Source organism: Agrobacterium sp. rho-13.3, from assembly GCF_033957765.2.
Lineage (GTDB): Bacteria > Pseudomonadota > Alphaproteobacteria > Rhizobiales > Rhizobiaceae > Agrobacterium.
The window spans coordinates 171,791-229,461 of the sequence record NZ_CP192774.1; the positions used below are offsets into that span (position 1 = coordinate 171,791).

Annotated in this window: 43 protein-coding genes (2 of these 43 running past the window's edge); 34 read left to right on the plus strand and 9 right to left on the minus strand. The window is 55.4% G+C overall.

The genetic code is table 11. From position 1 onward, the window contains the following. Window positions 1–2,339: the 5' portion of a monovalent cation/H+ antiporter subunit A gene (locus tag RMR16_RS00820; RefSeq protein ID WP_320200968.1), read on the minus strand. It extends 580 nt beyond the left edge of the window; only the first 2,339 of its 2,919 coding nucleotides appear in the window; its start codon is at window positions 2,337–2,339; its stop codon lies off the left edge, out of view. Between the two features lie 1,002 nt (window positions 2,340–3,341). Here RMR16_RS00820 and RMR16_RS00825 point away from each other — a divergent pair. The 16 genes from RMR16_RS00825 (at window position 3,342) to RMR16_RS00900 (ending at window position 27,873) form a co-directional block, all read left to right on the plus strand. Next, on the plus strand, window positions 3,342–4,937 hold the full coding sequence (locus RMR16_RS00825; protein WP_320200967.1) for a methyl-accepting chemotaxis protein: 1,596 nt from the start codon (window positions 3,342–3,344) through the stop codon (window positions 4,935–4,937). Beyond that, window positions 4,937–5,230, plus strand: coding sequence for an STAS domain-containing protein (locus tag RMR16_RS00830; protein ID WP_062586448.1), 294 nt, complete (start codon window positions 4,937–4,939; stop codon window positions 5,228–5,230). Before RMR16_RS00825 ends, RMR16_RS00830 begins: the two co-directional genes overlap by 1 nt. A gap of 1 nt (window position 5,231) precedes the next feature. Continuing rightward, complete coding sequence (cheY1, locus tag RMR16_RS00835) at window positions 5,232–5,597, plus strand: chemotaxis response regulator CheY1 (protein WP_320200966.1); 366 nt, start codon at window positions 5,232–5,234, stop codon at window positions 5,595–5,597. Window positions 5,598–5,613: 16 nt separating this feature from the next. Then, on the plus strand, window positions 5,614–7,863 hold the full coding sequence (locus tag RMR16_RS00840; protein ID WP_320200965.1) for a chemotaxis protein CheA: 2,250 nt from the start codon (window positions 5,614–5,616) through the stop codon (window positions 7,861–7,863). A gap of 13 nt (window positions 7,864–7,876) precedes the next feature. After that, window positions 7,877–8,785: a protein-glutamate O-methyltransferase CheR gene (cheR, locus tag RMR16_RS00845; RefSeq protein ID WP_320200964.1), complete on the plus strand. Its 909-nt coding sequence runs from the start codon at window positions 7,877–7,879 to the stop codon at window positions 8,783–8,785. Next, window positions 8,782–9,837, plus strand: a complete 1,056-nt coding sequence (gene cheB, locus RMR16_RS00850) for a protein-glutamate O-methylesterase CheB (RefSeq protein ID WP_320200963.1) — start codon at window positions 8,782–8,784, stop codon at window positions 9,835–9,837. Before cheR ends, cheB begins: the two co-directional genes overlap by 4 nt. Continuing rightward, complete coding sequence (gene cheY2, locus RMR16_RS00855) at window positions 9,837–10,226, plus strand: chemotaxis response regulator CheY2 (protein ID WP_320200962.1); 390 nt, start codon at window positions 9,837–9,839, stop codon at window positions 10,224–10,226. The genes cheB and cheY2 overlap by 1 nt, the downstream gene beginning before the upstream one ends. Next, complete coding sequence (gene cheD / locus RMR16_RS00860) at window positions 10,223–10,768, plus strand: chemoreceptor glutamine deamidase CheD (protein WP_320200961.1); 546 nt, start codon at window positions 10,223–10,225, stop codon at window positions 10,766–10,768. The genes cheY2 and cheD overlap by 4 nt, the downstream gene beginning before the upstream one ends. Window positions 10,769–10,876: 108 nt before the next feature. After that, window positions 10,877–11,260: a chemotaxis protein CheT gene (gene cheT, locus RMR16_RS00865; protein ID WP_320200960.1), complete on the plus strand. Its 384-nt coding sequence runs from the start codon at window positions 10,877–10,879 to the stop codon at window positions 11,258–11,260. A gap of 266 nt (window positions 11,261–11,526) precedes the next feature. Continuing rightward, window positions 11,527–13,578, plus strand: a complete 2,052-nt coding sequence (locus RMR16_RS00870) for a glycosyl transferase (protein WP_320200959.1) — start codon at window positions 11,527–11,529, stop codon at window positions 13,576–13,578. 21 nt (window positions 13,579–13,599) lie between these two features. After that, window positions 13,600–14,757 (plus strand): UDP-galactopyranose/dTDP-fucopyranose mutase family protein, encoded by a 1,158-nt coding sequence (locus RMR16_RS00875; RefSeq protein ID WP_320200958.1) that lies wholly within the window; start codon window positions 13,600–13,602, stop codon window positions 14,755–14,757. Window positions 14,758–14,995: 238 nt separating this feature from the next. Next, the gene (locus tag RMR16_RS00880) at window positions 14,996–22,099 is read left to right on the plus strand and encodes a hypothetical protein (protein WP_320200957.1); all 7,104 of its coding nucleotides are present in this window, start codon (window positions 14,996–14,998) and stop codon (window positions 22,097–22,099) included. A gap of 121 nt (window positions 22,100–22,220) precedes the next feature. Then, on the plus strand, window positions 22,221–23,906 hold the full coding sequence (fliF, locus tag RMR16_RS00885) for a flagellar basal-body MS-ring/collar protein FliF (protein WP_320200956.1): 1,686 nt from the start codon (window positions 22,221–22,223) through the stop codon (window positions 23,904–23,906). 363 nt (window positions 23,907–24,269) lie between these two features. Continuing rightward, window positions 24,270–25,001 (plus strand): transcriptional regulator VisN, encoded by a 732-nt coding sequence (gene visN, locus RMR16_RS00890; RefSeq protein ID WP_320200955.1) that lies wholly within the window; start codon window positions 24,270–24,272, stop codon window positions 24,999–25,001. 11 nt (window positions 25,002–25,012) lie between these two features. Then, entirely contained in the window at window positions 25,013–25,759 is a 747-nt protein-coding gene (gene visR / locus RMR16_RS00895; protein ID WP_320200954.1) for a transcriptional regulator VisR, read from the plus strand. 266 nt (window positions 25,760–26,025) lie between these two features. Beyond that, window positions 26,026–27,873, plus strand: a complete 1,848-nt coding sequence (locus RMR16_RS00900; RefSeq protein WP_320200953.1) for a methyl-accepting chemotaxis protein — start codon at window positions 26,026–26,028, stop codon at window positions 27,871–27,873. Between the two features lie 64 nt (window positions 27,874–27,937). On the opposite strand, the gene RMR16_RS00905 is transcribed toward RMR16_RS00900, so the two are convergent. Beyond that, on the minus strand, window positions 27,938–31,447 hold the full coding sequence (locus tag RMR16_RS00905; protein ID WP_320200952.1) for a PAS domain-containing hybrid sensor histidine kinase/response regulator: 3,510 nt from the start codon (window positions 31,445–31,447) through the stop codon (window positions 27,938–27,940). Between the two features lie 205 nt (window positions 31,448–31,652). Here RMR16_RS00905 and mscL point away from each other — a divergent pair, with 205 nt between their 5' ends. Both mscL and RMR16_RS00915 read left to right on the plus strand, forming a co-directional pair. Then, window positions 31,653–32,081, plus strand: a complete 429-nt coding sequence (mscL, locus tag RMR16_RS00910) for a large conductance mechanosensitive channel protein MscL (protein ID WP_320200951.1) — start codon at window positions 31,653–31,655, stop codon at window positions 32,079–32,081. 94 nt (window positions 32,082–32,175) lie between these two features. Further along, the gene (locus tag RMR16_RS00915) at window positions 32,176–33,348 is read left to right on the plus strand and encodes a pyridoxal phosphate-dependent aminotransferase (protein WP_320200950.1); all 1,173 of its coding nucleotides are present in this window, start codon (window positions 32,176–32,178) and stop codon (window positions 33,346–33,348) included. Between the two features lie 106 nt (window positions 33,349–33,454). Here the strand turns inward: RMR16_RS00915 and RMR16_RS00920 are convergent, their stop codons facing one another. The 6 genes from RMR16_RS00920 to motA form a co-directional block, all read right to left on the minus strand. Next, window positions 33,455–33,904, minus strand: coding sequence for a hypothetical protein (locus RMR16_RS00920; protein ID WP_320200949.1), 450 nt, complete (start codon window positions 33,902–33,904; stop codon window positions 33,455–33,457). A 5-nt stretch (window positions 33,905–33,909) separates the two neighbouring features. After that, window positions 33,910–34,992, minus strand: a complete 1,083-nt coding sequence (gene flhB, locus RMR16_RS00925; protein ID WP_320200948.1) for a flagellar biosynthesis protein FlhB — start codon at window positions 34,990–34,992, stop codon at window positions 33,910–33,912. 123 nt (window positions 34,993–35,115) lie between these two features. Then, complete coding sequence (gene fliG, locus RMR16_RS00930; protein ID WP_320200947.1) at window positions 35,116–36,159, minus strand: flagellar motor switch protein FliG; 1,044 nt, start codon at window positions 36,157–36,159, stop codon at window positions 35,116–35,118. A 27-nt stretch (window positions 36,160–36,186) separates the two neighbouring features. After that, window positions 36,187–36,729 (minus strand): flagellar motor switch protein FliN, encoded by a 543-nt coding sequence (fliN, locus tag RMR16_RS00935; protein WP_320200946.1) that lies wholly within the window; start codon window positions 36,727–36,729, stop codon window positions 36,187–36,189. Between the two features lie 66 nt (window positions 36,730–36,795). After that, complete coding sequence (locus RMR16_RS00940) at window positions 36,796–37,755, minus strand: FliM/FliN family flagellar motor switch protein (protein WP_413786024.1); 960 nt, start codon at window positions 37,753–37,755, stop codon at window positions 36,796–36,798. Then, on the minus strand, window positions 37,752–38,624 hold the full coding sequence (gene motA, locus RMR16_RS00945; RefSeq protein WP_320200945.1) for a flagellar motor stator protein MotA: 873 nt from the start codon (window positions 38,622–38,624) through the stop codon (window positions 37,752–37,754). Before motA ends, RMR16_RS00940 begins: the two co-directional genes overlap by 4 nt. Before the next feature lie 297 nt (window positions 38,625–38,921). Here motA and flgF point away from each other — a divergent pair, with 297 nt between their 5' ends. Genes flgF through RMR16_RS00960 form a run of 3 tightly spaced genes read left to right on the plus strand, consistent with a single transcriptional unit; the run spans window position 38,922 to window position 41,645 of the window. After that, window positions 38,922–39,656, plus strand: a complete 735-nt coding sequence (flgF, locus tag RMR16_RS00950; protein WP_320200944.1) for a flagellar basal-body rod protein FlgF — start codon at window positions 38,922–38,924, stop codon at window positions 39,654–39,656. 16 nt (window positions 39,657–39,672) lie between these two features. Then, on the plus strand, window positions 39,673–41,073 hold the full coding sequence (fliI, locus tag RMR16_RS00955; RefSeq protein ID WP_413786023.1) for a flagellar protein export ATPase FliI: 1,401 nt from the start codon (window positions 39,673–39,675) through the stop codon (window positions 41,071–41,073). 2 nt (window positions 41,074–41,075) lie between these two features. Further along, window positions 41,076–41,645, plus strand: a complete 570-nt coding sequence (locus tag RMR16_RS00960; protein ID WP_320200943.1) for a flagellar protein — start codon at window positions 41,076–41,078, stop codon at window positions 41,643–41,645. 255 nt (window positions 41,646–41,900) lie between these two features. On the opposite strand, the gene RMR16_RS00965 is transcribed toward RMR16_RS00960, so the two are convergent. Further along, window positions 41,901–43,823 carry a glycosyl transferase gene (locus RMR16_RS00965; RefSeq protein WP_320200942.1) on the minus strand — a complete coding sequence of 641 codons (1,923 nt, stop codon included), beginning with the start codon at window positions 43,821–43,823 and terminating at the stop codon, window positions 41,901–41,903. 139 nt (window positions 43,824–43,962) lie between these two features. Between RMR16_RS00965 and RMR16_RS00970 the strand changes: the two genes are divergently transcribed. From RMR16_RS00970 to flgK, 13 genes are all read left to right on the plus strand, one after another. Beyond that, the gene (locus tag RMR16_RS00970) at window positions 43,963–44,091 is read left to right on the plus strand and encodes a hypothetical protein (protein WP_320200941.1); all 129 of its coding nucleotides are present in this window, start codon (window positions 43,963–43,965) and stop codon (window positions 44,089–44,091) included. Window positions 44,092–44,187: 96 nt separating this feature from the next. After that, window positions 44,188–45,063, plus strand: coding sequence for a flagellin (locus RMR16_RS00975; protein WP_320200940.1), 876 nt, complete (start codon window positions 44,188–44,190; stop codon window positions 45,061–45,063). A 273-nt stretch (window positions 45,064–45,336) separates the two neighbouring features. Then, complete coding sequence (locus RMR16_RS00980) at window positions 45,337–46,218, plus strand: flagellin (protein ID WP_320200939.1); 882 nt, start codon at window positions 45,337–45,339, stop codon at window positions 46,216–46,218. Window positions 46,219–46,536: 318 nt separating this feature from the next. After that, the gene (locus RMR16_RS00985; RefSeq protein ID WP_320200938.1) at window positions 46,537–47,415 is read left to right on the plus strand and encodes a flagellin; all 879 of its coding nucleotides are present in this window, start codon (window positions 46,537–46,539) and stop codon (window positions 47,413–47,415) included. Window positions 47,416–47,664: 249 nt separating this feature from the next. Further along, the gene (locus RMR16_RS00990; RefSeq protein WP_320200937.1) at window positions 47,665–48,663 is read left to right on the plus strand and encodes a flagellin; all 999 of its coding nucleotides are present in this window, start codon (window positions 47,665–47,667) and stop codon (window positions 48,661–48,663) included. 188 nt (window positions 48,664–48,851) lie between these two features. Further along, window positions 48,852–49,496, plus strand: a complete 645-nt coding sequence (locus RMR16_RS00995; RefSeq protein ID WP_320200936.1) for a hypothetical protein — start codon at window positions 48,852–48,854, stop codon at window positions 49,494–49,496. Then, window positions 49,489–50,775, plus strand: a complete 1,287-nt coding sequence (locus RMR16_RS01000; protein WP_320200935.1) for a MotB family protein — start codon at window positions 49,489–49,491, stop codon at window positions 50,773–50,775. The genes RMR16_RS00995 and RMR16_RS01000 overlap by 8 nt, the downstream gene beginning before the upstream one ends. An 11-nt stretch (window positions 50,776–50,786) precedes the next feature. Next, window positions 50,787–52,028, plus strand: coding sequence for a chemotaxis protein (locus RMR16_RS01005; RefSeq protein ID WP_432354000.1), 1,242 nt, complete (start codon window positions 50,787–50,789; stop codon window positions 52,026–52,028). A gap of 2 nt (window positions 52,029–52,030) precedes the next feature. Further along, window positions 52,031–53,503, plus strand: coding sequence for a flagellar hook-length control protein FliK (locus RMR16_RS01010; protein WP_320200933.1), 1,473 nt, complete (start codon window positions 52,031–52,033; stop codon window positions 53,501–53,503). Next, window positions 53,430–54,014 (plus strand): lytic transglycosylase domain-containing protein, encoded by a 585-nt coding sequence (locus RMR16_RS01015; protein WP_320200932.1) that lies wholly within the window; start codon window positions 53,430–53,432, stop codon window positions 54,012–54,014. The genes RMR16_RS01010 and RMR16_RS01015 overlap by 74 nt, the downstream gene beginning before the upstream one ends. 280 nt (window positions 54,015–54,294) lie before the next feature. Next, window positions 54,295–54,972 carry a transcriptional activator Rem gene (gene rem, locus RMR16_RS01020; RefSeq protein ID WP_320200931.1) on the plus strand — a complete coding sequence of 226 codons (678 nt, stop codon included), beginning with the start codon at window positions 54,295–54,297 and terminating at the stop codon, window positions 54,970–54,972. A gap of 270 nt (window positions 54,973–55,242) precedes the next feature. Further along, window positions 55,243–56,511, plus strand: a complete 1,269-nt coding sequence (locus RMR16_RS01025; protein ID WP_320200930.1) for a flagellar hook protein FlgE — start codon at window positions 55,243–55,245, stop codon at window positions 56,509–56,511. 20 nt (window positions 56,512–56,531) lie between these two features. Then, window positions 56,532–57,671 carry the 5' portion of a flagellar hook-associated protein FlgK gene (flgK, locus tag RMR16_RS01030; protein ID WP_320200929.1) on the plus strand. It continues 303 nt past the right edge of the window, so only the first 1,140 of its 1,443 coding nucleotides appear in the window; it begins with the start codon at window positions 56,532–56,534; its stop codon lies off the right edge, out of view.

Here is a 57,671-nt window from a genome sequence, read left to right on the forward strand (position 1 = left end):
AGGGAGAAGACGGTGAGGCCGACAATGGCCAGAACCGCGATTTCGCCCATCGTGTCGAAACCACGGAAATCGACCAGAATGACATTGACGACATTGGTGCCGCCGCCTTCCGAATAGGCATTTTCCAGGAAATAATTGGCGATGGTGTTGGGCACGGGAAGTGTCATGACCGCAAAAGCGATGATCGCCATGCCGATGCCGGAAAACACGGCCAACAAAAAGTCCCGCCCGCGACGAAGCTGGGAGGGAAGCTCCGAACTGTTATCGACCTTCACCATGCGTTTCGGCAACCAGCGCAAGCCGAGCAGGATGAGAACCAGCGTGACGATTTCCACCAGCAACTGCGTGATGGCGAGATCCGGCGCAGACAGCCAGACGAAGGTGAGGCATGTCACGAGGCCGGACACGCCAAGCATGATGAGGGCTGCAAGCCGGTGATATTTCGCCTGCCATGCGGCACCCATGGCCGAGATCATGCCAATCGCCCAAAGGATCGCGAAAATCGGGTCGAATGTCTTAACGCTTGGCAAGGTCAGCGAGACTTTGGATGCCGCCAGTGGTGAGAAACCGGCGATCAGTGCGACCAGGATCAGCATACGGAGCTGCGGTTGCAGGCGTCGGGTGCCGAGCGTGCTTTCCAGCCAGCGCGCCCATTTCCACGAAACGGTAACAATGATGCGCTCGAAGATGCGCTGTCCGCGCAGGTGGCGGAAGAAGGGAGGCCCATCATCGCAACGGGAGAAATATCCGCCCAAAGTGACATAGATCACGATGCCGCCGATGAGTGCCACGAGGCTCATCATCAGGGGAAGATTGAAGCCGTGCCAGATGGACAGGCTGTATACCGGGGTTTGCGGGCCGAGAACCGAAAGCACGGCTGAATGCAGGAACGGACCGATGGAAAGGCTGGGGACGATGCCGACGATCAGGCAGGCAAGGACCAGAAACTCGATAGGGAAGCGCATCCAGCGGGGCGGTTCATGCGGTTTCGGATTGGGAATATCGTGCGGCGGTGGCCCGAAGAAAACCGTGTGGATGAAGCGCAGCGAGTACGCGACCGCGAATGCACCGGAAAGCGTTGCGACATAAGGCAGCGCCTTGTCCAGCAGGGAGTCCGCATGGGTTTCAACGGATTCTGCGAAGAACATTTCCTTGGACAGAAAGCCGTTGAACAGCGGAACACCGGCCATGGCCGCACTGGCCGCCATGGCGAGCGTGGCGGTGGCGGGCAAGAAACGATAAAGCCCGCTCAGCCGCCGCATGTCGCGGGTGCCTGTTTCGTGGTCGATAATGCCCGCCGCCATGAACAGCGATGCCTTGAAGGTGGCATGGTTCATCATGTGGAAAATGGCAGCAACCGCCGCAAGCGGGCTTCCAAGGCTCAAAAGGGTGGTGATAAGGCCGAGATGGCTGATGGTCGAATAGGCGAGCAGGCCCTTCAAATCCTGCTGGAACATGGCGAAATAGGCGCCGAGCAGCAGCGTCGAAATGCCTGCGAACCCCACCAACCAGAACCATTCCTGCGTTCCCGCCAGCACCGGCCACAGCCGCACGAGCAGGAAGACGCCTGCCTTCACCATGGTGGCCGAATGCAGATAGGCGGACACCGGCGTGGGTGCCGCCATGGCGTTGGGAAGCCAGAAGTGGAACGGGAACTGCGCGCTTTTGGTCAATGCACCGATCAGGATCAGAATGAGCGCGGGCAGGTAAAGCGCATGGGCGCGGATATCCGCGCCCTTTTCGATGATGACGTCCAGATCATAGCTGCCCGCCATATGGCCGAGGATCAACAGGCCCGCCAGAAGGCAGAAGCCGCCGATGCCGGTGACGGTCAAGGCCATGCGGGCGCCATCACGGGCGGTGGCATTGTGGTGCCAGTAGCCAATCAGCAGGAACGAGAAAATACTCGTCAGTTCCCAGAACATCGAAAGCAAAATGACATTGCCGGACAGCACGATGCCGAGCATCGAGCCCATGAAGGACAGAAAGAACGCGAAGAAACGCGGAATGGGGTCTTCCGCCGACATGTAATAACGGGCGTAAAGCACCACCAGCAGGCCGATGCCGGTGATCAATACGGTGAACATCCACGCGAATGCATCAAGCCGCAGCGTGAAGTTCAGACCGAGTTGCGGCAGCCACTCCAGATCATATTTGAGAACCGCGCCGCCTTTGACGCTGGTGTAGAGAAAAATCGTCGTGACGAGGCTGAACAGGGCAATGCCACCTGCGACGGCAGCAGGCGCGCGTGCCGCTCCGTCTCTCGGCATCATGGCGGTTATGACGCTGCCGATAAAAGGGAGGGCGATCAAAATGGGAAGAAGAAACTCAAGTCTCATATAGGGCGGCAATTTTCTCTGGCGTTAAGATTTGGCGGTTGGGGTGCCCGTCAGCTTCGCCAGATCCGTCAAAAGCAAGACGGAAGATTTGGCCGTTGCGGGCTATGAGGTCGTTTGCGGTGGGCCACGGGGTGAGGCCGTTTCGGTTGGTCGAGAAGCCTGCGCGGGGGATTGCCTGCCTTCGAACCCGATTTGGGCCTGTGTATAGTCCGATACCAGTGCTGCGCCCGGTAAAAACCCATAAACAAATTCGTGATTGGCCAATTGCGGGCAAAAGACATGACGAGAGCCGTCGCCGTGGCAATTTTGGCTGCCTTGCGCGGTTGGAAGCCAGCTTTGGTCAGGGGTCTGTGTGCGTTCCAGACGATGTGGCTTCAGAACCGTTCCCGTGGTGACTGAGGCCTGAATTCCCATAAACACGAACATGCCTGCGACGAAGACGTTGATGAGCCTTTTGGATTGGCGCAGGGGCCAGCGGCTTTTCCCCATCCATGGCAAAATCTTGTCTCCTTAGTCGTCGTCAGCGTTTCGTTGAAGCATCACCATGGAAGCGGATATTATGTCCTTTTGTTTTAGGGGAACGGTGTTGCGATTGTCCAGCGCAGGTCCCGGAAAAATAAGAAATATTTTCCAATTTTTCCAAGTTTCGGATGCGAACTGTGTTGCTGCGGCGCACGGAGAAAGTTAAATTATATAACAATTTTTATCATTTGAACGTGAACATGGGGTTTCTTAACTTTCGAGCAAGGAATTAACCATAAACATTGTTCGTATTTCACGGCGGAATGGGGCTTTCTAATCTCCTTCCAGGCATGACGCCGCACTGCCGTACCGGGACTGATCCGGTATTTCGTAGATTGCAGAAGGCTCAGCAGCGTCCGTGCGGCATCATTTTTTGATGCTCATATTCGTAAAATATCCCCATTGGATAACTGGCGTTCTCAATCGGTCATCTGCCGGTCTTTGCCGGCGCAGTTTTGGGGACGTCGCTTGGGGCAGGATTTGCCAACAGATCATACGCGAAAGACCACAGGCGGAAGCCTGGGTGGTCGTCTGCGTTTTGCTGGTCTTGATCAAGACCAGTGCGATCTGCTGCGCCGTTACCGCACCATGCTTGAGCCGCATGTGAAGGCCGGTCTGCGTGACCTGATGGTCCGCTTCCAGTCCATGCCAGACTGTTCCCCGTCTTTCGAGAGCGAAAACCAGCTCGACAGGCTGCACGACCTGCAAACATCGCACTGGAGCGTTTTGACCGACGCCCGGTTCGACGCCGTTTATGCAGAGCGGATCAAGGTTCTGTCCGATAGCGAAAGCCGCATGGGGCTTGACCCCCGCTGGCATGTTGCCGGTCACGCCGTGGTGCTGGAGAACATGCTGGGCGGGTTGATTGCCGAACACTCGCCGCGTTCTCTCCTGCCGGGCAATCGCAAACGTCACCGGGAACTGGCCGAGGCCGTCAAGGCTGTCGTGCGGCTGGTGATGGTCGATACGGAAATTGCGGTGTCGCTGCGTTTCAACGAATTGCGGCTCCGCCACACACAGGAGCTGGCAAAGCAGCGCGAAGACGATCAATCCGGCGCCACGCGCCTGTTGGGCGATGCATTGAATGCGTTTGCCGCAGGCGATCTGACGGCGCGAATTACCGGCGATATTCCAGAGGCTTACCGCGATCTGGCCGCAGCTTTCAACACTGCGCTGGAAAAGATCGGCGCATCCATGTCTACCGCACAGGCGGGCATTCAGGATGCCTATACTGCGACAGAACGTTTGGCGGCTGATGGCAAAACGCTGGCGTCCATCTCCACGCAGCAGGCTCAACGGTTTGCCAGCGCATCGGACACACTCGGCTCGGTCATCGGTGAGGTGCGAACCAGCAGCGACCATATTTCCGCTGCAGAAAGTGCCGTCTTGCAGGCCCGCAATGCGGCAACCGAAAGCGGAACGGCGGTCGGTGAGGCCATCAATGCCATGGCCGGCATCGAACAATCTGCCGAGCACATCGGTCGTATCATCGGCTCCATCGACGAGATTGCATTCCAGACCAATCTGCTTGCCCTGAATGCTGGCATTGAAGCGGCACGGGCTGGCGAAAGCGGTCGCGGTTTTGCCGTTGTCGCGCAGGAAGTGCGGGCCCTTGCCCAGCGATCTGCCGATGCGGCGCGTGAAATCAAAAACCTCGTCAACGGCACCAAAACGCAGGTGAATGAAGGCGTTCGCATGGTCAACCGCACGCAGGACGCCATCGGCGGCGTGGTGCGTCAGGTGTCGGGTGTCAGCGATATGATCGGCGACGTTGCGCGCAGAACCAGCGAAAACGTCGCCACCTTGCAGGCCGTCGCCATCGAACTCGGCTCCATCGGCACCGAGACGGAGCGCTCCGCCAACCGTCTGACGTCTTCGGCGCTGGAGGCTGACGATCTGCATACCGTTATTCTCGAACTTGGCCGCACGGTGCGGGAATTCCGCATTGCCCGCCAGATGCATGCGGCGGCAGAGCCAGCCCCGAGACACTATCAAAACAACGTGGCGGCCGTGCGCGAGGAACGCATCGACCAAGGCTACGTGCAGCAACAATTCAGACGCCAAGGAGTGATTTGATGGCAGGCAGGAAAGCAGCGCAGTCGACATTAAAATTGTCACCGGTGCTGGACCTCAATCAGGCATCCGTCTTGCACGGAAAACTGATGGAAATGAGGGGTGCCCCGCTTGCGGTGGATGCCTCTGAGGTCGAGCGCGTGGGCGTGCAATGCGCCCAGGTATTGATGGCTGGCATCAAGGCTTGGGAAGCCGATGGCAAGCCCTTCACTTTTTCCAAGGCATCCGATGCCTTTGACAAAACCCTTAAACTGATCGGCGTGGATATCGATCATATGCTCCCGAAGGAGATGTAAAATGAAGAAGAAGGTTCTGACCGTCGACGATTCCAGAACGATCCGCAACATGCTGCTCTTGACGCTGAACAATGCCGGGTTCGAAACGATCCAGGCAGAAGACGGCATCGAAGGGCTTGAAGTTCTCGAAGGCTGCAATCCGGATGTCATCGTCACCGACATCAACATGCCCCGCCTCGATGGTTTCGGCTTTATCGAAGGTGTTCGCCGCAACGAGAAATATCGTGCGGTTCCCATCCTCGTGCTGACCACTGAAAGCGACGCGGAAAAGAAAAATCGTGCCCGCCAGGCAGGGGCGACCGGCTGGATCGTCAAGCCGTTCGATCCTGCAAAGCTGATCGATGCCATTGAACGTGTAACAGCCTGATACGGGACCATTCACGATGGATATGAACGAAATCAAAGAAATCTTCTTCCAGGAGTGCGAGGAACAACTCGCGGAACTGGAATCGGGTCTTCTGAAATTAAATGACGGCGACCGTGACCCGGAAACCGTAAATGCTGTTTTTCGTGCCGTTCATTCCATCAAGGGTGGAGCTGGGGCATTCGGTCTAGAAGATCTGGTAGCCTTCGCTCACGTTTTCGAAACGACGCTGGATTGCGTTCGCTCGAACAAGCTTGAACCTGATCAGGACGTTCTGAAAGTCATGCTCAAGTCGGCCGACGTTCTGGCCGACTTGACCAATGCTGCCCGTGATGGCGGCAGTGTGGAAGAAGGCCGCACACGCGGTCTCGTCAAGGAACTGGAAGCGCTGGCCAATGGTGAAAAGCCATCCGGTGGCGCGGCCTCCGAGCCTGTTGCACCGAAGGCCGCAGCACCTGTTGCCGTGGCAGCACCTGCGCCAACCGACGATAGCGGCTTCCAGCCCGTTGCTTTCTCCTTTGGCGATTTTGAAGACGATACGGTTCCTTTGATGGAAACGCCGTGTTTCAACGTCACCTTCAAGCCGAACGCCTCGCTTTATTCCAAGGGCAATGAATCCGCGCTTCTGCTGCGTGATCTTTCCCGTATCGGCGAGATGAGCATCAATTGCGACATGAGCGCATTGCCGGCCCTTGAAAACGTCGATCCGGAAGCTGCCTATTTCCATTGGAAGATTTCGATCAAGACGGAAAAGGGCGAAGAAGGCATTCGCACGGTCTTTGAATTTGCCGAGTGGGATTGCGATCTCGAAATCTCCGAAATCATCTCGGAAACACCGGCAGAAGAAGAACTGCCGATGATCCCCGTGCCGTTCGATCTTTCTGCGCTGGATGATGATGTGCAGGAAGAGCCTGCCATTCAGCCTGCTATCGTTGAAGAAACGGTCGCAGCAAAGACCGTGGCAACGGCGTCTGCTGCAACGGAAGTCACGCGCGCCGTGTCCGCTGCTGCGGAGAAAAAAGAAACACCAGCGGCAGCCGCCGCGGCTGCCAACGCAAGCGCCGGTCAGACGATCCGAGTCGATCTCGACCGTGTCGACCGCCTCATCAACCTTGTTGGCGAGCTTGTCATCAATCAGGCGATGCTGTCGCAGAGCGTGATCGAGAACGATACGACCGGCACCTCCGCCGTCAATATGGGCCTTGAAGAACTTCAGCAGCTGACGCGTGAAATTCAGGACAGCGTTATGGCGATCCGTGCGCAGCCGGTGAAGCCGGTCTTCCAGCGCATGTCGCGTATCGTCCGCGAAGTGGCCGACATGATCGGCAAGCAGATCCGTCTGATCACCGAGGGTGAAAACACCGAAGTGGACAAGACGGTCATCGACAAGCTGGCCGAGCCGCTGACGCATATGATCCGTAATGCCGTGGACCACGGCATCGAAACGCCTGAAAAGCGTGAAGCCGCCGGCAAGAACCCGGAAGGTACCGTCAAGCTGACGGCGAAACACCGCTCGGGCCGCATTCTGATCGAACTTGCCGACGATGGCGCGGGTATCAACCGCGAGCGCGTTCGCCAGAAGGCCATCGACAACGATCTGATCGCTGCCGATGCCAACCTGACGGACGAAGAAATCGACAACCTGATCTTCGCGCCGGGCTTCTCCACCGCCGACAAGATTTCCGACATTTCGGGTCGTGGCGTGGGCATGGACGTGGTCAAGCGTTCGATCCAGGCTCTTGGTGGCCGTATCAGCATCACGTCGCGTCCGGGCCTCGGCTCGACCTTTACGATGAGCTTGCCGCTGACACTGGCCGTTCTCGACGGCATGGTGGTGACGGTTGCCGGTCAGACGCTTGTTGTGCCTTTGACGGCGATTGTCGAAACGCTTCAGCCTGAGGCCGTGAACATTCACTCCTTCGGCTCCAACCAGCGCCTGATTTCGATCCGCAACTCGTTCTGCCCGCTGGTGGATGTCGGTCGTATCCTGAACTTCCGCAACACTCAGGCCAACCCCGTAGAGGGCGTGGCGCTTCTGGTGGAATCGGAAGGTGGCGGCCAGCGCGCTCTGATGGTCGATGCCATCCAGGGTCAGCGTCAGGTCGTGATCAAATCGCTTGAAGCCAACTACACCCACGTTCCGGGCATTGCTGCTGCAACCATCCTCGGTGATGGCCGCGTTGCGCTTATTCTCGATGTGGATGCCGTTGTCGGTGCGTCTCGTGGCCAGTCGCTCAAGCAAGAGATGTCTCTTGCGGCAGCCGGTTGAAAAGTGGTGATGAATGACAGCGCCTAAATTTAACGATCAACGCCAGTCCCCGGACGAAGTGCTCGCCAGCGGAGAATATCCGCTGACGCGCCGCGATCTGTCCGAAATCGCTGCGATGATTTATGCCGATGCGGGTATTTATCTGAACGACACAAAGGCGTCGCTCGTTTATTCGCGCCTGTCAAAACACATCCGCAATCTCGGTATTTCCGGTTTCCGGGAATATTGCACCTTGGTATCCTCTCAGGAGGGCGCGCCTGCCCGCCGTGAGATGTTGTCGCATCTGACAACCAATTTCACGCGGTTCTTCCGCGAAAACCACCACTTCGAACATCTTCGCGACGAGGTTCTGCCGGGGCTTATCAACCGTGCAAAATCGGGCGGACGCGTTCGCATCTGGTCGGCGGCCTGCTCCGATGGGCAAGAGCCATATTCGATCGCACTGACCGTCCTGTCGATGTTTCCGAATGCCGCCGAGCATGATTTCCGCATCCTCGCGACCGATATCGACCCGAAGATTCTCGCTCAGGCCCGGGCAGGGGTCTATGACGAGAACGCTCTTGAAACCGTGTCTCCGGCCATTCGCAAGCAATGGTTTCAGGACGTGGATGTCGGTGGTCGGCGCAAGCACCAGATCAGCGACAAGGTCAAGCGCCTGATCACGTTCAATGAGCTGAACCTCATGACGCAATGGCCGTTCAAGGGCGGTTTCGACGTGATCTTCTGCCGCAACGTGGTGATCTATTTCGATGAGCCGACCCAGATGAAAATCTGGTCGCGTTTTGCCGGTTTGCTACCGGAGGGCGGGCATCTCTATATCGGCCATTCGGAGCGTGTTTCGGGCGATGCGAAAGCGTTGTTCGACAATACCGGTATCACCACATACCGTTTCCTAGGAAAATCCGGCGGGAGGAAGGCATGAGTTCACCCGCACGGGTTCTCGTTGTCGACGACTCTCCGACCATGCGCGGCCTGATTTCGGCTGTCCTGAAGGCCGACCCAGATGTTCAGGTCGTCGGGCAGGCGGGCAACGCCATGGAAGCACGCGCTGCGATCAAGGAACTCAACCCAGATGTCGTGACGCTGGATATCGAGATGCCGGAAATGAACGGCCTCGAATTCCTCGAAAAAATCATGCGCCTGCGGCCCATGCCGGTCATCATGGTATCGACGCTGACACATCGCGGCGCTGGTGCGTCGCTGGCGGCGCTGGAAATCGGCGCTTTCGACTGCGTGGGCAAACCCGCACCGGGCGATAGCAGACCGTTTGGCGATCTGGCTGAAAAGGTGAAGGCTGCGGCTCGTTCGCAGCATCAGACATACCGCGCCATGGCAACCGAGCGGCCCGCCGCACCACAGCCAATGGCGGTCAGTGATTATCGCGTCGGTCGCAAGATCGTCGCCATTGGCTCTTCGACCGGTGGTGTCGAAGCGTTGATTTCGGTTTTGCAGAAATTCCCGGCCAATTGCCCGCCAACGGTGATTACGCAACATATGCCGTCCACCTTCACAAAAAGCTTTGCGGAGCGGCTGAACCGTCTCTGCGCGCCGGTTGTTGAAGAGGCGACGGACGGCGCACGGCTTCAGACCGGCAAGATCTACCTTGCACCGGGCGGTGAGCGCCATTTGCAGGTCGTTAATCATTCCGCGCCAAGTTGCAGGCTTTTGGACAGGGAACCTGTTAATGGCCATCGGCCATCGGTGGACGTGTTGTTCGATTCAGTGGCCGAACTGGCTGGACGCAACGCTGTTGGTGTCATCCTGACCGGGATGGGGCGTGACGGTGCTGCGGGTCTGCTGAAAATGCGCCATGCCGGTGCCCGCACCATTGGCCAGAATGAAAAAACATGCGTCGTTTATGGAATGCCAAGGGTTGCGCATGAACTTGGTGCCGTTGAAACACAACTTTCGCTGAACGCCATCGGCGAAGAAATTCTGAAACTTACTGCTGCCCGAAAAGAAGGTTCTGACTAATGTCTCTTGCAGAGAAAATCAAAGTTCTGATCGTTGATGATCAGGTGACCAGCCGCCTGTTGCTCAGTGATGCGCTGACCCAGCTCGGCTTCAAGCAGATCACGTCCGCCGGTGACGGCGAACAGGGTATGAAGATCATGGAGCAGCAGCCCCATCATCTGGTCATCTCCGACTTCAACATGCCGAAGATGGACGGTCTTGGCTTCTTGCAGGCGGTTCGCACGAACCCGACCACCAAGAAGGCGGCCTTCATCATTTTGACGGCGCAGGGCGACCGTGCTCTGGTGCAGAAGGCTGCGGCGCTTGGCGCCAACAACGTTCTGGCAAAGCCCTTCTCGATCGACAAGATGAGGGCGGCGATCGAAGCCGTATTCGGATCACTGAAATGATCGAAACCGCAGCCAAGCGCGTTCACATTATTCAAGGCGAGTACAAGGTCATCAACGATCCGGACGTGGTCATGACGACAATCCTTGGCTCGTGCGTGGCTGCATGTCTCAGAGATCCCGTTGCGGGCGTCGGCGGCATGAACCATTTTTTGCTGCCGGGTACGGGGGGTATGGGGGGCGGAGATGCGACCCGTTATGGGGTGCATCTCATGGAGTTGCTGATCAACGGCTTGCTGAAGCAGGGGGCACGCCGTGATCGTCTTGAGGCAAAGATTTTCGGCGGGGCGAAAACCATTGCCAGCTTCTCGAATGTCGGCGAACAGAACGCCGCATTCGCGGTGCAGTTTTTGAAAGACGAAGGTATCCGCCTCGTCGGCTCATCAACCGGCGGAGACCAGGGCCGTAAAATAGAATTCTGGCCGGTCTCCGGTCGCGCGCGTCAGCATCCGCTCAGCGGTGCCGAAACGCAAAGCACGGTTGCGCTGGAAAAACGTCCAGCTCCGGCTCCCAAGCCAGCAGCCAGCGATATCGAGTTTTTCTAAGGCGGCACGCAAAGCGGGTTTTCCCGCGCCGTTCTACCTTTTTTGTCTCCGCATCGGACGGAAGCCGTTTTCAGGTTTTCGTCCGACGCTCTGGTCACGGAGTATTTTATGCATATCGCCGAGCATGCCGGATTTTCAGCATTTGAAGAGGCGCTTCCAGATGTTTTGATGCGGGTCGTTTCCGAACTGCACGATGTCGCCTATCTTATCGAGCGAATCGAACCCGAATTGCTGGAAGTGACCAGCGGCGCGGTATCGCACGAGGGAATGAAGCTTTTGCAGGGCATCGATCTTGCCGTTCAAAAAACAAGGGGTCTGGCCGAGTTCATCGACACGATAACGGGGTCCATCCCTCTGGATTGGGCGGTGGACGTTTCGACGGCTCTTAGTCTCGTCAAACTCGCTGAAATGCAGAAAGCGCTGGGTGCCGGCCTGCGACACGGTCACTCCCAGCCTCTCGACAAGGCATCGGGTGACATCGATCTATTTTAAGACAATGCGGCGATAGCGATATTGCAATCGCTTCGCCCGCACGGCGGTATGGTGGCGCGTGAACGAAGCAATATCCTCGCTCCGCTGTCGCTGTGAGTATCCATAAGCCGAAAAACGTCGATATTTTATCAAATAATGAGCAATGAAGCACAGTTTCTGTGCAAGTAAAGCGCCGCACAAGCTTGAAGGTATTAATCTGCACACCGGTTTCTAAAAGATAATGGTTCGTTTGCCGTTTCGGCACGCCAGTTCCGGGGTTTTGATTGATGAATAGTGTGACGACCGGTAGTTTTTCCAGTTCGCTCCTTCCAAATTTGCTGGAATTGGCCAGAACGCAACGCTTGTCGTTGATGGACCTGTTCAAATTTGCCGAAACCTTTGGCGCAGAAGGCCGCAGAACCGAGGCGGTGGAACTGTACAAAACCTGGTTGGCATTCAACGAATCCCAGCCCGGCCAGCAGATGGTCTATTTCAACTATTCCGTCACATTGCGCCAGCTTGGCGATCTTTCAGGGTCTATAAATGCGATGCGTGCGGCGTTGAAGGTCGATCCGCTATTCGGCCCCGCGCATATCAATCTCGGACGCGCTTATGAGGATGGCGGTGTGTCGACGCTGGCCATCCAGCAGTGGCAGAGCTTCGTGGACAGCACATCCGAAAGCACGCCCGACCGTCTATCCTATCGTTTGATGGCGTTGCAGCACATTGGCCGCGTTATGGAAAATGCCGGCTTGCTGGAGGAAGCGGAGACCGTGCTCTGGCAGGCCATGGAATTGCGGCCGGAAAAAACAGAGTCCGGGCAGCACTGGAGCGCATTGCGCCAGCGCCAATGCAAATGGCCTGTTCTGCTGCCTTCCAGCCACATCACGCCGCGCCAGATGATCGATTCCATGTCTCCGCTGACATTGGGATGCTACTCTGACGATCCGATGTTCCAGCTTGCCAAGGCGTGGAATTACAACAAGGGATTCGTCGGTCGCCTGAACCTCACGGGCTTTCCTCAAGGCAAGGTTAAGCAGAAGTCCGGTACGGGTGCACGCCTGCGGGTCGGCTACGTTTCCTCGGACCTGAGAGATCATGCTGTCGGCTTTGCGCTAAGAGACGTGCTGGAATTGCACGACAAGAGCAGTGTGGAAATTCACGCCTATTATTGCGGCGATCCGGTTGCGAATGATCCAACCCAAACGCGGATGAAAGCGGCTGTTGATTGCTGGCACGATATCGGTTCATTGACGGATGAAGCGGCCGCAAGGCAGATCGTCAGTGACGAAATCGACATTCTTGTGGACGTCAATGGTTACACGAAACATGCCAGAACGAAGATTTTCGCCTATCGTCCGGCCCCTGTGATCGTGAATTTCTGCGGTTATCCCGGTTCGATGGGTAGCCCCTTCCACCAGTATATGATCGCCGATCCGCACATCGTTCCGGAAGAAAGCGAAATCTATTACTCCGAGAAAGTCTTGCGGATCGCCTGCAATCAGCCGATCGACCGCAAGCGGACGATTGCGGAGAAGCCTTCGCGTCAGGAAGCAGGTCTGCCGGAAGATGCTTTCGTCTTTGCGTGCTTCAACGGTATGCAAAAAATCACGCCGAGCACATTCAATCACTGGATGGAAATTCTGACCGCAACACCGGGCAGCGTTTTGTGGCTCCTCAGCGGCAACGAGAAAGCCGATCAACGCTTGCGCGAGTTGGCCGAAGCCGCAGGCATTGCACCTGAGCGCATCCTTTTTGCCCCGAAAGCACCGAACGCGAAACACCTTGCACGCATCGCCGTGGCTGACCTGTTTCTGGACACGTTCCCTTACGGCGCACACTCCACGGCAGCCGATTCCCTGACGGTAGGACTGCCTGTGCTGACCTTCCCCGGAAAGAGTTTTGCGGCACGGTTCTGCACCAGCGTCGTTGCGGCGACTGGCGTGCCCGAACTGATTTGCGAAGGGCCACAGGATTATATCGCAAAGGCCATTGCCTACGCCCAAAATCCGGACAGCCTGAAGGCGGTTCGAAACAAGCTTGAGGCCAATCGCGAGACAAGCGTGCTGCGCGACATACCGGCATTGGCCCGACGCCTTGAAGAATTGTTCTGGCACATGCAGGGGGAAGCCGAACGGGGAGAGGCGCCTGTGCCCGATCTGCGAAATCTGGATGTCTATTACGAGATCGGCACCGAACTCGTGCAGGAAAATCTGGAATTCGTGGACGAAAAAACCTACCGCGACCGTTATTTGCAGAAGCTGACGGAATGGCATGGCTACTCCGCCATTCCGCACGACAACCGCCTGTGGACCAAAGACGCTTCGGCGAACGCATAACATCATAAGGGTAGGTTGATCGTGTCCCAGCATAAGAAGATTGCTATCGTCGGCGCCGGATTGTCTGGCGCCGTTATTGGACGTGAGCTTGCAGAGGCAGGTCATCAGGTCGAGATTTTCGATATCCGCGACCATATTGCAGGCAATTGCCATACGGAGCGCGACAGCGAAACGGGTGTGATGGTTCACGTCTACGGCCCGCATATTTTTCACACCGATGATGCGGAAGTGTGGGGCTATGTAAACAGTTTCCAGACCTTCATGCCCTATAAAAACCGGGTGAAGACGACCAGCAGGGGGCAGGTGTTTTCACTCCCCGTCAACCTGCACACCATCAATCAGTTTTTCGACAAGACGTTCAGGCCGGATGAGGCAAAGGCGTTTATCGACGAGCAGGCCGACAAGACCATCGAAGACCCGCAGACCTTTGAAGAGCAGGCGCTGCGCTTCGTCGGTCGCGATCTTTATGAGGCATTTTTTCAAGGCTATACCCAGAAGCAATGGGGTTGCTCGCCAACCGCCCTGCCGGCGTCGATCCTGAAACGATTGCCGGTTCGCTTCAATTACGACGACGATTATTTTTTCCACAAATACCAGGGTATGCCAGAGAGTGGTTATACGCCGATGGTGGAGAAAATTCTCGACCACACCGGTATCCGCGTTCATCTGAAAACGGCGTTCAGTCGGGATGACGTCAGTGGATACGATCACACATTTTACTCAGGCTCTCTGGATGGCTATTTTCACCATGTGAATGGCCGTTTGGGTTATCGCACGCTCGATTTCGAACGTTTTACCTATGACGGCGATTATCAGGGATGCGCTGTGATGAATTACGGGGAGGTGTCGGTGCCTTATACCCGCATCACCGAACACAAGCATTTTTCGCCGTGGGAACGCCACGACAGTTCTGTCTGCTACCGGGAATTTTCCCGGGAATGCGGACCGGATGATGTGCCCTATTACCCCATCCGGCTGGTCGAGGAAAAAGAACAGCTCGCGCAATATGTTGCACTTGCAGGGCAGGAAAAGGCCGTGACCTTTGTGGGAAGGCTTGGAACATACCGTTATCTGGACATGGATGTGACGATCCGCGAGGCGCTGGATACTGCGCGCCTGTTCCTGTCGCTCGGTGAGAAGGATCAGCCTATGCCATCCTTCCTCAACCCTCCGCTGTAGTTCGGCTTCGTGACACCCATAATCTGCTTTTCATATCGGAAAAACTGACAGCCTCGCGCAAGCAACGAAACCTAGGATTGTCAATGGTGAATGCCCTCAAGTCGTATGGCTAGGCGGCATTCAGCGCGGCGCGGGGGCGGGGCAAAAGACGTTCGTTTTCCTGTTCAGAACATTCATTTGGAGGTGTGGCAGCCTCCCCATTTGTTTCGACATTTGAGCTAGTGATCAAGGCTTGTAAATGACAACGATCGTACCTTCGCTAACCGTTAAGCAGATTACCTCTCTTTCGACAACGGCGATTGCCGCGTGGTCGACGGAAGATGTTGCATCGCTTTCGACAACGCAGATCAAGGCGCTTTCGTCGGCCCAAATTTCAGCGCTCGATACCGAAGACGTCAAGGTGCTTTCGAGCAGCCAGCTGAGTGCCATCACCACGGGCGCGATTGTCGGGCTGACGCTGGATCAGATTGCCGTTCTGAATAAAATCGCCATCGAAAGCATGAGTTCGAACCAGGTCGCGGCGTTAACGACCGCGCAACTGGGGCAACTGACGAGTGACCAGTCCGAAGCACTCACTCCGGCGCAGATCGCGGCGCTCAGTTCGGCACAACTGGCTGCTTTCTCGATAGAGGATTTGGCCACATTCTCCACCGCTGATATCGCGGCGATCTCGAGCAAGGCCGTTTCCGGTCTTAGCACCAAAGCCATTACCTCACTGTCCAACGACCAATTGGCGGCCCTGAATACCAAAACGATCACCGGACTGACAACTGCGCAGATCAGTGCTTTGAGTTCGACGCAAATCGATGGCGCGGGTCCAACCCGCATCAGTGCTTTGACGTCCGGCCAGATTGGCGCTTTGAAGGCCTCCCAAGTCAGCGCTCTCGGTACCCAATATCTTGTCAATATTTCAGCAGCGGCGATCTCAGGCTTGAGTACTGCCGCCATTGCCAGCCTGTCCGCAGACCAGATCGGGGCTTTTTCAACCGATCAGATTTCAAATTTGACCGCGCGGCAGCTCGGTGTTCTCAAATCTTCGCAGGTTCAGGCATTAGAGGAAGCTGGCATCGCCGTTCTGTCCACGGCGCAGATCGCGGCACTGGGAACCAAATCCATTGCGGGTCTTACCACTGAGCAGATCGCGGCGTTAACGACCGAGCAGGTTGCGGCGCTGACGGCGCCCCAGGTCAAAATGCTCAGTTCGGCACAGATCGCCGAGCTTACAGCCGAAAAGATCGCGACGTTTTCAACGGCGGATATTGCCGCGATCACGAGTGCTGCAGCAGCGGGTCTGAGCACGAGTATCATTGGCACATTGTCCAACGAGCATGTCGCAGCATTCAGCGGGAGCACCTTCGCGAACCTGACCACGGAACAGTTCTCGGCACTGAGCAGTACTCAGCTTCCGGCTTTGACCTCCGTGCAATTGGGTGCGCTGACGTCGACCCAAGCCTCGGTTCTGACCAAGGACAGCATTAAGCTACTCTCGTCCTCGGCCCTGGAATCTCTGTCGAGTAAAGCAGTTGCAGGGTTAGATGCAGCCATCGTCGGGGAACTGACGACCAGCCAGATTGCGGCACTCAGCACAAGTGCGGTTTCCAAACTCACGGCCGAGCAGATTAGCGCTTTGAGCACAAGCCAGGTCGCCGCACTGACCTCTGCGCAAATAGGTGTGCTTGGGTCTTTGCAGATCGGCGCCCTCGATGCCGATGACATAAAGACGTTTACTGCGGACGAGATCGCCGCGATTTCGACAAAGGGCATCGCCGGTCTTGGCGCTGGTGCCGTTGCTATCTTGACATCCGTACAGATAGCCGCACTGGGAGCCGCAGCCATCGCCGCCTTCTCGACGGATCAAATTGCGGCGCTGACGTCCGACCAGGTCAAACTTCTCACGACCCAGCAGTTGAGCGCTATTAAATCTGCGCAGATCAAATCGCTGAGCACGGAATATATCAAGTCTCTGACACCAGAACAGGTTGCATCTCTGGGAACGGCGGCAATTGCCGCGCTTTCTACTGCGCAGATTGCTGCGATAACGCCAGATAATCTCGGCGCTTTGTCCTCTGCTCAGGTAAAAGCGCTAAGCTCAACACAGCTGGCGGTATTGGAACCCACAGGCCTTGCCAAGTTCTCTGTTGAAGATATTGCAGCCATCGGATCGAAAGCCATTCAGGGACTGAGCACCGCTGCGATTGCTGCGCTCACCACTTTGCAAGTGGCGGCGCTATCAACGGTGGCTGTTGCCGGTCTAACGACCGATCAGGTTGACGCGCTGACTGCCCTCCAGTTTGGTGCCATGTCTGCGGCACAGGCTGCGGTCCTAACCTCATCACAGGTCGCGGTATTGGAGCCGGATGATATTGCCGCGTTCTCGGATGCCAATATTACAGCTTTGAACACCAAGGCGATCTCCAGCTTGTCGACCGCTGTTGTGGCTGCTTTGACTGCGGAGCAGGTTAAAGCAATCAGTGTCAGCTCCCTGTCCAAACTGAGTTCCGACCAGATTGCTGCGCTGTCGCCGACGCAGGTTGCAGCCCTTTCGACCACCCAGATCAAAGTGCTGAGCTCTGGACAAGTTGCAGCCTTGGATTCCGAATCGATCGTAAAGCTGACAACCGGCCAGATTGCAGCTCTGGCAACCAAGGCTTTGGCTGGCTTTGGCGCGGATCAGATATCCGCCTTGTCCACCACCCAGATCGCGTCTTTGACATCGTCGCAAATCGCTGCCCTGACGGGCAGCCAACTTGCGGGCTTGAAGGTGGAAGACATCAAGGTGATTTCGACTGCGGGAATTCAGGCGCTAACCGCAAGCGGCATCGCAGGGCTATCAACTGAGGTGATCGCCGCGCTTACGAGTGATAAGATCGCCGTTTTAAGCGTCGGTGCTATCGGCGCTTTGACGTCCGATCAAATTGAAGCGCTTTCGACAGCGCAAGTGGATTCCTTGACGACGCGGCAGATCGCGGCGCTCAAATCCTCGCAGATTGCGGGACTTGGAGCGGATGATCTCAAGACATTTTCCGACGAAGATATTGCTGCGATTGCGGCAAGAGCGATACTAGGTCTGAGCACATCCATCTTCGCAGGACTTTCGACACTCCAAATTCGGGCACTGGCCACCGGGGCAGTTGCAAGCCTGACATCTGAGCAAATTGAAAGCCTTGGAACAGCGCAGCTTGCAGCCCTGTCGATTAAGCAGATGGCTGCACTCACCTCGTCCCAGATTTCTGTCTTAACTCCCGCCAGTCTGGCGTCCCTGACCCCAGACCAAATTGCGGCAATGCGTGCCACGACCGTAACAACCTTGACGGACGAACAACTTGTGGCTCTCACGTCCGCGCAGCTTGCTGTTCTCACCACCACGCAGATCGCTGCATTGGGGTCGGCGCAAATTTCTGCGATGAGCAGCACGCAGATCGCTGCCCTGAGCACATTGCAGATTGCAGCAATCGGAACCTCGGGAATATCCGGGCTTTCCACCAAACAGATTGCCGCCCTCAGCACGAAGCAGGCAGAAGCGCTCACCAGCCTTCAGGTGTCGGCTCTGACCGGCGATCAGCTTGAGGCTTTCGGAAGCGATGATATCGCAACGTTCTCCGACAAGGATATCGCCGCCATCAATTCAACCGCAATTTCCGGCCTTTCGACCGCAGTGATTGCGTCTCTCTCGCCCGAGCAGGTCGCTGCCCTGAACTCGACCAGCTTCGCAAATCTTTCGACCAAACAGGTTGCCGCCCTGACCACCGAACAGATTGCCGCTTTGAAGACCAAACAGGTTTCCGCGTTGACGGCCCAACAGGTCGCCGTCTTCAGCGTCGATGACATCAAAAAACTATCGGTGGGACAGATTGCTGCACTGAGTACCGGCGGTATTTCTGGGCTGACCACCGCGCAACTGACTGCATTCACGACGTTGCAGGCAGAAGCGTTGACGGCCGTTCAAGTCGGAGCGCTGACGTCTTCCCAGCTTACGGTTCTTGGGACCGAGGGCATCGCAAAATTTTCCAGTGCGGATATTGGCGCAATCAATTCCGATATCATTGCGTCGCTGCCGACAAGCACCATTGCTGCCTTAACAGCCGATCAACTCGTATTCTTGAGCACGGGATCCGTGGCGAGCTTGTCCACAAACCAGGTTTCAGCTTTGACCTCGGGCCAACTCGTCGCGCTTTCGACAAAACAGATCGCCGCGCTGACATCCCAGCAGATTGCTGTGCTTGGCACCGCTAAGCTCGAATCCCTGTCCACGGGTGCTCTTGCTGCGATCAGTTCTGCGGCGATATCCGGATTGCCGACGGACACGATCGCAGCACTGACCCCGGAGACGATGAAGGCTATCAGTCCGGCTGCGATTGCCGGTCTGTCGACACGACAGGTCGCAGCCTTGACCATGGGCCAGGTCGAATCGCTCTCCTCCAAGCAGGTTGGCGCGCTGACGTCTAGACAGGTGGCGGCGCTGGGAACGAATGGCATCATCGCGCTCGAACCCCACCAGATAACAGCGTTGAGCACGGACGGCATTGCTGGACTTTCAAGCACCCAGATTGCAGTGCTCATGACGACGCAGACCGAGGCGCTGACCACGGCGCAGGTGGCTGTGCTCAGTTCCGCGCAGGTCGCCGCTCTCGGGACAGATGATCTTGCCGTATTTTCTTCAAAGGATATCGCTGCCCTTTCCAGTGGCGCCATTGCAGGACTGACGACCGAAACATTGGCTTTATTGTCGACTGCGACGGTCGCAGCTTTGTCGACGACCACGCTTCCAGGTCTTTCAACAGCCCAAATTGGCGCGTTGACAACGGACCAGTTGGGGGCGCTGACGACAGGCCAGATCGCGGCACTTGGTTCAAAACAGGTTGCGGCGATTGGGACAGCCGGGATCGGTGCGCTCTCCACAGCCCAGATCGCGGCCTTGAGTACGGTCGGTATTCCCGGCCTTTCCGCCACGCAGATTGCCGCCCTTTCCACAGCGCAGGTCGAGGCTTTCAACAGCACCCAGGTCGCGGTCCTGACCTCGGCTCAGGTCGGTGCGCTGGGCGTTGACGATCTCGCTACGTTTTCAACCGCTGAACTTGCGGCATTGACCTCAAGTGCCATTCTGGGTCTTTCCACAGACACAATTGCCGCCATGTCGAGCGACCGCGTTGCGGTGCTGGGCACGGCGAGCATCTCCGGTCTTTCCACCACCCAGATAGGGTCTCTCACGCCGGCGCAACTTGGCGCGCTGACCACAACGCAGATTGCGGCGCTTGGCTCAAAACAGGTTGCAGCGATTGGAACCGCCGGGATCGGCGCGCTTTCAACCGCGCAGATTGCAGCCTTAAGCACCCTGGGAATTGCCGGTCTTTCGACCACGCAGATTGCAGCACTTTCGACCACGCAAATTGAAGCGTTCAATACGTTGCAGGTTGCCGCGTTGACCTCCGTTCAGGTTGGCGCATTGGGTGCCGACGATATTGGCGTGTTTTCCACGGCGGAACTCGCGGCGTTGACGTCGAGCGCCATCCTCGGTCTTTCGACCGATACGATTGCCGGTCTGACCACTGAGCGTGTGGCCGTTCTGGGAACGGCAAGCATCTCCGGTCTCTCGTCGACGCAGATCGCGGCGCTGACGACGGCGCAATTGGAGGCGCTGACGGTGACGCAGATCGCGGCCCTCGGCTCGAAACAGGTCGCGGCTTTGGGAACTGTCGGTGCCGCGGTTCTGTCTTCGGCTCAGGTCGCCGCGCTGACGACGGCAGCCATCGCAGGTCTTTCGACCGGGCAGCTCGCGGCTCTCTCCACCGATCAGGTGGAGGCTTTGACGCCGATCCAGGTCGGTGCGCTGACGTCCACGCAACTATCCGCATTCGGAAAGGAAAGCATTGGCGTTTTCTCCACGGCAGATCTTGCCGCGCTGTCGTCCAATGCCATTTCGGGTCTCTCGCCCGCCGCTCTCGCTGCGATGTCGACAGACAGGATCGCTATCCTCAGCCCACTGGGTATTTCGGGACTAACGACCGGTCAGATCGACAGTTTGAGCACGGATCAGGTCGAGGCCTTCACCCCGGATCAGGTGGCAGCACTGGGAGCGAGACAACTCGCAGCCCTTGGTCTGGACGATCTGCGAACATTCTCGACGGCAGACATCGCTGCGATCAGCGCAGCGGCGATCTCGGGCATTTCAACGGCTTCGCTGGCATCGCTTCCGACGGAAACCATCAGCGTGTTGAGCACGCTTGGAATTTCCGGGCTTTCCTCGGCGCAGGTTGCCGCACTGACCGTCGATCAGGTCAGCGCCCTGACAACTGCACAGGTTGCAGCGTTTGGCTCGCGGCAGGTCGCCGCTCTGGAAACGATCGATCTGGCTGCTCTGTCGACTGGCCAGATTGCTGCGCTGAACTCGGTCGGTATTGCTGGTCTCACCAGCAATCAGGTTGCGGCCCTGAGCCTTGAGCAGCTTCATGCCTTCTCCACGGCCCAGATTGGCGCATTGACGTCCAACGCACTCTCCGGATTGACGGCAGAAGAGCTGGAAACACTCAGCTCGGCACAGATTGCAGCCATAAGTTCCTCCGCGATTGGCGGACTGCCGACCACGTTCATCGCGGCGCTGACATCCGGCGAACTGGCTGCCTTGGGTACGGCGGGCATATCGGGACTGACAAGCAGTCAGGTTGCTGTCCTCAGCAAAGACCAGATCGAATCCTTCACGACGACGCAGATCGCAGCGCTCAGTGCAGATGGCTTGGCCGGCTTGTCCACGGAGGGGATGTCGACATTCTCGACAGCGGATATCGCAGCCATCGCCTCCTCGGCCATCAGAGGGCTATCGACCGCCATTGTCGCGGCTCTGACCACGAGCGAGATAAATGTTCTGACTGCCGGCCAGGTTGGAGGGCTGAGTTACAACCAGATCGTCGCTCTTACGACAGCGCAAGTGGATGCGTTGACCACAACGCAACTCAATGCGCTGAATGCAATCCAGGCGGCGGCCCTGGGAACGGAAGATATCGCTTTGTTCTCGACGGACGATATCGTGTCGCTCAGCACCGGCGCGATTTCCGGCCTGTCCACGAGCGTGATCACAGTGTTGACCACGGCGCAGAGCGAAGCGCTGACACCTTCGCAGGTCGGCGCATTGACCTCGGCGCAGATTGCAGCCCTTTCAAAAGAGAACATTGGGAAGTTCTCCACGTCTGATATCGCTGCTTTGAGCTCGTCCGGGGTTGCCGGTCTGTCGACTGAGACATTGGTGAGCCTGTCAAGCGAGCAGATCGAGACGCTCCTCAACACCCATATGGGTGCATTGACCCCGGCTCAGGTATCCGCGATCATTTCCAGCTATATCGCGGCCTGATCCCGTCGGGGCGAGTAGGGCCACGAAACGTACCAGGGAAACGCTCGCGCAAGCTTCGCCGTCTAGTGTTGTATTGGGACCAGAAGGTCTCGGACTCATTTGAATGACGGTGCGGGACAGAATGAATCTGTTAAATCAATTCCCTCAGGTTTTAAAAAATTTTGCGGCTCTCGGTCAGACGCGGCTTTTGGTGCTGGGTGGTGTGGGCGTTTTGTCCATGGCAATCATTCTCGCCGCCGCGCTTTATGTGAACAAGCCTGCTTACGAAACACTTTATGTCGGCCTCGAAACTATGGATCTGAACAAGATCAGCATCGCTCTTGCAGAGTCGAATGTTAATTTTCAGGTTGGGGCCGATGGAACAAGCATCCAAGTTCCTGTTGGCATGACAAGCAAGGCACGTCTTCTGCTTGCCGAGCGCGGTCTGCCAGACAGTACCAACGCCGGTTATGAGCTTTTCGACAATGTCGGTTCGCTCGGCCTGACGTCTTTCATGCAGGAAGTAACCCGCGTTCGTGCGCTTGAAGGCGAAATCGGGCGCTCTATCCAGCAAATTGACGGTGTCGCTGCCGCACGCGTCCACATCGTCATGCCGGATGTCGGCAATTTTCGCCGTGGAGAACAAAAACCCACCGCGTCGGTGATGATTCGCGCCAGTGCTACGGCGGGCCGCAAGGCCGCTTCCTCTATTCGCCATCTCGTTGCTTCGGCAGTTCCCGGCCTTGAAGTCGATGACGTGACGCTTCTGGACTCCACAGGCCAGCTTTTGGCCTCCGGTGACGATGTTGGAAATGGTGCGTTGAACCGCTCCCTGACCCTGGCACAGAATTTCCAGCAGGAACTCGAAACCAAAATCGACAAGGCGCTTGCGCCATTCCTCGGCATGGACAACTTTCGCTCCAGCGTAACGGCCTCGCTCAACACTGACAGTCAGCAGGTTCAGGAAACCGTTTTCGATCCTGAATCGCGCGTCGAGCGCTCCGTTCGCACGACCAAGGAAGACCAGAAATCTCAGGAAACAACGCCGGATACGGCTGCGACGGTTGAGCAGAACGTGCCCCAGGCGGCGCCTCAGGGCGGCGGTGGCGGTCCTCGTACCTCTGATGAAACGGCGAAAAAAGAAGAGCAGACCAACTACGAGATCAACTCGAAGACAATAGCTACGGTTCGCAATGGCTATACGGTCGACAAGATTTCCATCGCAGTTGTCGTCAACAAGGGACGTCTGGCGAAAATGATCGGCGAGCCGTCCGATCAGGCAAAGATCGACGCCTATCTGGCTGAGATGCAAAAGATCGTGACCTCTGCGGCTGGTATCTCGACCAACCGCGGCGATGTCGTCACGATCACCGCCATGGATTTCCTTGAAACCCAATTGCTTGATCAGGCCGTGGCCGGTCCGGGCTTTATGGAAGTGCTGAGCCGCAATTCGGCAGGCATCATCAACTCTCTCGCCTTCGTCACCGTTGCCTTCCTCGTTGTCTGGCTTGGTGTGCGGCCCATGGTTCGCTCGGTTAACGGCGGTGCAACATCTCCTGCGGAAATCGGTCAGGAAGCCGCCGGTCTGGAACTTCCAGACTTCTCTCCGGGCCTCGGTGGAGCAAGTGCGGGTGGCCTTATGGATGGCTTCGGTGCGGACTTCGGCTTCGACAGTACCGACGATCTTCTCTCCGGCGACAATGGCGATGGCGACTTCAACCGGCGGGTCCGCGAGGGGCCAGAACGTCGTCTGTCCCGCATGGTGGAAATCAGCGAGGAACGCGCCGCGAAAATTCTCCGCAAGTGGGCGATCGAAAAAGCAGCTTAATACAGCAAAGGCCGGTTCTGAACCGGCCTTTGTCCGTTTTGCCCCTTGCATCGAAACGGCACACATGTTCTTTTTCAGGCCAGAATTTACCATTTGTTCATCAAATCGCCAGTTTGCACTGGAATACTGAAATCAACACTGTGCGAAACCGAGAACATCAATATGCTTTCGGTGTCATGACAAAGAGATGAAATACGTGGAACAGCTTTTGCTGGTTATGGTGTTTCATTGCTTGTCTTTTAAAATATAATGATTCGGTCACCAGACACGCAAATCATGGGTCCATGGCTGTGGTTCTGAATGGAAATGAGTTCCATCCCGGTTAAGTCATCTCCGTAAAGGAGACCAAGAGGGCGTAGGCTATTGAAGGTGGATGTTGATGTTCGCAGGCTATCTGCTGCGCCGTTTGATAGGTCGGTGAAGCCATTGCTACGCGATCAACTCATTCGTAATATTTCTCTTGTGGCTGCGGACGGCAACGTTACAGCCGCTATCGAGCTGCTTGCGTCCTACGCAGGCGCATCTCATTATCTGCTGGCCCGCGAAGATCTTTTGCAGGAAGCAGGCCTGAATTTTATCATTACCTCCGACTGGCCGTTTGATCTGGTGCGCAAGCTTGGCGCAGAGCTGACCAACAATCAAAACCGTGTCAGCGAAATGGAAAAATGCCTTTCGCTTTTAAAACCTCGCGTGCTTTTACTGCCGGATGATGCTGTCATCCCGCACGGCATTGACCGGCAATATTGCGCAATGACCTTTTGCGTCGGGCGCGTTCGTTTTTCACTTTTGCTGCTGTTTGCAGTCGATGCGGTTCCGGCCGATGATCGCTTGCGGGAGGCGGGGATGCTTGCAGGCTATTTTGCCAGCTCCGGTATCGTGGCCGAATCGCGGGTGGAGCGCGATATCGATCTGACCGAGCGTGAGCTTGAATGCCTTTTCTGGATCGCCGAAGGAAAAACCAGCGACGAAATGGCGACGATTCTCGGCATCTCTCGCAATACCATCAACAACTACATCACCAGCGTCATGCGCAAGACCGCAACCAAGACACGTTCCGAGGCGATTGCCTATGCGGTTCGTAATAATCTCGTATAGGGGCGCGTCGAATGGGATATTATAAGGATTCCGAGACAGCCAGCTTAGGGCACGGAACAGCACCGCGTGGCGGCAACTCCTCCAGTCGGTCTGACCTGTTTCCTAAACTCGTATCGATCCAGCGCATTCTGGGCGCGAAAAACTTCGTCGTTCTGCGTGCTGTCGCATCCGGTCTTCCCAATAAGCGCAAGCTGTTTTGCGAGTTGGAAAATTGGGGCATGAACGCCAATGAACAGAGCGCACGCCTGGTTCGCGTGCTGGGAGACCGTCTGCTTGAGCATCTGGAGCGGTCGCTGTTGCCGATCACCTGGAAGAGCGAAAGCGGTACGGGGTTTGCAGACATACCTGATGTTCCCGCGCTTATGGTGCGGCTTGTGAATGACGAGCTGTCCTATGCTGGTCTGGCGCTGCCTGTTCGTCTGGGCACAATCGGGAATGGGTATGTCGTGTTCTGCGGCGGAAGCCTCCTGCTCGACAATGAACTGGTGCTGGAGCAGCATATCAAATGCACGGAGATCATGGTCGATCTGCTGGCTCTTGATGAGCGTCGGGTGACGCCGGCGGAATCGTTGAGCGAACGTGAAGTGGCCTGCCTGCAACTGGCCGGAGATGGTCGCATCAGCGAAGAAATCGCCGTGAAGCTGGGCCTTTCGGTGCACACCGTCAATGCTTATCTCGGCTCGGCGACGATCAAGCTCGATTCCGTCAACCGTATTCAGGCGATCGCGAAAGCGATACGCATGGGCTATATCCACTAAATCACACACCTATATTCAAGGCTGCCTTATGAGAGGCGTGGGGGTTTGACGCCATTTTGTAACAACCATTGCGTGTTGATGTCGCAGGAGTTTGTGAGTCTGGATAATTTTAATTCTCTAATATAAGAGTATTTTCAGATACTTGATCATCGTCAAATAAGCGAAAAAGCGTAACGATATCCAGTGTTTACAACTGCCGAAATATTCCGTGAATTTTAATAGTTTTATTTCATTATCCCGACACCAATAATTCTCAGGGATGTGTGATGGCAACTTTCTTTTCGAGATCCATAGTTATTCAAATGGTTTGTCTAACTATCGGACTCATTTTTCTTGGCATTTTTGCCGTCGGCACATCGACCTATTTCCGTCTGAAGCAGGACGTTATGGAAAGCGCGCTGATGGATACCAAGCGCGCTCTTCGAAGCATGGCCATTCTTTATGAAATGAAGGTGGGTGGCGCGCAGGTTGCTATTGAAAATGGACAGTTGAAAACCGTCAGCAGACCGAGCATCGGAACATTGCTGGATTTCGACCTCGTGGACCGCACCGGCACCGCAAATGGTGGTGTTGCGACGGTGTTCCAGACGCAGGGCTCGGAGTATCTTCGTATTTCCACCAACGTTAAAAATGAAAAAGGCGAGCGTGCGGTCGGCACGAAGCTGGCGCTGGATCACCCCGCCTATGCGAACATGGCGAAGGGCGAGCCTTATTTCGGTCAGGCCACGCTGTTCGGCACGGAATATATGACGGGCTATCTGCCGGTTCTTTCCAAAACCGGCGCGACGGTTGGTATCCTGTTTGTGGGTGTGCCGATGGCGGTGTACCAGTCTCATATCGATGGCTTGCGCAACATCGTGTTATGGTGCGGCCTTGGCGTGATGCTGGTGTTTGGCTTCCTCGGCTATTTTGCCATAAAGCGCTTTTTGCGCCCGCTTGGTTTGCTGACGAATGCGGTCAAATCTCTGTCCGAAGGCAAGCTCGAAACGGATATTCCTTACACGCAGCGCAAAAACGAGTTTGGCAATATCGCCCGCGCGCTTGAGGTTTTCCGTGAAAACGCGCACGAAAAGCTCCTGATGGAAGGACGCAGCGTTGAAGAGCGGGCGCAAGCCGAAGCAGAACGTGGCCGTAGCGATGCTGAAAAGCGCGAAACGGACCGTCAGATCGATTTTGCGGTCAGCCAGCTTGCTGGTGGTTTGGCCCGCCTTTCCAGTGGCGATCTGACACAGACCATCGACACACCGTTCTCTGGCCGACTGGAGCAGCTGCGCACCGACTTCAATGGTTCGTTGCAGAACCTGAAAGATGTGTTGGCGCAGATTCGCGACAGAACGCTGGTCATCCAGAACAACGGTCTGGAAATGCTTGAGTCGTCTAACGACCTGTCGCGCCGCACGGAATCGCAGGCCGCCTCGCTGGAGCAGACAGCCGCAGCCGTTGAAGAAATCACCGTCACCGTGAAGTCTTCGGCAGAGCGGGCCCGCGAAGCAAACCAAGCCGTGCGCGTCACGCAAAAAAGCGCTGACAGTTCCGGCACGGTCGTCAAGAACGCGATCGATGCCATGGGGCGCATCGAGGATGCTTCGAAGAAGATCGAACAGATCATCGAAGTTATCGACGATATCGCTTTCCAGACAAACCTTTTGGCCTTGAATGCGGGTATTGAAGCAGCGCGTGCCGGTGAGGCAGGCAAGGGCTTCGCCGTTGTCGCACAGGAAGTTCGTGAGCTCGCCCAGCGCTCGGCAGATGCCGCCCGCGAAATCAAGACACTGATCAACCAGTCCACCAATGAAGTCGGCACGGGTGCACTGCTGGTACAAGAGGCCGGAGAAGTGCTCTCCACCATCAGCAAGCAGATCATCGTCGTCAGCCAGCACGTCGAAACCATTGCCACAGCAACGCAGGACCAGTCCTCGGCCCTTCAGGAAGTCAACGGTTCCGTCAACCAGATGGACCAGATGACCCAGCAGAACGCAGCGATGGCCGAGGAATCCAGCGCCGCGAGCCAGATGCTATCCGAAGAGGTTGAAGCTCTGCTTGGGTTGGTTCAGCGCTTCCGCATTGAAAATGCGCAGTCCAACCAGCAGAATAGGTATAACCGCGCAGCTTAAGGCTGGAACGCACGCCTCACCAAAAACAAACGGGCCGTCTGATATGCCTCAGGCGGCCCGTTTTTTATTCTGCCGCCGCCCGCGTCACGCTGAAGACCTGATTGATGTAGGCACGGAGTGCCGCTGGTTTCACCGGTTTGTGTTGTACGGCGATGTTTTCTTTTTCTGCCTGTGCGCGCACTTCGAGTGTGCGATCGGCCGTAATCAGAAGTGCCGGAATTTCCCTTTGATAGAGGTGCCTAAGACGTCGCACGGCATCGATCCCGTCGCCATCGTCCAAATGGTAATCGGCAACGATCATGTCTGGTGCTTGCGCTTGGCTCTCCGGCATCACGTCTATGGTCGCAAGAGATGCCGCTTGCGTCACGTCGCACCCCCAACCGGACATGAGCAGCGCCATGCCTTCCAAAATCTTGGGCTCGTTATCGATGCACAGGATGCGAAAGCCTTGCATTTGCTGGGCAATCACGTGCGGCGCGCTGCGTTCGACCGTTCTTGGTGCGCGGGCGTGTGTCATCTCTCGCGGCAGATGCACCCGAAACGATGTCCCCTTACCCTGAACCGACGTGAGATGAACGGGATGGTGCAATATGCGCGAAAGCCTATCGACGATGGAAAGGCCAAGCCCCAACCCCGACGCGGTTTTTGCACCTTCATCGAGACGGGCGAATTCCTTGAAAATCGTGCGGAATTTGGAAGACGGGATGCCAATCCCCGAATCAATGACCTGAATGACCGCTTCTTTGCCACGTCGGCGAACGCCAACGATGACTTTGCCGGAAATCGTATATTTGATGGCGTTGGACACCAGATTTTGCACGAGGCGCCTCAACAGATTGATGTCGGACTTTACCGTCAACGATGTGGGCATGACGATGAGTTCGAGGTTTTTCTCCCGGGCCATCGGCGCGAAATCGGTCTCTATGCGTTTGAACAAATCATTCAGCGGAACGGACGCCATGCGCGGTTTCATCGAGCCCGTATCGAGGCGGGAGATATCGAGAACCGCACCCAGAATGGTCTCGACCGATTCCAGCGCCGAGTCGATGTTCTGGACGAGCGCGCCGTTCTCTGACGCGCCCATGCGCTCCACGAGCGCGGAGGAATACAGTCGGGCCGCATTCAACGGTTGGAGAATATCATGGCCCGCGGCAGCGAAAAATCGCGTTTTGCCGATATTGGCTTCATCCGCCACTGCGCGCGCTTCGGCCAGTTGGTGATTTACGCGGGTCAGTTCTCCAGTGCGTTCCTCGACACGCTGCTCCAGCGTTTCATTGGCCTGTTTTAATGCCTGATCGCTTGCCACGCGCTGGGTAATATCGGTAAAGGTCGCAACGATACCCTTGTCCGGCATGGCGTTGGAGCGCACTTCGATGATGCGTGCACCGCCAGCCATGACCAGCGAAAACGGCATGTCCATCGTCAGAAGATGGTTGATAGTCTGCCTCTGTTCACCGGCGGCGATATCACCGCGTTCCTCCAGCATGGCAACGATGTCAGTCAGCGGTAGGCCGACACGGCCAAACTGTTCCGGCAGATCGAGCAAGGTGCGAAAGCGGCGGTTCCAGATGGTCAACTGTTGCGAACTATCGAACACGGCAATGCCCTGATCCATCTGTGCCAGAGCCGTCTGCAACATATCCTGATTGTATTGCAGCGCCTCACTGGCCTGATCCAGCAGCCAGACAGTGTCTGCACTGGTATCTTCGGCCTTCTGCAAAATCAGTGAGAGCACCAGTCGCGCCGACGAGGAACCGATGGCGCTGCCCAGCAATTGCTCGGAGAAATGGATGAGCGCCATATCCGCCGGCTGGTCGTCTTCCAGTTTCCGCCCTGCGGATTTTTCATAGGCCGCCAGCGACCGCAACATGCGCTCTTCACCGAGGTAACGGGCCACAGCGGTTTTCAAGTCCCCGACGCTGACGCGCGTTTTCCATCCGCGTGTCGCGAACTGAGATTTTGAATGGCGCTTGACGAAAATGCCCGATTGAATGCGCTCCACCGGGCGCGGGTTGCGTGACAGCGAACCAAGGACGAAGGCCGTGCAGTTGACAAGCAAGCTGAGCGTGACGGCGTTCACCAGCGGATCGGCGTGCGGGCCGCTGAACACGGTCGTTCCGGGCAGCAGGAAGCTTAAGATCGTCGCCGCGACTTGCGAGTTATCCGGTCCCCCAAGGCTGGGCAGGAACAGAAGGTATGCCCACACGATGAAGCCGGAACTCAGACCGGCAATGGCGCCCCGAGCATTCGCACGGCGCCAGACCAGGCCACCCAGAAGCGATGGTGCCATTTGTGCAATGGCAGCAAAGGCCAGCAGGCCGATCGAGGCAAGCCCCGAAGTGCTGTCTGCGGCTCGGTAATAGGCATATCCCAACAACAGCACGACGAAGATGGCAGTGCGGCGAATATTGAGCAGGGTCTTGGCAAAATTATCGCGGTGCGCTGATCTGTTCAGCAGCTTTTGCCGCAGGAAGATCGGCATCACAATATCGTTCGATACCATGATGGAGAGCGCCACTGATGCGACGATGACCATGGCCGTTGCCGCCGAAAATCCGCCTATAAAGGTGATGAGCGAGACGACCGGCATCTGGTTGACCAGAGGCAATTGCAGCACATAGAGGTCGGCCTCGCCATTGCTGCCAAGCGTCAGAAGGCCGGCAATCGCAATCGGCAGCACGAAGATATTGATGGCGATGAGATAAAGCGGCAGCAGAAAACCTGCCATGCGCAACTCATTCGGCGTGCGGTTCTCAACCACCGTCACATGAAACTGTCGCGGCAAAAGAATGATCGCGAAGGCGGACAGCAGGGTCAGCACGATCCAGCGACTGATCGGCGTCTGGTAGGACATCGCCTGCATGACCTGGCTGTTTTCAGAGGCGAGATGCCAAAGCTGCGATGGCCCGTCAAACAGGAAAAACACGACATAAACACCCGCCGTGCAGATCGCCACGAGCTTGACGACCGATTCCATGGAAATCGCCAGAATGAGGCCATCCTGATGTTCGGTCGCGTCCGTGTGGCGTGTTCCGAAGATGACGGCAAAGCCCGCCATGACCAGCGTTACGATCAGTGGAAGATCGAGAAAATAGAGGTTGCCGCTGCCAATACCGTAATCGCTGGGGTCCACCATGGCGGCAACGGAACTGGACACGGCCTTGAGCTGGAGCGCGATATAGGGAATGGCACCAACCAGTGCGATGATCGACACCAATGTGGCGACCGTGGGGTTCTTGCCGTAGCGGGCCGCGATGAAGTCGGCAACCGAGGTGAGTTTTTCGGCCTTAGCCAGTTCAACGATCCGCCGCAGGATCGGCATTCCAAGCGTGAAAGCGAGAATCGGGCCGGTGTAGATGCCTAGAAATTCCAGCCCGCGCTCAGACGCCAGGCCGACGCCGCCGAAATAGGTCCATGATGTGCAGTAGATCGCAAGGCTCAGCGCATAGACAATCGGGCGGCCTTTGTTGGAGGTTGTCTTTCGGCGGCTTTTACGGTCGCCATAACTCGCCACTGCAAACAGCAGGAGAATATAGGCGAATGCCGAAACAAATATGATCCACCCAGGAAGCACTTGGCTTTCTCCCACCATCCTTGCGGTCAAGCATATGACAGTTCGGGCAGAATGAGAATTGGCAGCGACTTGGCATAAAGTTTAAGAGGTGCAACGCAATGGGTTTGATTTTACTTCATATATCTGCACACTCGAAAATAAATGTTATGGTGGCGCCACCATGTGATGCGCATGGTGGAGATGGGTTGAAAGAGGGACATCTGGAATGCTCAACGAATTCAAAACTTTTATTGCACGCGGCAATGTCATGGACCTTGCCGTGGGTGTCATCATCGGCGCGGCGTTCAGTAAGATCGTCGATTCGGTTGTGAACGATCTGATCATGCCAATCGTCGGTGCCATTTTCGGCGGCTTCGATTTTGCCAACTACTTCCTGCCGCTCAGCTCGCAGGTTACAGCAACTTCGCTTGCCGCAGCGCGCGCGCAAGGCGCAGTGTTCGCTTATGGCAACTTCATTACCGTTGTCATCAACTTCGTCATCCTTGCATGGATCATCTTCCTGATGGTGAAGCTGGTGAACAAGCTGCGCTCATCCGTCGAGCGCCAGAAGATCGAAGAAGCAAAAGCACCACCGCCACCGCCAGAAGACGTGCGGCTTCTCACCGAAATCCGCGATCTCTTGAAGACGCGCTGACTCATCAGCAAAATCCGTGATCTCTTCACGGAATATCATGCACAGCAAGCATTTCATGCGTTAAGAAGGCACTCAAACAGGAGTGCCTTTTTTCATGTCGGTTCTGAAAAGTCTGAGTGCCCGCTCTCTGGCAACGCCCGAAAGCGGTATCGTTGAAGTCAAAAAATACGCCCATGCCCGGGAAAATCTCCTGCCGCTCTGGGTGGGCGAAGGTGATTTGCCCACGCCAGCCTTCATCGCGCAGGCCGCAGCAGATGCGCTGACAGCGGGGGAGACCTTCTACACCTGGCAGCGCGGTATTCCTGAACTTCGCGATGCGATGAGCCGCTATTACCAGCGCCATTTCTCGGCCAATCTTTCTCCAGACCATTTTTACGTCACAGGCTCAGGTATGCAGGCCATCGTGCTTGCCGTGCAGGCTATGACGTCGCCCGGCGACGAGCTGATTTATCTGACACCCACATGGCCGAACATCGTTGCGGCCATCGGCGTTGCAGGTGCCAAGGCTGTGCCTGTTGGCATCGATTTCACCAATGGAAAATGGGATATCGATATCGGCAAGCTGGAGCAGGCGATCACACCGAAGACCAAGGCGCTGTTCATCAACACGCCCTCCAACCCGACCGGCTGGACCGCGACGCATGACAACCTGCGCGATATTCTGGCTCTCGCCCGCAAGCATGGTCTCTGGATCATCGCTGACGAGATTTATGCGCTGTATCACTATGCCGAAACACGCGCACCGTCGTTCCTCGATATCATGGACGAAGGCGACCGCATCATTTTCGCCAATTCCTTCTCCAAGAACTGGTCGATGACCGGATGGCGCGTGGGTTGGCTCGTTGCTCCGCCGGAAATCGGACAGGTCATTGAAAACCTCATTCAATATTCCACATCTGGTGTCGCGCAGTTCATGCAACGCGGGGCGATTGCCGCGCTGGATCATGGTGATGATTTCATCAAGCAGAACTACGCCCGTGCCGCCAAATCGCGTGATATTCTGTGCGATGCACTGATCGCGACCAATCGGGTTGAGACCCTCAAGCCCGATGGCGCGCTCTATGCGTTCCTGAAAATCGATGGCGTAACAGACAGCCGCGCCGCCGCATTCGATATCGTCGACAAGGTCGGTGTCGGCCTTGCGCCGGGCAAAGCTTTCGGTGCTGGCGGGGAACTGTTCCTGCGTGCCTGCTTCCTGCGCAATCCTGCCCAGATACAGGATGCGGCAGAAAGATTGTCAGACTACATTCTCGGCAAATCTCTTTAAACGACAGGACGACGCCACCGAAAATCGGAACGGATTTTCAGCGGCGTCGTCCATAAATCAGATGAAGTGAGCTGTGTTGTTCGCGCAGTACCGGACGGGCCGCGCTTTAATGTGTCGCGTTGACGGCGGCTACATCGGTCTGGGTGTAAAACGATGCGTGGCGCAAGCTGTCGGCCAGAAAAGCTGTGTTTTCATTCGGATCATTCGACGGATTTTGGAACGTGATGTAGTTGATGTTGATGCCTGCCTGGTCTTTGCCCAACATCAACTGAGCATAAATCGTGACGCCCTTCGGCTTGATTTCCAAGTCTAGCGTGATCGAGGGATAGGTATCCCAATCCAGCGAATAATCGCCGCCGATCCCGAAATAGACCGTGCCCGGATGGAAATACAGCTCCGCTGCCGAATCCACCAGATCCGAGAGGCTGCTGTAATATTCGAACTTTAGTAGGGAGATCAAATCTCCAGCATCAATCAGACGAAGCTCCGCAGCCACAGGGCTTATCGCGCGAGCCAAAATCTCTTCCCGTTCCGCCGAATATGAGCATTTTTTCATCTTGATCAGTTTACCCGTCTTTTGTTTTGGCGTGCCGCGTAAACCTTGTGAATGAGTTCCGCGACTGCCTTATAAAATACTGACGGGATGACACTATCTACCGAGACTTGCGCAAACATGGAGCGTGCAAGTGGCGGGTCTTCAAAAATCGGAATTCCGTTTTCCTGGGCAATTTCTCTGATCCTGAGAGCGATCAAATCCTGTCCCTTGGCAACGATAACAGGCGCATCGCTCTCCTCTTTGACGTAGCGCAGCGCTATCGCATAGTGCGTCGGGTTGGTGATGACGAGGGTTGCTCTTGGCACGCCATCCATCATGCGGCGGCGGGCGCGATCGCGGGCAATCGAGCGCTGACGCGCTTTCACAATCGGGTCACCCTGCGACTGTTTGTGCTCGTCCTTAATTTCCTGCTTGGTCATTCTCAGTTCGCTGTACCAACGGTGATTGGCCCAGAAATAGTCGCCCACCGCCAAAATTCCCGTGGCGAAAAGCATCACCATCATCATCTTTTTCAGGATTTCATAACCCGTCGGCAAAATGGTTTTCGGGTCAGATACGATTGCATCCAGCAATCGGAAATAATCACTTTTCAGAACCATAACCATGATGGCCGACACGACCAGGACTTTGAAAAGCGACTTGCCGAAATTCACAAATCCATTAACGCCGTAGATGCGCTGAAAACCTTTGACGACCGATATTCTCGATACCTGCGGCGTGATCCGATCCAGCACGAATTGCGGCAGGTTTTGCGCGAAGGATTGGCCCAGCCCGAATACGATGAACATGATCGCCGCAGGCAAAAGCAGGGCGCTCACCTCTTTTGCGAGATGCAGGCCCAATGAAACAAGATCGGCTGCGGTGTTCAGCCGCCATTGTTCCGGTCGCTCGATGATGTCCTTGAGGGTTTCGCCCAGCCTTTGGATTCCATCGGCGGCGAAGAAAACGATGTAAATATAAAAGGCAAGCGTGGACGCGAATAGTGACGCTTCGTTCGATGAAGGGACATTCCCTTTTTCGACCGCGTCACTAAGTTTTTTCTCTGTTGGTTCTTCTGTTTTACTGTCTTTGTCTTCGCCGTCTGCCAAGACACACCCCTAACAAAAAAGGCCCGCCGGAACCCGGCAGGCCGTTCTTTACAGGGTATAGGTGGCGGCATTAGGCCGCAAGACGTTCAGTCCCGCCGATTGGCCTTATCAACCGCGAAGAGTTCACGCTGCGGCGGACTGTTCGCTCGTTACGGCTTCCTTCAAGAGAATCTGGCCGGAACTGGCCAGACGGATGGCTTCCTGTGCAACGGCGCGGCGTGCAATCGCCACTTCGCGCGTGTTGAGCGATGCTGTTGGCACGGCAAGGTCCGACTCGATCATGCGGCGTTGACGTGGACTGATGGAGGACAGAACACATTCCTTGATCTCGGATGTGGCACCGCGAAGCGCCAGCGTAAGGATGTCTCCCGACACATCGTTGAGCAATGTAACGCGGCTGCGCTGCGGCATAGACAAAAGGTCTTCGAAGAGGAAGATCTTCGGCTTGACCTTGTTTGCAGATTCCTTGCTGAGCGTCTCCAGAGAGCTGAGCAGGGTATCGACCTGCGGCTTCTCCAGTTCGTTCATCAGGTCCGCAACCTTTGCCGAACCACCTGCATTGCGTTCCGCATCCAGTTCCGCAATCAGCGAGATGACGCGCTTTTCAATGATCTGTGCAGCAGCGGGGCTGACTTCCTTCATGTTGACCGTACGGTTCATGATGTCGGCACGCTGCTCATCGGGAATGGTGAGAAGAACTTTTGCGCCAAACGAGGAGGGCAGCATGGAGAGGATGTAAGCGATTGTCTGTGGATGCTCGCGCAGCAGGAACGTGCCGATAAATTTCGGGTCTGCGTCCTGAAGCTGGTCCCAGATGGAGGTTTCGTAAGACTGGAATGCCGCACGGCGACCAAGAAGACCATCGACCTCTTCCGGTGTCAGGCCCTCTTCGAGAATGCTCTCGATGGCTTTGGCATTGTCCATCAGGCCGGTGCCTTCGGTGAACAGGTCTTCGAATTCGGCAACGATCACTGCGAGTTCATCTGGTGGGATAACCCGCAGTGTCTGGGCCGAATTGATGATTGTCTGCAATTCGGCCTGCGTGAAAAACTTCAACAGTTTTCCAGCCACACCTTTTCCCATCGCCAGAAGTACGGCGGCGGCCTTGTCAGCCTGAGACAACGGCTTCCCTGCCAGGGGATTACCGAAATCCTCAAAGTCCATCATGGTCTTTCCTCTCCGTCCCCACAGGGATTAGGCTTTCTTGGTACTCAGTACTTCAATCAGCTTCACGCCGAAACGTGTATCGTCATCTTCCAGTACGGTGATTTCGCCGCGTGCGATGCAACGGCCATTCACCATGATTTCCACAGGCTCGCCGATCCGTCGCTCAAGAGCAATCGTCGCGCCTTCTTCCAGTCCCATCAATCCCGATACCAGCATCCGGCTTGTGCCAAGCACGATCTGGACATCGATTGGGATATCCATGATCAGATCGAGGTTGTCTGAAAGGCCGCTGCCGAGAGGTGATGGCGATGAGGCCAGCGGTGCCGCTGTTGAACCGAAGTCCGACATGCCAAAGCTGTCCGCGCCGCCGCCGAAGGCTGCGAGGTCGTTGCCCGCCGGTTCAGCAGATGCCGCACCGAAGTCGCCAAAATCACCGAAGTCGGAAAGTGAACCTTCCGTATCGCTTTTCAGCACGCCGCGCAGATCGCCGATCGCCTGATCCAGATCGCTGGAATCATCAAGCGAAGGCAGCAAATCATCGTCGGTTAATGGTGTCTTTTTCGTAGCCATGCGCTAATTATTCCCTTTGAAACTTGCGTCAAGCTGCCCAAGCCGTGTGAAGCTCAGGCCCAAGATTTAACCTATCAAATGTCTTAGAATTTCGTCGTCCGTGCTGACGTTATTCTTCACCCTGACGGTGTAACGGTCTCCCGCGCGCCCAAACTCGCAGTTGTACATATTTGCGCCATTGGCGCTGACTTCCACGCAGATGTCGTCCTGCCGTATATCGCGGAAAGGAATGACGTCGCCCTCCACAAGCCGGGAGATCGTTTTCAGTGTCAGGCTCTGTAAACGTATTTTGGCTTCCAGTGTGACCTGCGAGCGCTTTACCTGCTCGGAGATCATCTCCATCCACTCTTCCTGCTTCTTCATCGCCTGCGCCGATGGTTTCGGTGCAACGATGGTGGTTTTGAGCAGGGTGCGCTGCGGGATGACCAAGGCGAACTCGGACGACACCTTGCCGATATCAATCCGCAGGCGCATCAACATGCCGAACTGTGCGGCAATGGCTTCCTCAAAAGCACTTTTACCATTGCCGTTGAAAGGCTGGTCGATGGTTGCCTCAAAGCCGCCGGGTGCATTGACGGACGAACGCAGAACATCACCGATGCGACCCATGACGAGGGCTGCAAGATCAAGCTCGATCTGCGACAGGGAGCGGATTTCCGGGTCCATGATGGTGTCTGGCGCAGCACCGAGCATACGCTCCATCAAGGCCATGACGAAAGCCGTGCCGGTGGCCAGCATGAAGTTGGGGCACCAGTTGCGCAACGAGCAGTCGGCAACGGCAAAGTCCTTGCCGAGCTTCCGAATAAGATCGGTCATCAGGCCGGATTCGCAGCCGAGATAGTCGACCTCGATGGCAATGCCCGTCTCACTGTGGAAGATGTCAGGCAGAAAATTGCTGTAGATTTGACCGATATCGGCGCCGATCTTGGCGACTTTCTTGCTGTCGCCAAGGCCGCCCGTCAGCTTCGCCAGAAGCGCCGGGTCCATTGCCGTGACATTTGATTGTGCAGCATTTGCCATCATCAAGCCGCCTTCTGGTCGCCGCCGGGGTTCATCATTTCCTGCTCGACGGCATCAATCGATGGACGCTCGTAGTTGGAAATGGTCTTGCGTCCATATTCCAGCGCGACCTGTGGAACAGAGCCGTTCATGTATGCCAGCAATGTCTGCTTCACGATGATGTAGAGGCGATGCTGCTTGGTACGAACGATCTTGATCTGCGCCGAGAGCGGATTACAGATGGAGTAAGACAGGATAATGCCAAGCATGGTGCCGACGAGCGCTGCACCGATCAGGCCACCCAGAACCGCAGGCGATTCGTTGATCTTGCCCATGGCTTTGATAACGCCGAGAACGGCGGCCACGATGCCGATGGCGGGGAAGGAATCGCCCATCGCAGTGATGGCGTGATAGGGCTTCATCTTGTCGTGCAGGATGGTGTCGATTTCTTCGTCCATGAGAGCTTCGATTTCATGGCTGCGAGCATTGCCGATGATGATGAGGCGGACATAATCGCAGATGAAGGACGTCAGTTCCTTGTTCTTCAGAACCGATGGTGCGGTCTGGAAGATCGAGGATTCGTCTGGATTGTCGATGTGGGCTTCAATCTCGTTTCGCGATTTGGTGCGCAGGTCGCGCATCAGCGAGTAGAGAACACCCAAAACATCCAGATAGTGACGTTCTTTCGGCACGGCGAACTTGAATGCTTCGCCCAGCGCCTTTCCGCTATCCTTCACCACCTTCATCGGGTTGGCCATGATGAAGCCGCCCAGACCTGCGCCACCAATGATGACGAGCTCGAATGGCTGGAACAGCACGTCCAGATGACCACCCATGGCCATGTAACCGCCGATAATACAGCCGAAAGTAATTACTAGTCCGATAATGATATTCATCTGAAGCTCGCATCTGACGCCAATTTCGCACATCAGGGATATGGGACATGCCTTGCGCGAGGCTGGCTTGGAGGCTGCTGCCCAAGACTTTGTCCGCTTGCCCTCAACTTTGAGATGTCTTCGGTCATATTGCCAAAAGAGATTTCTTTTCTGCGTTTTGCAGCTTCTCCGGCGCGACGTCTCGAGGCACGCGAACCAAAAGCTTCGCGCAAGCAAACTCCAGTAGGCCTGTAGGAATATGGCGTTGTTGCGTGTCAGCGGTGCGCCTTTTGCCTTTGGTCTGGACAGGAGAGTAATATGCAATCTGGTATCTACGTCGGGATCTCCTCCCAGATTGCCCTGGAGCGTCGTCTCACTACCGTTGCCGACAACATTGCCAACATGAATACCGTTGGCTTTCGTGGCACGGAGGTGAAGTTCGATCAGGTGATGAGCCAGACGAAAAACGATCTCAAGGCAGACATCGCATTCGTTACGCAGGGCAACGATTACCTTTCGACCCGCAATGGTGAATTGATAAAAACCGGCAATCCTCTCGACTTTGCCGTGAAGGGTGAGGGCTGGTTTGCCATCAATACGCCTGCTGGACAGGTGATGACGCGCGATGGCCGGTTCTCCATGTCCGTGACGGGTGAGCTGGTGTCCACGCAAGGATATCCTGTTCTGGATGCGGGCGGTGGCCCTATCCAGCTCAATCCGGCCGCCGGTGAGCCGACAGTCGGAACCGATGGTCGCATCACGCAAAACGGCGCTCCCGTCGCGCAACTCGGTCTTTTTTCCGCAGATGCGACGAAGGGTTTCGTTCGCTATGAGAACAGCGGCGTCATCTTTACGGAAGCACCTCAGCCTATCGTCGATAATGCGCAGTTTGGCGTTCTTCAGGCCTATGTCGAGCAATCCAACGTGAACGCCATCTCACAGATGACGCAGCTGGTGCAGGTCAACCGGGCGTTTGAAGGCATTTCCTCCCTGATGAAGTCGACGGAAGATTCCTTTTCTCAAGCCATCCGAACCCTCGGTGGCGGCCAGTAATCGGCGTTTGATGTAAATGGAAACCCAAACCCAAATCCCAAAAAATATCTTTCCGAAGCTCGAAGCGCTGGCGCAGATGATCGAGGCGCAAGTCTCCTCCGGCATGCCCGTTTCACGCGGCGGAAGGGTCAGGACCATTGCAGCAGGCCACTACACGGTGAGCGGGCTTTCGCAACATGTGCGCCTTGGTGAATTTGTGGTTCACAAGAGTTCCACGGGTCTGCATCTGGGAGAGGTGGTTCGGGTCGAGCCGGAGCTGATCTATGTTTGCCCTATCGAACCGGGCGATCCCATTGGCGTCAACGACATCGTGCTGCGCGAGGGCGAATTCCGCGTTCAGCCGGATGATAGCTGGTGTGGCCGTACCATCAATTCGCTGTGCAAGCCGATAGACAATAAAGGTCCGCTTGTCGGTGGGCTGAAAAAACGTTCAGTGACCACGCTGCCACCGCCTTCGATGACGCGCAGCCGTGTTGTCACCGGCTTCCGCACGGGCGTGAAGGCAATCGATATTTTTACGCCGCTTTGCTTTGGCCAGCGCCTTGGCATTTTTGCCGGTTCGGGTGTGGGTAAATCCACACTCCTTTCCATGCTTGCCCGGGCAGACGCCTTCGACAAGGTCGTCATCGCTCTCGTGGGCGAACGTGGTCGTGAAGTGCGCGAATTCATCGAGGATACCCTCGGTGACAATATGAAAAAATCAATTGCCATCGTTGCAACCAGCGATGAGAGCCCGATGCTCAGAAAGATGGCGCCTCTCGTTGCCATGACGATTGCCGAACATTTCCGGGACAAGGGCGAAAACGTCCTGTTCATCGCCGATAGTATCACGCGATTTGCCCACGCCATCCGCGAAGTCGCGATTGCCGCGGGCGAGCCGCCGATCGCGCGTGGTTATCCTGCATCCGTCTTCACCGAACTTCCGCGTTTGCTGGAGCGTGCTGGCCCCGGCGAGGAGGGAACCGGCACGATCACGGCAATCATCTCCATTCTCGTTGATGGCGATAACCACAATGACCCGATTGCCGATTCGACGCGCGGTATTCTCGACGGGCACATCGTGCTCGACCGCGCTCTCGCGGATGAGGGCCGATATCCGCCCATCAATCCTCTCGCTTCGATTTCGCGCCTGTCTCACAAGGCCTGGACGCCGGATCAACAGAAACTTGTCTCAAGGCTCAAGTCATTGATCCACAACTATGAAGAGACAAAAGACCTGCGATTGATCGGCGGATATCGCCCCGGTGTCGATGCCGATCTGGATATGGCCGTCAAGCAAGTTCCATTTGTTTATGAAGTGCTGAAGCAATCTCCGGGGGATCGCACTGTCATCGATGCTTATGCCGAACTGGCAACAGCATTGCGAAATGCACCGGTTAACAACCAGCCGGTGCCCGGTATGCGGCGAGGGGCCTGATTATGCTAAAGTCAAAAAACGAAATGAGACATCAGGCGTTAGACGATCAGACCAAGGCAAGACGCTCGATACGGGAATTCGACAGGTTCTTGACGGGTGGTTTGATGGTGGTTGCCGCTGCCGCTGCTGCCTTGCCCTGGTATGTTTTCTTCAATCCGGAGAAATTCGGCATAAGAAGCGAAGGGTGGGAAGCGCTGCGAAACATGCCGCAAAAAGATGGCGGCGGTGTAGAAGCGGTGGTGCCTCACATCGACGAAGGCCCGACATCAGAGGGCGGGTCTGACGTTGCTGACATCGGTATCGATGCCCTGACGACGGCCACGGTCGCCATGCCCGCGAGTGGCGAAGCCAAAAACAATCAAGAAGATGGAAAGTCCCAACCTTTTCCCGGTGGTACGCGCTTCAAGTTGCTGCACGTTTCCAACGGCCGTGCCCTCATCGAAGACAAGTCAGGCATGTTCCTGGTTCAGATCGGCTCGATCCTGCCGGATGAAAGCCGGCTGCTTTCAATGAGCAATGTTGCCGGTAAATGGCAGATCGTTACGTCTTCCAACGAGATTTACGCCGAGTAACGGCTCGTCCGCTCTCCCGGACATCATTTCTTTAGCCCCAAATTAGATTGGGACGTTATCGGGTTCTCTGTCGTCGCGCTTCGGCCTTGCGGAGCACTGTAACGCGCGATGCGACGTGGCTCATCAAACGATGACCACGCTCAGGCCGACACCATCACTCAACGGCGCGAACGCTGTCCTTCCAATAGCGCCAACAAAAAAGAAGGCAATCATGGTGATTGCCTTCCTGATAACGCCATCTAGGAGTCGTCGCTTTTATACCGAGTGAAAAGGTCCGGTGCGCGGCGGAAGTGCAGGCACATCAAAATGATCTGGCTCGTCGCCTGCTTTTGCACGCTCGGTCATGATCTCATAAGCGGCCTCCAGGTGTCGGCAATAACGCTCTGCGTCGAACAACGGCATTGTGAACCGGTTCGCATCGATGCGTTCGCGAATGCCTTTGAGCGTTGACGGATCACGCGCATAGGTAACAGCCTGGTTGACGTATGCCTCTTCATCGTCCGCGACGAGTTCCGGGGTTCCAATGGCGTTGAGCAAGCTTTCGCTAACACGCGAAGCAAAATTCGTGCCTCTGGTGGTCAATACGGGCAAGCCTGACCAGAGCTGTTCCGATGTCGTGGTGTGGCCGTTGACAGGGAATGTATCCAGACCAAGATCGGCGACCGTGATACGGTTAAGGTGAAGCTCGAATTCCAGCTTTTCCATGAAGAAGATGCGCTTGGCGGGTATCCCGGACGCGAGGAACTTGTTCATGATGTTCACTCGGCTCGTCTTGCTGTTGTGCAAAACCCAGATGACGCTGTCTGGCGCCTTTTTCAAAATCTCGCACCAGAGGTCCATGGTCCGGGGCGTAATCTTGCGGTTCGCGTTGAAGGAGGCGAACACAAATGCATCTTCTGGAAGCCCGACATCAGACCTGCTGATCTGTTTGGCAAGCGGGCGGTTCACCGGATCGTTCGGTTGATATGTTTCCGGCAGGCGGACAAATTTCTCGTAATAATGTGGCTTTGAACTTTCGGGCAGCACGTAGTGGTCGCCGATGACGTAGTCCAGATCGACATTGACCGTCGATCCGGGAAAGCCGATCCAGGCGACCTGAATGGGTGCCGCACCCTTGTTGAGAATGGCCGTACGATTGCCCGCCGTGTGGCCTTTGAGGTCGACCAGGATGTCGATGCCGCGCGCCCGGATTGTTTCGAGTGCTTCATCATTATCCATCTCGCGAATGGTTACGATATCGCCCCAAAGGTTGCGGTCGGCTTCATTCGAATTGAGAAGGTCCACATCCGAGTGGCAAAACAGTGTGACTTCGAAGCGATCACGATCATGCAATTCGAGCACACGACGGATGAGCTTCATGGTCGCATGTTTGTCGAAAAAGTCGGACGAAAGATAACCGATACGGATCTTCTGCCCCCACTTATGCGGTAACTTGCGCCTTTTCGCGGTCATTTCCGGGGAGAAGGCGGGCGTGTTGCTTCGGGCTAGCTGGTTGATATGCTCGTCACCGCTCCAGTGCAGATTAAAGAACGTGCCATCAAGAGATATGAACGAGGTTTCGCCGTTCGCCACAGCCGCATCAATGATCGGCTGGTGTTTCTCCATGGCGTCGAACTTGCTGTGTTCGCGACTGAACACGAGATACATCAACCGCACAGCCTGCTGACGCGGCAATTTGGAGAGAAGGATGCGGGCGGTTTCGATATCGCTTGGATCAAAAAGATCCCAGGTGGTGATAGCGATCCGGGCGCCGAGCTTCATGTGCTCGATGCTATCGCTTTTCATAAGAATGTTTTTAAGTGCACGGGCAACTCGTGGCTCACCGCGGTCCAGCAAGATCGAGCCGACAATGTAGGCGATCTCGGGGTATTTGTGGAACCTGTGGATCAGCTTGTTGGAGAGCGACAGCGCTTTGTCTTTGTTGCCGCTCTCGAAATGAAGCTTGATGCTCTCTACCAGATAGCTTTCGGCATCCACGCCACCTTTCTGAGAAGCAAGCTCATAGGACGTCGCGGCCTGGTCGGGCATCCCAATACGCAACATTGTCTTGGCCAGCAGGACGTAGGTGCGCGAATCGCTTTGGGTGTCGATCAACCTGTTCAGCGTCGCCAATGCTTCCGTGTATTGTCCGGTTTTGAAGTGCTTCGATGCGGCCGCATAGCTGATTTCGTTCAACATTTGTCCCGATGTATCCTCTTGCCCTTACGTCCGTTAAGCGCGTTTCAACACGGACGCAGATCATGTCGATATAGAATTTCGCTCGACGATACGTTTTGAAGCTTGCTTGAAACAGGTCTGCGGTTCCGGAAGTGGGTTAATGGCGGCAGCAGTCGTTTGCGAGGTATTAACCAATAAAATCGACAGCTTGGTCGCTGGCCCCAAAATTAAGAAATTGGAAATCCTTGGCGCGCATTTTCATCCTTACGTGACGGGTTTGGTGTCCTGAAGAAAACGGAACCGAGTGGCATGATGCCGAACCGTTCGCGCCGGTCCTTTAAATCCGGCATGTCCCTCTGTTGTACCGCGTTTAAAGGGGCAAATAATGTCTAGCATTAACTACAATTCCAGCGCTTCGTCCGCACTCCAGACGTTGCGTGATATCAACAGCAACCTCACGACGACGCAGAACCGTGTTTCCACAGGTTTGAAGGTCGAGAAAGCCTCCGATAACGTAGCATACTGGTCCATCTCGACCACGATGAAGTCGGACAACAAGGCACTTGGCGCAGCATCTGACGCACTCGGCATTGGCGCAGCGAAGGTTGACACCGCGTATGCCGCCATGGACAGCGCGATTGATGTCGTCAACGAAATCAAGGCAAAGCTGACAACCGCCAGCGAAACATCCGTCGACAAGGACCAGGTTCAGCTTGAAGTTTCCAAGCTTCAGGAACAGCTGACCGCCATCGGTCAGGCCGCTTCCTTCAACGGCGAGAACTGGGTTGTTCAGGGATCTGGTTCGACAACCACAGTTGTCGACGGCTTTATCCGTGACTCCAGCGGTTCAGTGAAGGTTACGACAGCAAGCTTCGAAGCTGGTACATATGCGATGTTCTCCGCAATCTCCAGCGGCGTTGGCACAGGCGGCGTTCTCGGCGCGGTTATGACAATCGCGTTGTCCAGCGCTTCGACGCAGGGCGCGATCGACGCTTACCTCACGACTGTTGAAACTGCACTTGGCAATTTGACCAAGGGCGCAGCAGCTCTCGGTGCTTTGTCCACACGTATCGATCTTCAGGACCAGTTTGCTGGCAAGATTTCTGACGCGATCGACGCCGGCGTGAGCCGTCTGGTTGACGCGGACATGGAAGAGGAATCCGCAAGGCTTTCCGCTCTCCAGACACAGCAACAGTTGGCAGTCCAGTCGCTGTCGATTGCGAACTCCAGCTCGCAGAGCATCCTCAGCCTGTTCCGTTAAGATTTCTAACGTTGCCAAAAATCAGGCCGGACCGAAAGGTTCGGCCTTTTTTTATTTACTTTCATTAACAGAGTATTACTAATTTTTTTTTAAAATTAACTAAATATTTATCGAATGTTTTCCAGTCGTTAACCTTAATGATGTTAGATCGGTTTATCGAAACGACGGGCCGAAACAGTAATGTAGTATTCGGCAGGCATGACGCTGATCGTTGTTTCCCGGTAAATCCGGAATGTCCCTTCAAATATACTTGCCAAAGGGGCAAATAATACTATGACAAGCATCTTGACCAATACATCCGCTATGTCCGCTCTGCAGACTCTGCGCACTATCAACAGCAATCTGTCCACAACGCAGGACCGCGTGTCGTCTGGTGAGAAGGTCGGTAAGGCTTCCGATAACGTTGCCTATTGGTCGATTTCCACGACGATGAATTCCGACAACAAGGCTTTGAATGCTGCGACGGATGCGCTCGGCGTTGGTGCTGCGAAGGTTGACACCGCTTATGCCGCTATGGACAGCGCAATCGACGTCGTCAACGAAATCAAGGCAAAGCTGACAACCGCCAGCGAAACGTCTGTCGACAAGGAACAAGTTCAGCTCGAAGTTACGAAGTTGCAGGAACAGCTTTCTGCCATCAGCCAGGCTGCATCGTTCAACGGTGAAAACTGGACTGTTCAGGCTGATGCGGCTTCCGCAACCACAGTTGTCGATGGCTTCATCCGTGACTCTGCAGGCGCTGTTAAGGTAACTTCGGCCACCTTCGACGCTGGCAGCTATGCGATGTTCTCAGCGATTTCCAGCGGTGTTGGCACCGGTGGTGTTCTGGGTGCGGTCATGACAATCGCTCTGACCAGCGCGTCTACGCAGGGCGATATCGACGCATTCCTCACAACCGTTCAGACAGCTTTGGACGGCCTGACGGACGGTGCGGCTGCTTTGGGTGCTCTGTCGACCCGCATTGACTTGCAGGATGATTATTCCAGCAAGCTCAGCGACGCGATTGAAGCAGGCGTCAGCCGCCTGGTCGATGCCGACATGGAAGAAGAATCTGCGCGACTTTCGGCTCTTCAGACACAACAGCAGCTCGCTGTTCAGTCTCTGTCGATTGCCAACTCCAGCTCGCAGAATCTCCTCACTCTGTTCAGAGGCTAATCGCTTCAAAAAACGAGTTAGAAAAGCCGCGCTTTGCGCGGCTTTTTTTATGAAAAATATTAATATTTCGAAGCGAGTAATAATTAGATTATACAAGGGTTTAGGATTGTTAACGGCGGTGTATTCTCATTAAGAGTCCCTTCATCTAAGTAAAAAAACTCCTACGATTAAAACTTTGTTAACCATAAACCTGTCATCTGTGGCCATCGAAACAGCGCACCGAATATTTTAAATCGGTAAGCATGAAGCTGCCTGCTGCGTTTCCCGGCTTGACCGGAATGTCCCTTCTTAAAAAATTGCCAAAGGGGCGACCTAAAGATGACTAGTATTTTGACAAACACCTCTGCAATGTCCGCACTCCAGACATTGCGTTCGATCAACACGGATCTCTCCAGCACACAGGATCGAGTTTCTTCTGGTTTCAGAGTTGGTCAGGCTAAAGACAACGTTGCGTACTGGTCCATCTCCACCACGATGAATTCCGATAACAAAGCGCTCAATGCCGCTTCGGATGCTCTGGGTGTGGGCGCTGCCAAGGTTGACACTGCATATGCGGCAATGGAAAGCGCCATTAGCGCGGTCAACGAAATCAAGGCGAAACTCGTCACCGCCAGTGAACAGTCCACTGACAAAGACCAAATCCAGCTTGAAATCGGCAAACTTCAGGAACAGCTTTCCGCTATTGCGCAGGGCGCCTCGTTCTCCGGTGAAAACTGGATGGTCACGGGTGATGCCACCCAAGCGAGCGTTGTCGACGGCTTTATCCGCAACAGCAGTGGCGGTGTGAGCGTCACGACCGCAAAATTCAACATCGCCTCCTATGCCATGTTTGGCTCGATCGAAAACGGTGTCGGGACCGGCGGTATTCTTGGATCCATGATGAATGTGATCCTGACTGCGGGTTCGACGCAGGGCGAAATCGACGTTTTCATGGACACCGTTGAACTTGCCCTGAGCGGCTTGACGGACTCCGCAGCGGCCATCGGCGCCCTCCAGACCCGTATTGATTTGCAGGACGCTTATTCTGCGAAACTTTCCGACGCCATGGAATCCGGTGTGAGCCGTCTGGTGGACGCGGATATGGAAGAGGAATCTGCCAAACTGTCCGCTTTGCAGACACAGCAGCAGTTGGCGATCCAGTCTCTGTCGATTGCGAACTCCAGCGCTCAGAACATTCTCTCGCTCTTCCAGCAGTAAGTCTGGTTCATCGAACACTATGGCCGCGCTTCCTAACGGAAGTGCGGCTTTTCGTTTTTATATGTGGTGTGGAGTTTTTGCGTCCTTTTGGACGTTTTAACCCGCGACACAAGCTTCGCCATAGGTTGATCGTATATCTGGCTTGTCACCCGGTTTGCATTTCGTTAACCATAAGTCGCGCGTCGGACATCGGTTCGCGTTTGTGCCTCTTCATGATGAGAGTGCGGTTTTTCGCCAGATAGCTCTGGCATGTCCCATTTTCTCAGCTCTGATGTTGGTGCCATGACAAAGATTATCTCCGCTGGTTACGTGCAAAGCGCGCTTCAAACGCTTCTCTTCAGCGATGAATCCCTGTCAAAAACACAAGAGCGGGTCACCTCTGGCCTCAAAATCGCGTCAGCAGCGGATAACTCCGGTTATTGGTCGACCGCGACCAACCTAAAATCTGACGGAAGTGTTCTGAGTAGCATCGGTGACGCGCTGGATCTGGGCGCATCCAAGGCTGACACAGCATATGAGGCGGTAAATTCCCTCATAGACGTCGTCGATCAGATCATGACACAACTGACCACCGCTTACGAAACCGGTGCCGACAGGGGCAATATCAATCAGGCCATCACCGCCTTGAAAAACAACTTGCAGTCGGTTTCGCAAGCGGCAAGTTTTTCAGGTGATAATTGGATTTACAACACCTCTCCACAACTTGCCGAAACGAAATCAGTGCCTTACGCCTTTCAAAAAGACGTATCCGGTTCGATCACGTTGCAATATCTGAGTGTTGATACGGCACAAATGACGTTGGTTGATACCGATGATGCAAGTCGTGGCCTCTTGACGGCCGATGTCGATGCGAGCGCTCGCAACCCGGATGTCAGCTCGTCCGCCCGTGACTATTTTCTTCTGAACGCTGGATCATCAACCGGTGCTGCGGGTACGGAAATCGCTGTTTCTGACACCACGACGTCTGAGGAACTGGATGACATGGTGTATGTTGTTGGGCAATTGTCCAAGAAATTGAACGCATTGGGCGCTTCGCTCGGCAACATGTCAAACCGTATCGATCAACAAAGCGTATTCGTCGATTCCCTGAAAGATTCGATGGACAAGAGCGTGAGCCGTCTTGTCGATGCCAATATGGAAGAAGAGTCGAGCAGATTGGCTGCTGCCAAATCGCAGCGCGACCTGGCGGTCCAAGTCGTCTCTATGGCCAACAGCCACCGGAAAAGTCTCGCAAATCTGTTTGCTTGATGTGTTGCGGGGTTATCCTCGCACAAGTTTGGTTCTCTACCCTGAGCCACTAAACCGCCCTCGACGTTTCGTGGCTCTCTATGAGCGCGCGAGATCACGCTGGCGATCCCGTCTGAATGCCTTGCGGATTATGTGATGACTGTCTCAGGTAAAGAAATCTCGTGGACTCTGTCGGGCAAGGTGCGCCGATGAACGGAGCGCTGACCAAATATCTGAAGGATTTCAGCCAGATCACACCTCCCGATGTGTCCTCCTCTCTTGATCTGGACACTCCAGTCGCGGCGTTTGAAAATGATTGGCTTTCTGAACCGGAAGTCTCCATCGATCTTGAAGAGGAAAAGCGTAAGGCGTTTGCCGCGGGAGAAGAGGCAGGCAAACGACAAGCGCTGGACACTCACGAGGTTGAGCTGGAGGCGCTGCGCGCTTCTCACCAACAAGAGCTAGAGGCGATGCGGACGCGGTACGAAGAAGAGATCGCTATGCATCTCGCCACTTCGGTCACCTCGATGAAGAAGGCGATCACCGAACATGCCGAGACCGTGTGTTTTCGCCTGTTCTCAACGGTCATGGAGCGTGAATTCGCAGACAAAGCTTCGACTGAAGTGGCCGCACAGATTGTTCGGGAAATCGAGGGCGGTTTTGCCGGAACGATCAAAATTATGGGGCCGGAACTGCTTTTGTCAAAAATTCGCGAACATCTCCAAACCGTCGATAACCATATCGATTACGACGTTAACGCTGATATTGATGTTCAAGTTCAATTGGATAACTCAGTCCTGATGACGAGACTGTCGGAATTTTTTCAGACTGTAAGAGGGCTGGCAGATGAGTGAAGGCGAAAATCACCATCACGGCAAAAATGAAATCATCATCGTCAAGCGTCACAAGGGTGACCATGACGGTGCGCACGGTGGTGCATGGAAAATCGCCTATGCGGACTTCATGACCGCGATGATGGCTTTCTTCCTTGTGATGTGGCTGGTCAATGCCGCCAACGAGGAGACGAAAGCCTCCGTTGCCAGCTATTTCAATCCGATCAAATTAACCGATGAAAAGCCGGCGGATAGAGGCGTAAAACAGCCTGCCAAAACCGCAAAGGGAGAACAAACCCAGCAAACATCCGATACCAAGTCGGAGAAGCCGCAGGATGCAGCGGCTGCTGCGAGCGGCGACGACATGACATCGTCGGCCGGTGATAAAACGGCCTATTCGGAAGCGGCATTCTTCGAGAACCCCTATGCGGTTCTGGCCGAGATTGCGCAGGAAGTGGGACAGCAGGCCAATGTCAGCGCCAAGGGCGAAGGCGGTGCCAGCGATTCCGGCCCATCCACGGGCGCCTCCGGCGGTGAAGCCTATCGTGATCCGTTTGACCCTGATTTCTGGAGCAAGCAGGTTGATGTTCGGCCAGAGCAGGGCGGAGTGTCGATCCAGAATACGGCCTTGCCCGAGAAAGAGCAGAAAAAGCAGAACGCTCAGGCTCAGCAGGATATTGCAAGCGTTATAAGTGATAGCGACCCTTCGCCACCTATACCGACGCCCAATCCTCGATCGCAAAAGCCTGTGCAGGACGTCAGCGACAGCGCAGACGAACAAGCACCCGCGCAGGGTCAGGCTGTAGCGGCCAAAACCGATGCAGCTACGGCAGCGAAAGAGGAAAAGACGGCGGAAGAATTGCGGGACGAAATTTCGCAGCAGGTGTCCGGTGTTGCCGGAAAGCTGGCGGAAGGTATCGTCATTACGCCCGCCGAGGGTGGCACGCTGATTACCATTTCCGAAAAGGCAAATACGGCCATGTTCGACGTGGGTTCGGCAGTGCCGCAGAAAAATCTCGTTCTGGTCATGGAAAAGATCGGTGAGGTCTTGAGCAAGCAGAAGGGCGCGATCGTGATCCGCGGCCATACCGACGCCCGACCATACAGCAGTGGTGGAAAAGACAACTGGACGCTGTCGATGGATCGTGCCCACGCGGCCTTCTTTATGCTGTCGCGCGGCGGTCTCGACCAGACGCGGATCAAACAGCTGTCCGGCTTTGCGGACAGACGTTTGCAGAGCACGGACGATCCACTCAACGGTGCAAACCGCCGTATCGAAATCTTGCTAGAGGATAGTTGAGGCAGCGGATGATGAGAGCGACCCGCATTGCTGTCTTGTTTCTAGGCATTCCTTGGCTGGCCAGCGCCAGCTATGGGTATGCCCAGAGCGATTTGCCGCCCGCAAAGATTTTGCGATCTCTTCAGTTTGTCCAGGATTCCGTCGTCATGGGCGACCATTCTGCGCGAGAAATGCAAAAATATCTTCTTGAGACGATAGATAGCTCTCTAAGAACGTCAGATGCTTCGATTTTTGAAGATTCGCGCAATGCGGATGCCGCACTCGCTTACATCATGAGCGGTGGCAATCCGCAAACGCTCGACTATCTCGTTGCGCGCGATGTGCAGGGCCATTTTGATTCCCGCGTCATCAATATTCTCCAGAAATACTTCAACGGACGCGGTGTTCAGGTCGAGAAGATCATCACCGATATTCTCCCGGAATATCGCACAGGCGTTCTCGGCCCCTATCTGATGTTGATTGCCGGTAATATCGCCATCAGCAGAGATCCAGCCGCTTCGTTGGCATTCTTCGACGACGCACGTTTGACTGCACCAGGCACGATCATTGAAGAAGCTGCCTTGCGACGCTCTATCGTGGCCATGATCCAGGCCAAGGACCATGAAAAAACACTTCTCTATGTCCGGAAATACGCCGTGAGGTTTCTGCACTCACCCTATGCGTCTCAATTTGCCGATCTTTTCGTCAGCTTCGTGGTGGATGGCTTTGGGGCCATCACCAAAGAAAATATCGAGGAAATCGCACGGTTGATGGACCCGGAACGCGCAGAGGAAATCTATCTGCGCATTGCCCGTCAGGCGTCATTGCGGGGACAGGTGGAACTTGCGCGGTTTGCGACGGAAGAGGCAACGACCCTGTCTTCCGAAACCGGTGATGTTTCGCGCGTTGCCCTGTCAAAACTCTATTCGGGATTGGCAAGCGTTTCCAGCGATGCAGTACACACTGCAAGCGAAGCACTGGCGAGCATACCGAACGATGAACTGTCTTCACGCGACCTTGCTTTGCGTGATGCGGCAAGGTCGATTGCCGAACAAATTGTGCGCCAGCCCACGGGCGAAAGCTCTGGACAAGGCCAGAATACGAGCGTTGTAGCCCAAGGGAGCACAACAGCGCCGCAGGCGGTCGTTCAGGCCGCACAGCGGCAAAACCCGGCGGCGCAAGCGGTGGCTGAAGCACCGCTCATGGAATTCTTTGGCAAAAGCCGAGCGCGGTTGAACGAGATCGACTCGTTGCTGGATCAGGAGGAGAGATAAAAATGAACCTGGTAAAACCTCTTGTGTCTGGTAACTCTGACGCCATCAGTCTTGCAAACCGGCAGGACAACAAAGACAGTTCATCAAAACGCGAAGGGTCTGGCTTCTCCGACACTTTGGGGTCTTTGGGCAAGGCTGGCTCTTCCAAGCAAACCTCATCGGCTAGCGCAACAAACGCTCCGCCTGCGCGGCAGGGGCAGGGGCAGGGACAAACGCAAACGCCCGCAGCGAGCAATGCTGCATCGACGGATGCGAATAGCCAAAATGTTACAGATGCACCAACTGTAGCAACGGTCGTCGCGCCAGAAACTCCGGACGCCCCCGCGCCCGCAGCCTTTGATCTGGCAGGCTTGTTGGCTGGCATCAATGATGGACTAGGCGCGAAGGCTCCCGAGGTCGATGTCAAGAAGGTTGGGCTGGTTCCCGATGCCGATGAGGCAAACGCAAATCCGATTACTGATGCATTGACCGATCTGGCCGCACTGGTAACTGCTTTGAGCAAGACCGGAACCGCGACGGCACCGACCGAAGCGGATGGCCTTGAAAATACCGCTGAAGACAGCGCGGGTGATGATGCGCCACCAGAGACGGGCAGTGAGGATGTCGACCTATTGTCGCTTCTTGCGCCTCCTGTGGCGCCTACCAACCCAATGGTCGCTGCGCAGAACGCACCGTCGACGGGGCAAACCGCGAATGCGTTGGGCGGAGTATCCGCAAACGCGCTTGGTGGCGAACCGACAGCTGGCGATGGCACCGCGAGCTCCGCCTCCATTGTAAGATTACAAAAGCAGGACGCGCCAGCGATAGACCTTCATATCGACGCCAATGAAGATGGTACGGTGAAAGTCGATGTGGCGACGGCTTCCGGCAATGTTACAGATGTCGTGCAGGTCGTTGACAGCAGGCGTTATATTGGACTTGCAGCCACATCCAATGCTGCGGCCCTAACGACAGCGATGACGACCGATCCAGATTGGGCAAGCAGCATGAGCGGTCAGACGGCCGGTTCGCCTATGATTGCAAGCACCGGTCAGGTCGTTCACACATTGAAGCTGCAAATGAGCCCGGTTGATCTGGGGCATGTGACCGCAGCGCTTAAACTGGTCGGTGACGAGCTGAGCGTTCACCTGACCGCACACACGCTCAAGGCTTATAGCGAGCTTCAAAAAGATAGCTCCAGCATTCTGGATGCCTTGAAAGCGCAAGGGTTCAATGTCGAGCAGGTGACGGTGAATATTGCGAGCGACGCAGAGCGTCAGGACAGCAACCCCGGCAACCGTCAGGCCGCTGATTTGGGCCAGCAGAGCGCTCAACAGGGTAGCCAGCGCGGTAATGACGATAAATCTCAAGGGCAGTTCAGTCGGCAGGTTGGCGCTGGCGTAAGCGAGGAAGCGATCAGCTATGACAGCACTATTCAGCCTGCGACACCTGCTCGTGGTTCTTCCAGCGCTCGTCCTGACCACGTTTACCTGTGAGGCCTCTCCTTCCGCATCGCGAGTGGATTGTGAACGACAGATACAGGCGGCGGCGGGTCGGTATGGCATACCGGAAGGCATTCTTTATTCAGTTGGGCTAACGGAAACGGGACGCAAAGGCTCTCTCAGTCCTTACGCGATCAATATCGAAGGCAAGGCTCATTTCCCGGAAAGCATGCCGGAAGCCTATCAATTGGTAGAGGACGCACGACGTGGTGGCGCCAAGCTGATCGACATCGGCTGCATGCAGATCAATGTCTATTTCCACGGTGCCGAATTCGGTTCCGTTGCTGAAATGTTCGACCCGGCAAAGAACGTTGCCTACGCCGCGCAGTTTCTGAAAAAGCTCCACGACCGTCATGAGACATGGACGATGGCGGTAGCAAGATACCACGCCGGACCCAACAATGACCCCGCGCAACAGCAATATGTGTGCCGGGTCATCAGCAATCTCATCGCGACCGGGTACGGTCAGTGGACTGTCAACGCAAAGAAGTTTTGCCTCAATTAGCAATCTTTGGTTGTGATTAAAAGCCATTCTGATGGCTTCAAACAAATGCGGCGAGATTCAGTCAAAATTAATCAATCAATAGCAATGTTAGCTGATATACGCTTTTCCCCCGAAAAAAATATCCCTATTTTGAAATTCACCTACTATATGTAGATCAAATCGGAACAATATGGTTAATCAATTATTAATTATTACCTATTTGTTTCCGTAGTTGTGAGAGATTCCCGCGATTCGTACACCCTAGGACATAGAGAAGCTACACTGATTCGGAGGCGGACGAATGATCGTGGTAGTTGATGAGCGGAAGCTCGTTAAAGACGGATATACAGCCCTTTTTGGGCGAGAAGGCATTCCCTCCACAGGATTTGATCCAGCGGAATTTGGGGAATGGGTTAATACGGCGGCGGATTCTGATATTGCGGCTATCGAGGCTTTTCTGATTGGTCAGGCGGACACAACTCACGAGTTGCCGCGCACCATTCGGGACCGGTCACAGGCGCCTGTCATTGCAGTGAGCGATCATCATTCGCTTGACGCAACGCTTGCGCTATTTGACTGCGGTGTGGACGATGTCGTCCGCAAACCAGTTCATCCAAGGGAAATCCTTGCCCGTGCTGCGGCAATTCGTCGGCGGTTATCGGTCATCACGAATTTCACCGACGCTGGACCAATCCGCGTGTTTTCCGACGGTCGCGATCCGGAAGTCTGTGGCGAGGTATTTCCTTTGCCGCGCCGTGAGCGCCGAATTCTCGAATACTTAATCGCAAACCGTGGTCGCCGTGTTTCCAAGGCGCAAATCTTCAACGCGATTTACGGCATCTTCGACGAAGAAGTCGAAGAGAACGTCGTTGAAAGCCACATCAGCAAATTGCGTAAAAAGCTGCGGAAGAAGCTCGGTTTCGATCCCATCGATTCGAAGCGCTTTCTCGGTTATTGCATCGATTGGGCCCAAAGCTAACGCGAAAGTCTGATGCGACTTTCGAACAGCACATGCCCATCTCCACAGTCAGCGCCGCGGGTCTCAATCACCTGCGGCGTTTCTCGTTTAAGCGTTTCCGATCAATGCCTGGCCGCCAATTGGCCTATGGCGATAAATACGCGCAGTGCGCCGAATGGTTCCCTTCAAGACTTTCTTTTTGACTGATTTTTTCAAGCAGAGAGAAAAACAGACAGCCTCACGCAAGGCCCACATTCTAACTTTGCTACAGACAGGAACAGAGGATTCGAAATGAGCCTTTTTGGAACGATGAAGACGGCCGTATCTGGCATGAATGGGCAGGCGAACCGCTTGGGAACCGTTGGCGACAACATCGCGAACGCCAGCACCACGGGTTACAAGAGCGCATCCACTTCGTTTTCGTCGCTGGTCTTGTCTTCCAACGGTGGTAACTACAATTCCGGCGGCGTTATCACGAATGTCAATTACTCCATCTCACAGCAGGGCGCGCTCCAGTCGACGCAATCGTCGACCGACCTCGCGATCCAGGGCGATGGCTTCTTCGTGGTGCAGGACACCGCCGGCAACATATTCCTGACGCGCGCCGGTTCGTTTACGACGGATCAGAACGGCTTCCTCGTCAACGATGCAGGCTTCACGCTGCTTGGATATCAGTATTCAGGCACGACACCGACGACTGTTATCAACAGCTACGATGGTCTTGTCCCGGTCAATGTGTCTTCGAACGATCTGAGCGCGACAGCCTCCACGAGCGGCATTTTGAAGGGCAATCTGAGCGCTTCCGTTACAGCCGTGGATCCGGCAGACTTGCCTAGCGAGAATACGACGAGCACCAATGTCAACCAAGAGAACACGCTCAAGACATCGGTGACGGCATACGACGCCCTCGGCAATTCCATCAAGTACGATTTCTTCTTCTCGAAGACCGATGACGGTGAGTGGGAAGTTTCTGTTTATGATGCGGCGAATGCAACTCCGCCTTCAGATTTTCCTTACACCGACGGTCCGGTCACAACGTCGACGCTCAATTTTGACGGTACAGGCAAACTTGAAAGTATTGATGGCGATGCAGATTTGACCTCGATTGATGTCAACGGCGTTTCTATCGATCTTTCCAGCATGACGCAGCTCGCCGCGACGAAGTCGACCATTTCCGAAGGTGGCGTGAACGGTAACGCGGCAGAGGCTGTGCAGTCGATCCAGGTGAGCGCTGATGGTACGGTTTATGCGACTTACGCAAAATCAGCCGCGCGTCCACTCTTCCAGATTCCGCTGGCCGATGTTGCCAGCCCCGACAATCTGACTGTGCTTTCAGGAAATGTGTTCCAGACAAGCAATGATTCCGGTGTTGTCACACTCGGTTTTGCTGGTTCGAATGGTTTCGGTTCGATTGCCTCAAGCCAGCTCGAGTCTTCGAATGTGGATATCGCGACCGAACTGACCGAAATGATTCAGGCGCAACGCAGCTACACCGCAAATTCCAAGGTTTTCCAGACAGGTTCCGATCTGATGGACGTCCTGATCAATCTGGTACGTTAACCGCTCAAGGGAACGAATGAATGTCGCTTGGTTCAGCGCTTAATACGACAAAGGCTACTCTGAGCAATACTGCGCTTCAGAGTGGCGTTGTTTCGAACAATATCTCGAATGCCAGTTCTACGGATTATAATCGCCGGACCGCGATCACAGCCACGAATATCTATTCCGGGGCAACAACGGTCAAGATTGAGCGCACCGAAAATACGGCGCTGTTGAAGCAGACATTGGCCGCAACGTCCGACGACGCAGGCAAGCAGAAGTTCCTCGACGGTTTGAATTCGCTGAGTGTCGTACTCGGTGGTCAAGACTACACGGCGGCGCCTTCCACCTATCTCGCTACGCTACAGGAAGCCTTGCAAACCTATGCGGCGTCTCCAAGTGATGTCACGTTGGCTTCCGCAGTCATCAGCGCGTCCAGCGATGTCGCGAATGCCCTAAACACATCGACCCAGTCCCTTCAGCAATTGAGAACGGACACCGATAGCGACATTGCAACGACGGTCGCAAAACTGAATCAGCTTTTGGTTGATTTCGAAAAGGCCAATAGTGCTGTCACCTCGGCAACTGCGGCTGGCGGCGATCCGAACAATGCGCTGGATCAGCGCGAAGGTCTCCTCAAGCAGATTTCAGCGATCGTCGGTGTATCGACCTCCACGCGCTCAAACAATGATATGGCGATCTACACCAGCGACGGTACAACGCTTTTTGAGACGACGCCGAGAAAAATCACTTTTGATTCGCTGGCCGCTTATGATGCCAATACGGTTGGTGGCAGCATCTATATTGATGGCGTTGCGGTAAAAACCGGCGAGGGGAGCAACACCACCTCCAAGGGCACTCTGCCAGCACTTTTGCAGCTGCGTGACCAGGTTTATCCAACCTATCAGTCGCAGTTGGATGAGATTGCGCGCTCCGTAATTTCAGCCTTCTCGGAAACGGACGCTGGCGGTGACGCTATCGCTGGCCTGTTTACGACGAAAGACGGTTCGGTTGTCGATTTCGGTACGGCTGAAATCGTTCCCGGATTGGCAGGTCTGATTACGGTATCGCCCGATGCTCTCGCAAGCCCGATCAAACTGCGCGATGGCAACATCGCTGGCGATAGCCCAAATGTTGACGGTTCCAGTGGGTATTCCGACCTGCTCTACAAATACACCACG

What these genes read in the sequence shown, in the direction of transcription:
- RMR16_RS00870 (WP_320200959.1), top strand. Translation starts at nt 11,527, where the DNA reads ATGAATAGTGTGACGACCGGTAGTTTTTCCAGTTCGCTCCTTCCAAAT.
- RMR16_RS01025 (WP_320200930.1), top strand. Translation starts at nt 55,243, where the DNA reads ATGAGCCTTTTTGGAACGATGAAGACGGCCGTATCTGGCATGAATGGG.
- RMR16_RS01015 (WP_320200932.1), top strand. Translation starts at nt 53,430, where the DNA reads ATGACAGCACTATTCAGCCTGCGACACCTGCTCGTGGTTCTTCCAGCG.
- fliN (WP_320200946.1), bottom strand. Translation starts at nt 36,729, where the DNA reads ATGGCTACGAAAAAGACACCATTAACCGACGATGATTTGCTGCCTTCG.
- RMR16_RS00970 (WP_320200941.1), top strand. Translation starts at nt 43,963, where the DNA reads ATGGCGGCAGCAGTCGTTTGCGAGGTATTAACCAATAAAATCGACAGC.
- fliI (WP_413786023.1), top strand. Translation starts at nt 39,673, where the DNA reads ATGGAAACCCAAACCCAAATCCCAAAAAATATCTTTCCGAAGCTCGAA.
- RMR16_RS00960 (WP_320200943.1), top strand. Translation starts at nt 41,076, where the DNA reads ATGCTAAAGTCAAAAAACGAAATGAGACATCAGGCGTTAGACGATCAG.
- RMR16_RS00830 (WP_062586448.1), top strand. Translation starts at nt 4,937, where the DNA reads ATGGCAGGCAGGAAAGCAGCGCAGTCGACATTAAAATTGTCACCGGTG.
- RMR16_RS00990 (WP_320200937.1), top strand. Translation starts at nt 47,665, where the DNA reads ATGTCCCATTTTCTCAGCTCTGATGTTGGTGCCATGACAAAGATTATC.
- cheT (WP_320200960.1), top strand. Translation starts at nt 10,877, where the DNA reads ATGCATATCGCCGAGCATGCCGGATTTTCAGCATTTGAAGAGGCGCTT.
- RMR16_RS01000 (WP_320200935.1), top strand. Translation starts at nt 49,489, where the DNA reads ATGAGTGAAGGCGAAAATCACCATCACGGCAAAAATGAAATCATCATC.
- RMR16_RS00995 (WP_320200936.1), top strand. Translation starts at nt 48,852, where the DNA reads ATGAACGGAGCGCTGACCAAATATCTGAAGGATTTCAGCCAGATCACA.
- RMR16_RS00980 (WP_320200939.1), top strand. Translation starts at nt 45,337, where the DNA reads ATGACAAGCATCTTGACCAATACATCCGCTATGTCCGCTCTGCAGACT.
- RMR16_RS00880 (WP_320200957.1), top strand. Translation starts at nt 14,996, where the DNA reads ATGACAACGATCGTACCTTCGCTAACCGTTAAGCAGATTACCTCTCTT.
- rem (WP_320200931.1), top strand. Translation starts at nt 54,295, where the DNA reads ATGATCGTGGTAGTTGATGAGCGGAAGCTCGTTAAAGACGGATATACA.
- cheY1 (WP_320200966.1), top strand. Translation starts at nt 5,232, where the DNA reads ATGAAGAAGAAGGTTCTGACCGTCGACGATTCCAGAACGATCCGCAAC.
- mscL (WP_320200951.1), top strand. Translation starts at nt 31,653, where the DNA reads ATGCTCAACGAATTCAAAACTTTTATTGCACGCGGCAATGTCATGGAC.
- RMR16_RS00920 (WP_320200949.1), bottom strand. Translation starts at nt 33,904, where the DNA reads ATGAAAAAATGCTCATATTCGGCGGAACGGGAAGAGATTTTGGCTCGC.
- cheD (WP_320200961.1), top strand. Translation starts at nt 10,223, where the DNA reads ATGATCGAAACCGCAGCCAAGCGCGTTCACATTATTCAAGGCGAGTAC.
- RMR16_RS00840 (WP_320200965.1), top strand. Translation starts at nt 5,614, where the DNA reads ATGGATATGAACGAAATCAAAGAAATCTTCTTCCAGGAGTGCGAGGAA.
- RMR16_RS00975 (WP_320200940.1), top strand. Translation starts at nt 44,188, where the DNA reads ATGTCTAGCATTAACTACAATTCCAGCGCTTCGTCCGCACTCCAGACG.
- RMR16_RS01005 (WP_432354000.1), top strand. Translation starts at nt 50,787, where the DNA reads ATGAGAGCGACCCGCATTGCTGTCTTGTTTCTAGGCATTCCTTGGCTG.
- fliG (WP_320200947.1), bottom strand. Translation starts at nt 36,159, where the DNA reads ATGATGGACTTTGAGGATTTCGGTAATCCCCTGGCAGGGAAGCCGTTG.
- RMR16_RS01010 (WP_320200933.1), top strand. Translation starts at nt 52,031, where the DNA reads ATGAACCTGGTAAAACCTCTTGTGTCTGGTAACTCTGACGCCATCAGT.
- motA (WP_320200945.1), bottom strand. Translation starts at nt 38,624, where the DNA reads ATGAATATCATTATCGGACTAGTAATTACTTTCGGCTGTATTATCGGC.
- cheY2 (WP_320200962.1), top strand. Translation starts at nt 9,837, where the DNA reads ATGTCTCTTGCAGAGAAAATCAAAGTTCTGATCGTTGATGATCAGGTG.
- RMR16_RS00900 (WP_320200953.1), top strand. Translation starts at nt 26,026, where the DNA reads ATGGCAACTTTCTTTTCGAGATCCATAGTTATTCAAATGGTTTGTCTA.
- RMR16_RS00915 (WP_320200950.1), top strand. Translation starts at nt 32,176, where the DNA reads ATGTCGGTTCTGAAAAGTCTGAGTGCCCGCTCTCTGGCAACGCCCGAA.
- fliF (WP_320200956.1), top strand. Translation starts at nt 22,221, where the DNA reads ATGAATCTGTTAAATCAATTCCCTCAGGTTTTAAAAAATTTTGCGGCT.
- cheR (WP_320200964.1), top strand. Translation starts at nt 7,877, where the DNA reads ATGACAGCGCCTAAATTTAACGATCAACGCCAGTCCCCGGACGAAGTG.
- RMR16_RS00965 (WP_320200942.1), bottom strand. Translation starts at nt 43,823, where the DNA reads ATGTTGAACGAAATCAGCTATGCGGCCGCATCGAAGCACTTCAAAACC.
- cheB (WP_320200963.1), top strand. Translation starts at nt 8,782, where the DNA reads ATGAGTTCACCCGCACGGGTTCTCGTTGTCGACGACTCTCCGACCATG.
- visR (WP_320200954.1), top strand. Translation starts at nt 25,013, where the DNA reads ATGGGATATTATAAGGATTCCGAGACAGCCAGCTTAGGGCACGGAACA.
- flgF (WP_320200944.1), top strand. Translation starts at nt 38,922, where the DNA reads ATGCAATCTGGTATCTACGTCGGGATCTCCTCCCAGATTGCCCTGGAG.
- RMR16_RS00985 (WP_320200938.1), top strand. Translation starts at nt 46,537, where the DNA reads ATGACTAGTATTTTGACAAACACCTCTGCAATGTCCGCACTCCAGACA.